The sequence below is a fragment of the Sphingorhabdus sp. Alg239-R122 genome, from assembly GCF_900537065.1.
GTDB lineage: Bacteria > Pseudomonadota > Alphaproteobacteria > Sphingomonadales > Sphingomonadaceae > Alg239-R122.
Window position 1 is genome coordinate 1 of record NZ_UNRC01000010.1, and the last position, 56,550, is coordinate 56,550.

Genomic DNA, 56,550 nt, shown 5'->3' on the forward strand with positions numbered 1-56,550 from the left:
TTGGGAAAGCTTCGACTTTGGCGTCTTCCTTGGTGTCATCCTGGACACGCTGGAGCAGCTCCATGCCAAGCTGCTGGTGTGACATTTCACGGCCGCGAAAGCGTAGCGTGACTTTCACCTTGTCGCCATTTTCGATGAACTGATGCACTTTTTTCATCTTCACCATATAGTCATGGTCGTCGATGTTCGGACGCATTTTTATCTCTTTAACGTCCTGTGTTTTCTGGGATTTGCGCGCAGCATTGGCCTTTTTCTGCGCTTCGTATTTGAATTTGCCTACGTCCAGGAATTTGGCAACCGGCGGCTGTGCATTGGGGGAAACCTCGACCAGATCAAGCCCGGCCTCGGCGGCCTGGCGGATAGCATCTTCGGTGCGGAGCACTCCCAGGTTTTCACCCTGATCGTCAATCACGCGAACGGTTGCGGACTGGATAAACTCATTATAGCGGGGGCCGGATTTCGGTGGTGCCGAAGGACCCCGGCGGTTGGATGGCGGACGTATAGCAAATTCTCCTTTGGTTTGTTTCAGTGCTTAAATAGTGATTTCAGACCTTAAAATAAAGGGCGTTTGCGCGAAAACACGCTGACTGCGCCCTTTATGCAACGTTTGTGGGTGACTGTGTATGCCTTGCCAGCTTCAGTTTTGCAGATCCGGTGCAACGGCTTCAGCTTTCAGCATGGCTGTTGCTTCGTCCAGGTCCAGGAACTGCTGTTGCTTGTTGCCAAGCTGCCGCAGGGCGACCGTGCGTTTTTCCGCCTCCTGCTTGCCGATGACAAGCAGGTTGGGGACCTTGGCAAGGCTGTGTTCACGGACTTTATAATTGATCTTTTCGTTGCGCAGGTCGGTTTCAGCACGGATTCCCGCAGCCTGAAGTTGCGCAGCGACTTCCTTTGCATAGTCGTCGGCGTCGGACACAATGGTTGCAACCACTGCCTGTGTCGGCGCGAGCCAGAGCGGCATTTTGCCGGCATAATGTTCGATCAATATACCGATAAAACGTTCATAACTGCCAAATATTGCGCGGTGCAGCATGACCGGGCGATGGCGCTCGCCATCTTCGGCGACATAGCTGGCATCAAGTCGTTCGGGCAGAACGCGGTCGGACTGGATGGTGCCGACCTGCCAGGTGCGACCAATTGCATCGGTCAGGTGCCATTCCAGCTTGGGCGCATAAAATGCGCCTTCGCCAGGGAGCTCTTCCCAGCCATATTCCTCGGTCGCCATGCCTGCGTCAATCACGGCCTGGCGCAGCTCTTCCTCGGCCTTGTCCCAGTCGGCATCGGAACCGAAGCGTTTTTCCGGGCGCAATGCGAGTTTGATGGCATATTTTTCAAAGCCCATATCTTTATAGACCTGATGTGCAAGTTCGCAGAACGCACGGACTTCCTCGACAATCTGGTCTTCACGGCAAAAAATATGCGCGTCATCCTGCGTAAACTGCCGCACCCGCATCAGGCCGTGGAGCGCGCCATGTGGTTCGTTGCGGTGGCAACAACCATGTTCGAACAGCCGCATCGGCAAGTCGCGGTAGCTCTTGATACCCTGACGGAACACCAGCACGTGCGCCGGGCAGTTCATCGGCTTGATCGCCATCATGTCCGCATCGCCGCGAATGACGGGGCCATCGCTTTCAGCGTCGGGTACTTCGTCGGGTACGGCAAACATATTCTCGCTATATTTGCCCCAGTGGCCTGATTGTTCCCATTGTTTCACATCCATCAGCTGCGGCGTTTTGATTTCCTCATAGCCCGCACCATCAATGGCGCGGCGCATATAGGCTTCCAGCTCGCGCCAGATGACAAAACCCTGCGGGTGCCAGAACACGCTACCCTGTGCTTCAGGCTGCAGGTGGAACAGCTCCATTTCCTGTCCCAGCTTGCGGTGGTCGCGCTTGGCCGCTTCCTCAAGCCGCAGCATGTGTGCATTGAGCTGTTTCTTGTTCAGCCAGCCCGTGCCGTAAATACGCGACAGTTGCGGGTTACGCTGGTCACCGCGCCAATAGGCGCCCGACACGCGGGTAAGCTTGAACGCTTTGGGGTCCAGCTTTCCGGTTGAGGCCAGATGCGGCCCCTTGCACATATCCATCCACGCATCCGGCGCGTCCTTCTCGCCCGACCAATAGACCGTGATTTCCTCATCATCGGGCAGCTCTTTCGCCCATTCGGCCTTGAACGCTTCACCGTCTTTTTCCCAGCGTGCAATCAGGTCATCACGGTCCCACGCTTCGCGGACCAGCGGTTTATTGGCGGCGATGATCTTGCGCATTTCCTCTTCGATAAGGGGCAGGTCTTCGTCAGTAAAAGGCCGGTCCTTGGGGGCAAAGTCATAATAAAAACCGTCGTTTGTGGCAGGACCGAAGGTAATTTGCGTGCCTGGAAAAAGCGACTGAACAGCCTCGGCCAGCACATGGGCAAAATCGTGGCGTGCCAGTTCCAGAGCCTCATCCTCATCGCGTGAAGTGATGAGCGCCAGTTCAGCATCCGCTTCCAGCGGGCGGGTAATGTCAATAACCTCGCCATCAACGCGCGCAGCAAGTGCGGCCTTGGCAAGGCCCGGGCCGATATCGGCGGCAATGTCCGCTGGTGTGGTGCCCGGCGCAACATCACGCGAGGAGCCATCGGGAAGTGTAATTTTAATCAGTTCGGTCATGAAAACCCCTAGGCCATAGCGTTATGCGGCTGTCAAGCGTGAGACGCATGGAAATGCAAGCTAAGTTGGTAGCACCGAGCGGGCGGGCTAGATGGGATTGCCTTCCTGATCGCGCAGGACTTCGCGGCGGCCAACGTGGTTGGCGGCACTCACCAGTCCTTCATCCTCCATCCGTTCAATCAAACGCGCGGCGGTATTATAGCCGACACGCAGCTGGCGCTGCAGCCAGCTTGTCGAGGCTTTCTGGCTCTCGAATACCAGCTGACAGGCCTTGCGATACTGCTGTTCTTCTGGGCTGTCGTCGAGTGATGCCCCGTCGAGCGCAAAGCCGCCATCATCGGGTTCTTCGGTGACCGACTGAATATAATCAGGCGCTCCCTGCGCGCGCCAATGGTCGGCTACGTGGCGCACTTCATCATCGGAAACAAATGGGCCGTGCACACGGGTGAGCTGCTTGCCGCCCGGCATATAGAGCATGTCTCCCTTGCCCAACAGCTGCTCGGCGCCCTGTTCGCCCAATATGGTGCGCGAATCGATTTTCGAAGTAACGTGAAAGCTGATCCGGGTCGGCAGGTTGGCCTTGATCACGCCGGTAATGACATCCACCGACGGGCGCTGCGTCGCCATTATGAGGTGGATACCCGCCGCGCGCGCCTTTTGCGCGAGCCGCTGAATCAGGAACTCAACTTCCTTGCCCGCGGTCATCATCAGGTCGGCCAGCTCGTCGACGATAATCACCACTTGCGGCAATGGTTCAAAATCAAGCTGTTCTTCTTCGAATACCGGCTGGCCGGTTTCGGGGTCATACCCGGTCTGCACTTTGCGGCCGAGAGGTGCACCTTTGGCCTTGGCCGCTTTTACTTTTTCGTTGAAGTTGGCGAGGTTGCGCACCGAAATGGAGGACATCATCCGGTAGCGTTCTTCCATCTGTTCGACCGCCCATTTGAGCGCGCGCACAGCCTTGTTGGGCTCTGTCACGACGGGTGACAGCAGGTGCGGAATATCGTCATAAATGCTGAGTTCGAGCATTTTGGGGTCGATCATGATAAGGCGGCACTGGTCGGGTGTGAGCCGATAGAGCAATGACAGGATCATGCAGTTAAGGCCGACCGACTTACCCGCACCGGTCGTACCTGCGACCAGCAGGTGCGGCATGGGTGCAAGGTCGGCAATCACCGAATCGCCGCTGATGTTCTTTCCCAGGATGATTGGTAGTTTCCCGTCATTCTGTGCGAAATTGTCGCTGGCAATCATTTCATGCAGCATGATGAAGTCACGTTCATTATTGGGCAGCTCAATGCCAATCACGTTGCGGCCGGGTATCACGGCCACGCGCGCGGACAGTGCGGACATGTTACGGGCGATGTCCTCGGCCAGGCCGATGACCCGCTGTGCTTTAACGCCAGGCGCTGGCTCCAGCTCGTACATGGTGACGACCGGACCCGGCCGCACCGCCTTGACTTCGCCTTGCACATTAAAATCGCCCAGCACCGATTCAAGCAGCCGGGCATTGCGTTCAAGCGCCACTTTGTCGAGCACCTGTCCGGTTTGTTCGGGCGGCGGATCAAGCAGATCAATGGAGGGCAGGTCGTAACTGCCGAAAAAATCGCCCTGCCGGCTATTGGGACCAAGTGTCGCTTTTTTGGCTGGCAGCGATGGTTCGCTAATCTCTGGTGGTGGGCGGGTGTCGGGCTGCACTGTCTGACGCGGCGCAGCCTTTTTCACTTTGGGTTCGATAATCTGGGTTTCGCCCTTGCCGGTATCTTCAGCGCCGTCTTTGTCACGCGAAAGCGAAATGGCAGGCATCTGTGGCAACTTGAATTCGGGAATGGTGAAGAGCGAGCGCTCAAAGCGGAGCGCCTTGACGGCGAGGAACAGTCCGCCAATGCCCGATAAGGCCATAAGTGCTATCCGGGTCCAATATTGTCCAGCTTCGGCGGGAATAAGTGACATCAGCGCCGCGCTACCGCGTTCGCCGAGCATGCCGGCAAGGCCGCCCCAGCCTGCGGGCAGGCTGCCCGCCGGGCCATTATTGAAAAGGGCAAAGGCCAGCGCCAGCAATAAGATGGCCCCCATCAGCAATAACAGGTCACGTAGCCATTGGGGCTGTGCAAGGTCACGCCAGAGCCGCCGTGCGGTCACATAGATAAAAGGCAGGAACAGCGCAGCAGCAGGGCCGAAAAAGTATAGCGCACGTTCCGATAGCCAGGCACCCGAACGACCCATCCAGTTATCCACCGGCCCGGCGGCTGCGGTGGTGGGCGAGGGGTCCGTCTGGCTATAGCTCAGCAATGCAAGTGTAAAAAACAGCAGGAACAGCGTTAACAGCACGGCTCCGATGAGAGCCATGGAGCGCTTCATGCTTGCGCGCATGACAGTGCGCCAGTCCGGGGCTTTTTCAGCTGCGGCCTTGCTGGCCATAGATATTATCCTTCACGCGCTTTAAGGTGCGCTATATCCATAGCACGGCATGGAGAGTCCGCGTCAAGCGCGCAGTCCGTCCGGCGTTCAAATTTTTACCATTGTTCATGCATTGCATGTACCCTGGATAAAGCCTAATTTGAAACCATCACGGGTCAGCGGAGCGGAAATTAACATGGCAGACGCAGCGAAGCAGGACGGCAACACATCAATGACACGCGACGTCATCATATTAGGCGGCGGTCTGGCAGGCATGACCATGGCACTGTCGCTGGCTGAACATGGTATTACCAGCCACCTGGTCGAAAAGCATGATGCTGAAAACATGCTGGACAGTGCATTTGACGGGCGCACATCTGCGATTATCAGCTCTAGCTGGAACATGCTGAAAGCACTGGGTCTGGATGTAGCGCTGGAGGGGCTGGGCTGCCCCATAAGGCGGATAGAAGTGCGCGAGGGCAGTGAAGGCAAGCCGCTGGATTTCACCCCGGATGACAATGCACTGGGCATGATTTTTGAAAACCAGGCCCTGCGCAGGGCGCTATGGGACAGGGCAGCTGCACATGCGGCGATCAGCACGCATATGGGGCATGGCGTGGCGCTGCGCGATTACGGGGCGCACGGTGTGTCGGCAACGCTGGAAAACGGTGTGCAGCTGACGGGAGCATTGATGGTTGCTGCTGATGGCCGTGCTTCGCCGACGCGAAAGGATGCGGGCATCAACATGGCCGCATGGCGGTATGACCACCGCGCGATCGTAACGGCCATCACCCATGAGAGGCCGCACGACAATATTGCGCATGAGATATTTTTTCCTTCAGGGCCGCTTGCTCTGCTGCCCATGCATGCTGCGCCAGACGGAAAGCACCGTAGCTCGGTTATCTGGACCGTGGCGGAAAAAGATGGCGATGCCATGCTGAAACTGTCGGAGCGGGGCTTTCTTACTGAAATGCAGAAACATATTCAGGGCCTGCTGGGTGACATGTCGCTTGCCGCGCCGCGCGGTGCCTATCCGCTGGGCCTGCATCACACTACGCAGATAACAGCGGGCCGACTGGCGCTGGTGGGGGATAGTGCGCACGGCATCCACCCAATTGCGGGGCAAGGTTTCAACCTGGGCCTGCGCGATATCGCGGCGCTGACCGAGGTGCTGGTTGATGGTGCGCGGTTGGGGCTGGATTATGGCGATGCGCAATTGCTGGATCGCTATGCGGGCTGGCGTAGCCTTGATACATTGATGGTTGCGGCGGCGAGTGACAATTTGACCCGGTTGTTCGGCGTTCCCGGCAAGCTGCCCTCGCTCGTCCGCAAGGCAGGGCTTGCCGCCGTGCAGAACACGCCGCTGCTCAAGTCCATTTTTATGGATGAAGCCCGGGGACGCAGCGGTGAGCTGCCTAAATTATTACAGGGTGCAAGAGTCTGAACCCTCGCGCCCTGCAATTTCGTCTGGGAATTTCCTGATCCCGCGGAAACTTACGTGCCCTGCACGTCTTCTTCTGTCACCGGCACGATCCGTATTTCCACGCGGCGGTTGGCGGCGCGGCCTTCTTCGGTCGTGTTGGTTGCGATGGGCTGGCTTTCACCAAAACCCTGTGTTGCCAAACGTGCGGATTGCACGCCCTGCCCGGTCAGATAGCTGGCTACACTGCCCGCACGGCGTTCGGACAGACCCTGATTATAGCTGTCGCTGCCGGTTGAATCGGTGTGGCCGTATACGTCGATATATGTTTTTTCATATTCCTTGAGCGTGCCGGCGACTTCGGCAAGTGTCGACTGGAAGTTCGGCTGGATGGCCGAACTGTCCACGCCGAAGGTGACCTGTGATGGCATATTGAGAATCAGGCTGTCACCTTCGCGCACAACATCAACGCCTGTGCCTTCGGTTTTGCGCTCCAGTTCTTTTTGCTGCTTATCCAGATAATAGCCAACGCCTGCACCTGCCACCGCGCCAATGCCCGCGCCGAGGATCTTTTCGGTGCGATCACGCCTGCCGCCGACCAAGTCGCCCAGAAAATAGCCGCCCACTGCGCCCGCAACGCCGCCAATGGCAGTTTTGCTAAGGACTTTATTGCCGGTTTCCGGGTTGGTGACACAGGCGCTCAGACCAAGCGCGGCCACTCCCGAAAGCATAATGCTAGTTTTTTTGAATGAATTCATAATTTTATCCTCCATATTCTGGTCCGCATACCCCATATGTGAGGGGAATATTTGTCAGGCATGCAGACATGCCGTATGCGAGGTGAACCCGCGATGAGCGATAAAGTTCTGTAAAATTCAAATCATGCGTTCTAAATAAGCCTTATTCATGCCTGCACTTGATCCTTTCCCATGGTTTGACGCTTTCGTCATTATTGGCCTTGTTTTCCTGAACGGCATTTTTGCCATGTCGGAACTGGCCATTGTGTCCGCGCGCACTGCGCGGCTTAAGGCTATGGCGAAAGACGGGTCAAAGGGCGCGGCCACGGCGATCCGTCTGGCGGCGGATCCGGGTAAATTCCTCTCGACCGTGCAAATCGGCATTACGTTGATCGGCATTGTTGCCGGTGCCTATTCGGGCGCGAGCCTGGGCGGACCGGTTGGCGAACGACTTGCGCGCCTTGGCATGGACGCAGGGTTTGCCCAGACGTTTGGCTTTGCGCTTGTTATCGGGGTGACAACGTTTGCCTCGCTGGTGATTGGCGAGCTTGTCCCGAAACAGATTGCTCTCAGGGCCGGGGAGCGCATTGCCGCGACTATGGCCATTCCGATGGACCTGATGGCGCGCGTCATGGCGCCGATAGTCTGGCTGCTCGACAGCACGAGCGCGCTATTGCTGCGACTGATTGGCATGAAGCGCAGCACGGGCGATCTGGTGACAGCTGAAGAGCTGCATATGATTTTTGCCGAGGCGACCAGGTCCGGCGTTATCGAGGAAAATGAGCGCGCGATTATCTCCGGCGTGGTGCGCCTTGCCGACCGGCCTGTCCGCGAAGTGATGACGCCGCGAACCGAAGTTGACTGGATAGACGTTTCGGCAAGCGAGGAAGAGATTCGTGAGCGCCTGAATACAACATCGCATAACCGCCTGCCGGTGGCGGACGGGTCAGTGGATAATATATTGGGTGTGGTGCAGGTACGCGAAATCATGATGCGAATCATGGACGGCGAACCAGTTGATCTCAGGCAAATGATGCGCCGTGTGGAAATTGTACCTGATCAGGTTGATGCGATGGATGCGCTGCGCGTGTTGCAGCAGGGCGAGATTTCGATGGCGCTGGTGCATGATGAATACGGCCATTTTGACGGGCTGGTGACGCCTGCAGACCTGTTATCTGCAATAGCCGGGCAATTTGCCGAAGATCAGGATGATGGTGAGTTGCCGCAAATGATAGAGCGCAGCGATGGCAGCTATCTGTTGTCCGGTGCACTGCCTGCTGACACGCTGGCTGAGCAACTTGGTCTCGACCTTCCCGATGACCGCGATTATGCGACGGTTGCGGGCTATGCGCTCAATGTGCTGCGCCGCCTTCCAGTGGAGGGGGAAAGTTTCACCGATCAGGACTTTATATTCGAAATCATTGATATGGATGGGCGCAAGATTGATAAGTTGATCGTTACGAGGAATCACCGACAAGGCTGATTTCCCGGCTGGATTCGTGAAATCTAGACTGATTAGCGGCCTTGCCCTGCACCCGCGCCCGGCGCACCCACAGTGCCAATATTGCCGAACAGATCTTCGAAAAAGCTACGATCCCGGCCACGTGTTGGCGTCTTGTCGCCATCGGGAGAAATATTTACGGCCAGTTCGACACCGGTTTTGTCAACGCGTGCCACATTTCCGGCTTGGTCAAAACGTACCCGCATGACCATCTGTTCCCTTGGTTTGGGAGAGCCAAAGGCAAGCTGCCGCATGCTGCGCGAGACATAATACCAGTCATTTTCGCTAAACTGGCCGGTAAAGGTCGGGCGGCCCAGTGTCTGGACTACAGACTGCTTGTTATCCACGCCGGGCTGAATGGAATTCACCAGCACATTATCGATAATATAACCCTGATGCGTTTGGATTTTTGCACAGCCTGAAAGCGCCGGAACCATGGCGGCGGTGACCAGCAACATCGTCATGCGCGATTTGCCACTTAGTGGCTTCATGCTGCGTAAAAAACCCATTTCATTCTCCGTCAATCATCTGCGCGGCAGCCATAGGGCGGTCATGCGCGCATTCTCTTAGCCTGTCCGCTGCGCTTTTGCAGCCTTTATTTGCGAATGCGGCATATCGCCCTATATGACAAGCATCAACATGCGCGCAAAGCGGTTATTTTGGACAGCGGGCATGAATTTTGACTGAATGGATACAGCCATATGGGAATGTTACGGGATTTGCTGCATGGCGGAAAGCCGCCCGAAACGGTGGAGCGCACTTTATACCGCGCCATCATAGCCAAGGGGCGCGAGCCGCACTGGTATGTGGAAGGCGGCGTGCCCGATACGATTGATGGCCGGTTTGCAGCGATTACAGGTGTTTTATGCATGGTGCTGCTGCGTCTGGAGCAGGAACCGGATAAGACGCAGGAAAGCGTATGTCTGACCGAGATTTTTGTTGATGACATGGATGGTCAGTTGCGCGAAATTGGCGTTGGCGACCTGGTTGTCGGCAAACATATGGGGCGGATGATGGGTGCGCTGGGCGGGCGTCTTGGTGCTTATCGCGACGCACTGGCTGCGGGCGATGAACAGGTTTTTCACGATGCCGTGAAGCGTAATTTTTATGATGAAGCACCCGCAGCTACGGCGCTGGCGCACAGTTCAGATGCGCTGCTGGGTTTTTACCAGCACCTGACGGCGCTGGACATTGCCGATATTATGGCGGCGCGTATCTAATGGGCGAATCCATGGAACATATGACATCTGAATTCAGCCGTATTATCGATATTCGCGATATGTCCGGTAAAACGCATGAACTTGTCGCCACACAGCAGGAATGCGCGGCGCTGGCAAAACGGTTCAGCATTGTGTCGCTGGACAGTTTTATGGCGCACCTGGTGCTGGAAAAAGACGGGGCGACTATATTTGCACGCGGGGAAATTTCTGCGGAGCTGCAGCAATTGTGCAGCGTTACGGCAGAGGAATTTCCTGCCATTATGTCCGACGATATCGAGATCCGCTTTGAACCGGAAACTGAAAAGAGCGAAGAAGTAACGCCCGACGAGGAAATCGAGCTGACCGAACAGGATTTTGATGTCGAATATTATACAGGCGATAAAATCGATATCGGCGAAGCGGCCGCGCAGTCACTGGCGGTTGCTATAGATCCTTATCCGCGCGGCCCCCATGCCGATAGTGCGGACGCACGCGCGAATATCTCCACGCCCGAAGACAATAGCCCGTTCGCCGCCCTGAAAAATCTAAAGAAATAGGTTTTTAAAACGAAACGTCCCTAGAACGGAACGTCATCGTCCAGATCGTCGCTGAAACCGCCGCCAGCAGCAGCGCCGCCGGAGCTGCCGCCCTGATTGCCGCCGCCGGTATTGCCCCAGCCATCATTGCCGCCCTGGGCTCCGCCCTGCTGCCCGCCGCCATAGCCGCCGCCACCTTGGCCACCGCCAGCGCTATCGAGCATGGTCAGCGAGCCGCCCATGCCCTGAATCACGACTTCGGTGGAATAGCGGTCATTGCCGGACTGGTCCTGCCATTTGCGGGTTTGCAGCTTGCCTTCGATATAGACTTTGCTGCCTTTTTTCAGATAGCGTTCCACAACACCGATCAGGCCGTCGGAGAAAATCGCCACACTATGCCATTCGGTTTTTTCGCGGCGCTCGCCGGTGTTTTTATCTTTCCAGTTTTCTGATGTGGCGATGCGTAAGTTGGCGACTCGGCCACCATTTTGGAATGAACGGATTTCCGGATCTGCGCCCAGATTACCGATAAGAATGACTTTATTTACGCTGCCCGCCATGTGTGAGAACCCTCTTCAAGAAATGATGTTGAAAAGGGCCTTACCAACCTAGCGCGGTGGCTGTCCAGAAAGTTATCCCCGCCGCGACATAAGCCAGTGCAAAAAGATAGACAGTCATGAATATCGGCCATTTCCACCCATTGGTCTCGCGGCGTGTGACCGCGATGGTGGAAATGCATTGCGGGGCAAACACGAACCAGGCGAGAAAGGCGAGCGCGGTCGGCAGTGACCAGCGCCCCGACAGGCGCTCGCCGAGCTGCTCTGCTTGTTTGTCTTCATCCTCTTCATCAATGGCATAAGTGGTGGCAAGCGCCGCCACGGCGACTTCACGTGCGGCCATGGCGGGGATCAGCGCAAGGGCAATATCACGGCTGAAGCCTATGGGTTTGACTATCGGCTCAATCACACCGGCCACGCGGCCTGCAGCGGAATATTCCGATTGGCTCATATCGCTGCCTACTGGCACTTTGGGAAAGCTGAGCATCAGCCAAAGCACGATAGTCACCGCAAAAATAATCGTACCGGCGCGGCGCAGGAAAACATAGGCGCGCTGCCACAGGCCGAGCAGAACATCGTGCAAACGTGGGAGTTGATATTTTGGCATTTCCATCAGGAAACCGCTAGCAGCACCTTTGGCCACGGTGGAGCGCAGGACGAGCGCCACGACCATCGCGCCAACAATGCCGGCCACATATAATCCGAACAGGACCAGTCCCTGCAGCCCGATGCCCGGTCCGACAGAGTTATTGGGAATGAAAGCGGCGATAATCACGGCGTAAACGGGCAATCGCGCTGAACAGGTCATCAGCGGCGCGACCAATATGGTGGTGAGGCGGTCTTTCGGGTCGGCAATGCTGCGTGTGGCCATGATACCGGGAATAGCGCAGGCAAATGAAGAAAGCAGCGGAATGAAAGAGCGTCCCGACAGCCCGACATAGGCCATGATACGGTCCATGATAAATGCGGCGCGCGCCATATAGCCGCTTGCTTCCATCAGCAGGATGAAAAAGAAAAGGATCAGAATCTGTGGCAGGAAAACAATGACCGAACCGACACCTGCCAGTATGCCATCGACCAGGAAGGAGCGAAAGAGCCCTTCGCCCAGATTACTGACGACCAGATCGGACAGGAAAGCCACGCCCGCTTCCAGCGCATCGGCAAAGGGTGTGGCCCAGCTGAATACCGCCTGGAATATCACGAACAGCAGCGCGAACAGGATGACCGGACCTAAAAAGGGATTGAGCAATATTGCATCGGCACGTTCGGACCAGCGTCGCCCCGCCGTTTCGGACACAATCACTTTGCCAGCAATCTTGTCCGCGATCTTGCGGCGTGATTTCAGGCTGGCTTCGGGTTTTGCTGCATGGGCGGGCACTTTACCAGCGAGCATATTGTCCGTTGCGTTGCGCAGTTCATCTAGCCCGCGGTGGCGTACTGCGACTGTTTCAATCACCGGCACGCCCAGCTCTTGGGCCAGGATATCACCGTCCAGCGTCAGACCATCACGTTGTGCCAAATCCATCATATTCAGCGCGATAATTACCGGGCGGCCCAGCGCAATCACTTCCTGTGCAAACACCAGATGCTGTTCAAGGTTGGCAGCATCGAGCACAAGCACCAGCGCATCAGGGCGGCGTTCGCCTTCCTGATCGCCCAGCACCACATTGCGGGTCACTTCCTCATCGGGGCTGGTGGGGGTCAGGCTATAGCTGCCAGGCAGGTCGATCAGCTCGACCGGGCGTCCATCATCCAGCGCAAAACGACCCGCCTTGCGCTCCACGGTGACACCGGGATAATTGGCGATTTTCTGCCGCGCACCGGTGAGCGCATTGAACAGCGCACTTTTGCCTGCATTGGGGTTGCCCACCAATGCGACAAGGGGAGTATGTGTGGTCAAACCGACTCTGCTCCTGCGGGTGTGTCCATATGGGTTTCAAGCGGCGTCACCGATATCGCGCGGGCATGCGCCCTGCGCAGCGCCACCATCATGCGGCCCACGCGCACAGCCAGCGGGTCGCTGCCGAAAAATACGCCGCGATGCGCGGTTTCAACAGTTGCACCTTCATCAATGCCGAGTGCGCGCAGCCGTTGCCCCTCACTCTCGGAAAGGGCGGACCAGTCTATCGCATCAATATGTGCGCTCTGGTTTTTGGGCAATTGATCTAACAGCATGGAGACTCGATAGGACAGGGTTTGTTATAAATGCAAGTCATTATCAATATGACCGTGCAATGGCCAGCCCATATATTCGGCTATTCAAGAATATTACCGCGCCGGATAGCGCAGACGGCCCAGAAAACGGGTTAGGCTAGGCCGGTTTTTGCTGTTTTTCAGGAACTGGTATTTCACCTTTTCAAACTGCATCACATTGTCGAGTCGGCGGCTGAGAAATTCTTTCGTCTCAATATGATCGTCGCTCTCGTCGCCCAGAAACACCATGACGGTGCTGCTATAGACACCCGATAATATCGTGCGTTTGGTATAATGGTTGTAATCGGTCGCGGTGTCACCTGCGAGACGCCACATCAGGTCTGCGCTGCGCCAGGATGTTTTGGCGGTGCGCATTGCATTGCGGGGATTGGCCATAATTGCCGTCGCACTGCGCAGCGCTTCTTTTGTGCCGGTGACGGCATCAAGGCGAAATTCAACCAGTACGCGAATACGTTCACGGATTTTCATATCGGCAAGTTTTTCTTGTGGATATGCCTCGATCATGCGTACATCGATATTGCTGATCCACGCATCAACCATGTCGACCGCCCCGCCAGAATAAGCGAGCCGCGCGACATCGGTATCAACGCCATGTGCCCCCGCTGCATTCTCAAGTGCTTCTTCGCCCCATCCGTCAAACACGGCTTCCTCAGCAATATGCGGCGCGAGGAATGCGCGAATCTCGTCTAGCGTTGGCTCGTCTGGCAAAGCGGTGATGCGTGCGGGCTTATACATAAGGCGATGTTCCAATCTAGGTGCGGTGAATCCAAAATAGGCTTTTTGTGGCTATCTGCAACCAAATCTTGGGCGGCAGACAGCAGGATTATCTTGCACATCAATGCAGGCGGCATATGTTCAGTATCAAACAGAAACCTATAGCCCGAGCGAGGAATAGACCATTGCCCACATTATTTGACCCCGTGAAAGTCGGCGCAATCGACGCGCCCAACCGCATTTTCATGTCACCGCTGACACGCTGCCGCTCCACGATGGCGCATGTGCCAACACCGATTATGGGCGAATATTATGCGCAGCGCGCGAGTGCGGGTGTGATTATCAGCGAAGCAACAGGTATCAGCCAGGAAGGCCTGGGCACACCGTTTGCGCCGGGCATATGGAATGAAGAGCAGACCGAGGCATGGAAGCCGGTTGTCGAACAGGTACACGAAGCGGGCGGGCGTATTATCTGCCAGCTCTGGCATATGGGCCGGATCGTGCATCCCGACTTTCTGAATGGCGAAAAACCGGTGTCATCCTCTGCGACAACTGCACCTGGCCATGTCCGCACCTATCAGGGCAAAAAGGCGTATGAAGAAGCGCGACCGCTGCGCGCCGACGAAATGCCGCGTCTGCTCGACGATTATGCGTGGGCCACGGAAAATGCGAAAAAAGCCGGATTTGACGGTGTGCAACTCCATGCCGCCAATGGCTATTTGATTGACCAGTTTATCCGCAGCGGTACGAACCAGCGCGATGATGATTATGGCGGCGGAATCGAAAACCGCATCCGGTTGCTGGGTGAAGTAACCAGGCGGCTGGTGGAGACGTGGGATTCGGACCATGTCGCGGTGCGGCTCTCGCCTAATGGTGATTCGCAGGGCGCGGACGATGCCACGCCGAATGAAACATTTACCGCAGCGGCCAAATTGCTGGACAGCATTGGCATTGCGTTTTTGGAACTGCGCGAACCGCCAGTCCATGGCACTTATGGTAATACCGATGTACCCGCAGTCAGCCCGCATATCCGCCCCGCGATTGAAACGCCGCTCGTGCTCAACAGCGACTATTTCTATGATAATGCAAGCGAGGCCTTGGCCAAGAACCGTGCCGATGCAATCAGTTTTGGGCGGACCTTCATGACCAACCCCGACCTGCCTGCACGGTTCAAAGCGGGTGCGGAGCTGAATCCTATCGATTTTACGCCGACATGGTATAGTCAGGGCGCGGAGGGATATACCGATTATCCCGCGATGGAAGAAGCAAAGCTGGGCGCGGCTTGATACCTCACCCGCTCAGGCTGAGCGGGATAAGGAGTAGTTTCATTGATATTTACCCAAAATAGCTTGGTGATAGGCCTGATGCTGGTGGCAATATTCCTGTCATTGGCCATTGCCGAGCGGGTCTGGGCAAAACGCATACTTACACAAAACCGCTGGGTCCGCTGGCGTACCCATGCGGGCTTTGCGGCGGTGAATATGCCGCTGGAAAAACTGGTGCAGTTTGTTGTGCTGGGTGGCCTTTACGCACTGGTCAGTGGCCATGCTGATGGCCGGTTTGGCCTGTTGCAATGGACAGACTGGCCCGTCTGGCTGGAATGGACGATAGCAATATTTGCACTCGATTTCGCGGTCTGGATACAGCATGTCGCCACGCATAAAATCCCGCTGCTCTGGCGGTTGCACAGGGTGCACCACGCCGACCGTGATTTTGATATCACCACCGCGCTGCGTTTTCATCCGCTGGAGATAGCCTTGTCGATGGTGTACAAAATGGTTGTGGCGGTTTTGCTCGGCGTTCCGCTGGGCGCGCTGATCCTGTTTGAGCTGCTGCTATCGCTCTTTCCGCTGTTTAACCATGCCAATCTGGCACTGCCTGGATGGCTTGATCGCACCCTGCGCTGGATTGTCGTGACGCCCGATATGCACCGCGTGCATCACAGCACTGTTCCACATGAAACAAACAGCAATTATGGGTTTTACTTTTCCTTCTGGGACCGGATATTCGGTGTGTACCGTGCGGAGCCAGAGGCGGGACAGCAGGGCATGACGGTCGGGCTGTCTGAATATCAAACCGGTGAACCGACTGGTTTTACATGGAGCATGTTGCTGCCTTTTCGGCGTTGAAATAACCTGCATAGAATGCCGCACTGCACAATAATGCTTGCTATTTTTGCGCATAGCCCCCATCTGCACCCTTACCAACGCGGGTGGCGAGCGGATACACCGCCGCAGTATCGGCAGCGTGAGCGTCTTGAAGTGAGGAAAACCCCCACCGACAGGTCCGGCCGATCGAACATCATCGCGCAGGCTTTTTTAAAGCCGAAGCTTCCCTATTCACGCGGGTCGTTTCTTGAACAAGCACCGCCGTAACGTGTTTTCGGACATGACGTTGCTGAACAAGGATTTAACCCGCAATACGTCCGCCATTCCGGCGGGACGATTGCCTCATATTATAGAGATTACTACATGAGTTATTTTAACGAGCTTGGCCTTGCCGAGCCTATCCTCCGCGCCCTGAAGTCAAAGGGCTATGACACACCAACGCCGATCCAGCGTGACGCTATTCCGGCACTGCTTGAAGGCCGCGATCTGTGCGGCATCGCGCAGACCGGCACCGGCAAAACCGCTGCATTTTCACTGCCCTCGCTGCATCATCTTGCGAACGGGGAAGGGCGTCCACCACGCTTTCACAGCTGCCGCATGCTGGTATTGTCGCCGACACGTGAATTGGCGGCGCAGATTGCCGACAATATGCGCGGCTATGCCCGCTTCCTGGGTCTTTCGGTGGATGTCGTCTTTGGCGGCGTGCCCATTAATCGCCAGATCAAGAAAATCGGCAATGGCACAGATGTATTGGTGGCCACGCCGGGCCGCCTGCTTGACCTGATTCAACAGGGGATTATCCATCTGCGCGGTGTCGAGATCTTCGTGCTCGACGAAGCTGACCAAATGATGGACTTGGGCTTTATCAATGACCTGAAGCGTATCGACAAAATGCTGCCGAAAAAACGCCAAAGCCTGTTCTTCTCGGCCACGATGCCTAAGGCCATTGCCGATCTGGGCAGCCGTTTCCTCGATAATCCGTTGCGCGTCGAAGTCGCGCCGCAATCGACCACGGCAGAGCGCGTGACGCAGTATATGACCTTCATCAATCAGAAGGAAAAGCAGGCGCTGCTGACGCTCAAGCTGCAAAGCGAAGAGATTGAGCGCGCCCTGGTATTCACGCGCACCAAACATGGCGCTGACCGTGTTGTCCGGCATTTGCAGGGCGCGGACCTGCCTGCCGCCGCCATTCACGGCAATAAGAGTCAGAATCAGCGCACCACGGCGCTGCAGGGTTTCCGTGACGGGCGCATCAAGATACTGGTCGCCACCGATATTGCTGCACGCGGCATTGACGTGTCGGGGGTCAGCCATGTGTTCAACTTTGAAATCCCCAATGTGGCCGAACAATATGTGCACCGCATTGGCCGCACCGCACGCGCTGGTGCAGACGGCATCGCGATCAGTTTCGTAGCGCCGGACGAAAAGCCATATATCCGTGATATCGAACGGCTGACGGGCGAACGGATCGAGAAAGTCGGCCTGCCTGAAAACTTTATGGCATTGGCCGAAGCGTTACCGAAACCTGTACGTACGCCGCCACGCGGCCATGGCCGAGGTGGTCCTGGACGCGGCAATCAAGGCGGACGCGGCAAACCCGGCGGTGGCCGCGGACGCGGTGGAAAGCCACAAGGCAAAGGCCCAAATAATCACGTGCAAAAGGGTGAACGCAGCGAAGGCGGCAATAGCGGCGGTCCGAAAAAACCGCATTGGCGCAACCGCAAAAAAGGTGGTGTGGGCGCACATAAGGGGCGAGTGAAGCCTTCTTCTTAAACCCTCTCCGATTGGGAAAGGGCTTTAGGTTTTAATGCCTAAAATGCCGCATGCCCGTGAAGACCATCGCCAGTCCTGCTTCATCGGCGGCGGCGATGACTTCGTCGTCGCGGATGGAGCCGCCGGGTTGAATGACGGCGGTTGCACCTGCTTCGGCGGCGGAGAGTAACCCGTCGGCGAACGGGAAGAACGCGTCTGATGCCACGGCGGAACCGTTGGTGCGCGGCGCGTCCCAACCATAGATTTCGGCGGCCTCGGCTGCCTTGGCGGCGGCAATGCGCGCGCTGTCACGGCGGTTCATCTGGCCCGCGCCAATGCCTGCGCTCACGCCGTTTTTCACATAAACAATTGCATTTGATTTGACGTGTTTCGCCACCGTCCATGCGGTCAGGCAGTCTTTCAGTTCCTGTTCGCTAGGCGCGCGCTTGGTGACCGTCTTAAGCTCGGTTTCACTGATCTGGCCATTGTCACGGCTCTGAACAAGCCAACCGCCGGCTATGGTCTTCATCATCAACCCGCCGCGTGCCGGATCGGAAAATTCACCGGTAAGCAACAGGCGGAGATTTTTCTTTTTCGCGAAAACCGCTTTGGCCTCGTCGCTCGCGTCAGGCGCAGCGACGACTTCGGTGAAAATCTCGGTAATTGCCGCGGCGGTTGCGGCGTCCAATGGCTGGTTGCACGCGACGATCCCGCCAAAGGCTGATACGCTGTCGCATTTCAATGCCGCCTCATACGCCTCCAGCAAAGTATCGCCGCTGGCCACACCGCATGGATTGGCATGTTTGACAATCACTACTGTAGGCGGACCATCCGCAAATTCGCTGACCAGTTCGAGCGCGGCATCGGCATCGTTATAATTATTATAACTGAGTTCCTTGCCCTGTAGCTGCTCGGCCTGCGCAATGCCGCGCGCATGCGGGCCAACAGGCAGGTAGAGCGCGGCTTTCTGGTGCGGATTTTCGCCGTAGCGCAGCTCTGCGCCGCGCTGGATGGTGACGGGCAGCGTATCCGGGAACATCTGCCCCTGATCGCCAAAGGCAAACCACTGCGCGATCATGCTGTCATAAGCCGCAGTCGCAGCAAAGGCTTTCGCCGCCATGCGCTTGCGGAAGTCAAGCGATGTACTGCCAGCTTTGCTGCCCAATTCGGCGTGGAGCTCTGCATAGTCGGACGGGTCGGTCACGATGGTTACATATTCATGGTTCTTGGCCGAAGAACGTACCATGGAGGGCCCGCCAATATCGATATTTTCAATCACTTCGGATCGGTCCGCGCCCCTGGCCACGGTTTCGGCAAACGGATAGAGATTGACTACCACCAGGTCGATGCCGCCAATATCATGATCTTCCATCGCGGCGGCATGCTGCGCATTGTCGCGCACCGCGAGCAGGCCCCCATGCACTTTGGGGTGCAGCGTTTTAACGCGCCCATCCATCATTTCGGGAAATCCGGTGAGTTCGGAAATATCGCGCACGGCCAGCCCTGCATCGCGCAGCGCCTTTGCCGTGCCGCCGGTTGAAACCAGTTCCACGCCCATACCGGCCAGTATTTTGCCAAGCTCTGCCAGCCCGCTCTTATCCGATACTGATAAAAGCGCGCGCCTGATTTTCATATCTGTCACTGAAAGCTACCCCATTTTTTTGATGACCCAGCCATAGCTGCCGCCACCTTGTGTCACTGTTCCTGGTATGATGATCTGCTGTGTCGGATGCGGCCGCCCGCGCCCGTCAATCCAGATGCTGTCGCCAATCTCCAGCGGCTGGCCCGGCGCGCGCAGCTGCCACAGGCTGCCGTCTTCGATGCGCATCAGCGCGCCTTGCCCATCGCTGGTCAGATGTGCCTCGACTCCCAGCCCCAGATGGAACCGGATAGCAAACCCGGTATCGCCGGTTCCGGATTTGCGCTTGCGTCCGCGCTTCGTGACTGCGGGGATCAGCATGTCTTCACCGCGGACCTCGCTGCCATCGCTGCGCACCAGCATGATGCGGCGGTGGATCAGGCCATAGCGTTCACCATAGCCATCATGGCTCATTTCCAGCCGGGTGGCATTTTCAATTTCGCGCCGGTCAAGCTCGACCTCGTTGACGCCGCGGCCTAACTTGCCGTGGCCCAAAATGGCGGTGCTGTTATGGTCATCCAGGCACAATGTGCTGTGCGCCGCCGTGGCGCGCAGTCCTTTGGAAAGGCCCGCTGGAACCAGCGCTCCCGTCATCGCCGCGCCACCGCAATTGACGATGATACGCTGATGCCCGTGCGACATTTCAAACCCGAGCGTGGAGGCGCAGCCGGTAACGGCATGGCGGGCGAGCGGCGGTGTACCCGCATCAACCAGCACCACGCTCTGTCCCGCTGGAATACGCTGATATCCCCAATGTCGCGCATCGCGCAACGGTCTTGCGCGTACGCCGCTGGCTTCGACAATCTGTGCCACCTGATCTGCGGCCCTGCCGGGCGCGCCCTGCCAGCTGCCGAGGCTGCCGTCTTGGTGAGTGATGCCCTGCAATGCAGGCACGGCTTTGCCCAGCGCCTCGTGCAGCGGCGCATAGACAGGCTCTTTCATCGCAGCGTAAAACGATTGCAGCATGGTGAGTAATGAAATCGCCTCCATCTGCACCAGCGGTGCGCGTGACATGACGCCGCCATCGGCTTCAAACATTTTGGACAACGCACGCTTCAGACCCGCCTCGCCAAATATCTGGCGAGGCTTGCCATCGGGAATGATAAGCGATGCGGCGACAACCCCGCACCATGCGGTCAGGCGCGGCAGGCCTTCCTCCGCCTTGTCGGCGCAATGGTCAAGGTGACGGGCGGTACGCGCCATATTGCGCAAAACGCGTGAACGGTAAATCAGGTCACGGCTGGACAGGATGAGCGGCGCGTGCGCGGCCCAGAACAATATGCGCGCACCTGCATATTCGGGGAGCCATGCCGGGTCGCTTACTTTTTCTGCATGCGCGTCGAGCCACCGCACCATCAGTTTTTCGGCAATCGGTGCAACATCTTCACGCGGGCCTGCGGCGGCCAGGTCGCGCAGCCAGCGAAAACTGTGAATATATTCTACAAAGAGTGGCGGCAGTTTAAGGTCTGTAAAATCAATGCCCGACAAAGGCTGTTTCATACCGTTATGCAGGAAATGCCCGGCGCGGATCGCCATGCCGCGTGTCTTGTTGCCCGTCAGCGGGTCATCCGGCTTGGCGAGCAGGCGCAGCGGTGAACGCCCTTTCAGCCGCAGGCGGTGCAGTGGGGTGCGCCATGTCAGTCGGTGGAAATAGTGCAGTGCCTTGTCCGCAAAAGTTTCGCCCAGGTCACTATTGTCACGGATCATCAGCTCGCGGCCATTGCCGGTTTCGCCTTGCTGCTGCCCGCTGGCAATCGCCATGTTGGCATCGCAGGCGTTTTTCAGCATGAACGGCGCGCTATCCGCTTCACCTGACATATCATCGGGCGCATCCATATGCTCCGGTTTGACAAGGTCGGATGACAGGTCGGTCATAAGCCCTTCAGCACCTTTATATTTTCGGCATATTTGCCGGGCCCACCGCGGAAAGTAGCTGTGCCGGCAACCAGCACATCGGCGCCTGCGCCAATTGCCAGCGGCGCCGTTTTGACGTCAACGCCGCCATCGACTTCAAGGTGGATATCACGGCCTGTGGCATCGATTTTGCGGCGGATCGCCTCAATCTTGCGCAGTTGGCTATCGATAAAGCTCTGCCCGCCAAAACCGGGATTGACGCTCATCACCAGCACCAGGTCGACATCATCGATAATATAATCAAGCACGCTTTCATGGGTGGCGGGGTTGAGCACCACGCCCGCTTTTTTGCCCAGCGAGCGGATATGCTGCAACGTGCGGTGGATATGCGGGCCCGCTTCGGGATGCACGGTGATGATGTCCGCACCGGCCTGTGCAAAGGCATCCAGATATGTATCCACCGGCGATATCATCAGGTGCACGTCAAACGGTTTTTTGGTGTGCGGCCGTAGCGCTTTTACAACCGCAGGCCCGATGGTGATATTCGGTACGAAATGTCCGTCCATCACATCGACATGAATCCAGTCGCATCCCGCGGCATCAATAGCGCGGATTTCCTCGCCCAATTTTGCAAAATCGGCGGATAAAATGGATGGAGCGATAAGCGGTGCGGTGGCCATGTATGAATCCCTACCGAATCGCGCGAATCCCGACAAGCGCGTTCGCCGCGTTTTTCCACATGTTTCGCCGCATATTGCGGCTTCTCGCGTTAAACAAGGGCTATATGTTGAATCTTTCTTTAGTTTCTTTGACCGCCTCACGGCGATAAACCTGCACTGGTCCCAGCACATCTTCATTATCGCATAAATAGGTAAAACCCAGTTTTTCGGCGACGCGGATTGATGCTTTATTGGCGTGATCGATAATGCAGCGGATTTCTTTAACGTCCAGATGCGCATCAGCCCAACTCAAAATGACCTGCATCGCTTCGGTGGCATAGCCTTTATTCCATGCTGATGGTGCAAAAGCCCATCCCGCTTCGGGATAACCCTCCAGTTCAGCCACACCGCGTTCAAAATTGGCGAGACCGCCTGTGCCCAGATAAACCCCTGTTTCTTTATCCAGAAATGACCAATATCCATAACCTAACAAATGCCAAAGGCCTGGCGCGCCTATAAACCTGCGCCAGCTTTCGTCACGCGGACGCGGCTTGCCGCCGCCGATAAAAGCAGTGAGCTCTGGGTTCCCCCACATTGCAGCATGTTCTTCCCAGTGATCAAGTGATACCGGCTCTATGCTTAGTCGCTCGGTGGTAAGTAAGGGTGCTTGCATAAGCCTATCTTTCGCTGCGCTTTAGCCGGACCATGAAGAATCCATCGAGCCCGCCCTTGTCCGCGAGCATGCCGGGCAGGGTGCGGACCCATCCGCCGGTATCCGCAGTGACGCCATCGGGCAGTTCATCCTGGGCGACAGGAACAACGGACATATCCTCATGCATGGTGAGGAACTCTTCGAGCTGCACCTCGCCTTCATCGCGTTCGAGCGAACAGGTGGCATAGACCATCACGCCGCCGGGTTTCAGCCAGCGCGCGGCGCGGGCCATCAGCTCATGCTGAATATCGGACAGGTCGATAATATCGGCCCCGCTGACCCGGTGCAACACATCGGGATGGCGCCGGAAAATGCCGGTGGCACTGCACGGCGCGTCGAGCAATATCGCATCGACCGGTTCTTTCGGTTCCCATTGCAGCACATCTGCTGTGAGCGTTTTGGCGGGCAGGCCTGTGCGTTTCAGATTCTGTTCCAGTCGCCCCAGCCGCTTTTGTGATTTATCGATTGCGGTGACGTTCCAGCCTTGCGCGGCCAGTTGCATAGTCTTGCCGCCCGGCGCCGCGCACAGGTCGAGCACATCGTGGCCCTCCCCCTTGCCGAGCAGGCGTGCTGGCAGTGATGCGGCAAGATCCTGCACCCACCATTTGCCCGCGTCAAAACCTGGCAGGCTTTCAATAGCGCTGCCACGGGGCAGGCGGAGGTGGCCGGGCATCAGGGCGATAGCGTCCATATCTTTGGCCATGTCTTTGGCCATGTCTTTGGCAAGTGTTTCGGCATCTGCGTGATCGCGCAGCACCAGGTCGAGCGGGGGTGGTTCGGCCATGGCTTTGGCGGCGGCCAGGGCCATGTCATTACCCCATTGCGCTTCCCAGCGGTCGCTGACATCATGCGGCAATGTGGGTGTGTCCGGCAGGCTGGCCTCACCGCGCATCAACGTGCCGAAGACGCCGTGTACCAGCCGTTTCGGGCCGCCTTGCACCAGCGGCAAAGCGGTGGCTATGGCTGCATGCGGCGGGGTTTTCAGTACAAGCACCTGCGCGAGAGCGATGCGCAGCACCATTTTTGCTTTGACGTCATGGTCGAGCGGCTTGCGTGTGGCGCTGTCGATCAATGCGTCGAGATCGACATTCCAGCGTAGCACTTCGGACGCAATGGCAATGGCCAGCGCGCGGTCTGCGCGGTCCCTGATACCCTGACACGCGGCATGGCTGGCGCGGTCGAGCGGTTCGCCGCGGCGATAGACAGCGTCGAGCATTTTGAGTGCGGCGCGGCGTGCAGGCAGGCCAGGAACCTGTGAGTTTTGTGTGCGGTTATTCATAGCTGCCGCTGTAGCTCAAGCCATGCACCCTGGATAGGGCGAATTGGCGGACCGGGGTTCAGGGTGTGGCTGCTTCGGCTTCCAGGGCGTCCAGCCGCAACAGATATTCGCGCGCCGTGTTGGCGGCCTGGCTGTCTTTCTTGATCGCCACGGCCTGTTGCCAGTTTTTGCGGGCGGCGGCATAATCGCCGCTGCTCACCGCAATATTGCCCGCTTCCAGCGCGATATCAGCATCCTGCGGCGCCAGCGTCGCGGCGACGGTAATATCGGCGAGTGCACGTTCCAGATTGCCCTGCCGACGCGCGAGTGTGGCCGACAGCAGCCAGCCGAGCGGGTCTTCAGGAACCAGTTCGTGCACCCTGGCAAATTCGGCGGCGGCATTATCTGCAAGACCCTGCGCAACGAGTGCGCGCGCCTTGTCGAGATGGATTTCACCCCGCTTCGCATCGCTCAGATCACTCCGTGCGAGCGCCGTGTCAAAAAAACTGATCGCGCGCAGGGCATTGCCACCCGCCAGTGCAGCATTCCCGGCCTGCGCCCATAAATTACCGGCGCGAGGGTCGTTTATGCCCGCCGCTTCGCGAGCTGCTTTTTCGAATTCCGCCGTAGCGAGATTCCAGTTCTGCTGCCTGCTATAGGCAAAGGCGATGCAGTGACGCGCATGGAAAGAGCCGCCTTCGCCCATCCATATATTGGCCTCTATGATAGCCGAGGAGGGGTCTTCGACGGCCTTGTCCATGCATAGATTGAATCTGTCTTCCAGCACCTGTTCAATACTGCCCGGCGCGGGCGGTGCTATGGGCTGTTCAGCGCGCGGCGGCGTCTGCTGACCGATGGGCTCCGGTGTATATACGCCGGGCGTAACGCTTTGCAGGGTAAATAGAAGAGCGGAAACAAGCATGGGCGGCCTTTGGTCAATTATGGAAATTACTGCCGGCAACTGGACCGGCGCTGCATACCCCTAATAACCCGTGCCTGCATATATAATGAACGCCAATATCGGTCTGTTGACACTGTTTTTTCAGCGGCTATTTCCACTATCGCCAGATCCGAAATCAAAACCAAAGCCCGATTCCACATCCGCGTCATTGGCGCACATTTCGCGCAGCGCGTCCCATTCGTCCTGTGTCAGCGCGGGGGTGTATTCCCTGTCTTTCACATGGCTTTTTTCGAACGCGGTCTTGCGGCTTTTGGACAGTGGGTGGCTGGATAAATAGCCCAGCAGTGTCTCTGCCTCGTTAAAACTCTCTGTATCAGAAGCGGCGCTACCGGTTTGACTGGACTTCTCCGTTTCGGGCTGGTCTGAATCGCCGGTTTGCGGGCTCTCCACGCTATCCATGCTTTCCATATTTGCGAGCCGTTCAAAAAACCCCGCTGTGGCGAGCGGGCTGATATCGGCGCGCTGCAATGCCTGGATTGCATGCCGGTCGGCCTCGCTTTCGGCGGAGCGGCTATACCCCATGGACAGCAGGCCATTGAGCGTGCCGCCAATATTGCCGTCAAATCCGCCCATCAGGACGCTGAGCCCCATTTGCCGGATCAGCGATTGCATGACATGGCGCTTGCGCACATGGCCCATTTCATGAGCCAGCACCCCGGCGACTTCATCTGCGGATTCGGCATTGTCCAGCAAGCCGTTGAACAGGATGATCTTGCCGCCAGGCAGCGCAACGGCATTGACCATGTCGATATTGGCGACTTCAATATCAAGATCGCTAACATCCTTATCCAGCCCGCTGGACAGTTTGGCCAAGGCCGCCTGGCCTGCTTCGGTGTTACAGAAACGTCCACCAAAATCACCGACCAGTGCATCGCCCAATTTCTTTTCGGCGCTTGTGGGGACAAGCGGCGCTAGCCATTGCGGCGCTGCAAGGATGATGGCCATGGCCCCCGCGCTGAGCAAACCAAACACCAGCGCCGCCCGGCCCAACCCGAGCCGGTCAACCCAGCTGCCATACCTGTTTTGCGAGGGCAAGACCGATTCCAGCGCTACCGGGATATCGCCTTCCAGGCCCATTCGCCAACCGTCAATTTCGTCATGCTTATAGACATGGGCATCACCCTGCTGGCCGGAATAGACAAGCCGGGAAAATGCAAACGGACCATGAAGATGGCCCGATTCCACCAGATGGAATTGCCCGCCTGCAGTGTCGATTACGACATGGCGGCGCACCGCGGAACGGCCATCATAAAACCATGTCGTGTACGGCTGCGCCACTATATTGCCCCGATATCAAAGGCATCAAGCAGGCCTTCACCATGTTTGGATGTTGAAGTGTCCGACTGGGTCAGTTCTTCCAGGTCAATCTCACCATAACATTGCATATAGGTGATGAAGAAGCGCCAGTGGCGATAGCGGATAAACGGTCCCACCAGCATGAAGGGGATCACAGCGAAGACAAGTATCGGCACGAGCAGCGCCAGATATAATTGACCCGGATCCTCGCCCGGCTGTGGCATTTCAAAACCGCCCAGCAGCGATGAAGTGCCGATAATGGTGATCGCTGGCAATGCAACCGCGAGCGCGGCAATCAGCCATATGCCGGCATCACCCAATAGCAGGATGAACCAGTCCTTTGTCTTGGCCGAAAAACCGAAATCCAGCTTGTGCAGCGAGAGTCCATCAATCGCCACACGGTAGAATTTGGCGTAAAAGGTCATCGCGATCAGGCCCAGGCCGAGATAGAAAAACAGCACCAGTAAAATGATCGATATTCCCGCCATGGCAGGTGAATCCACAGCGGCTGTCATAATGCCGATGATAACCGCGCCTGCAAAAAAGATAAATGGCGCCAGATAGAAAAGGAGGTAGCGTTTGAAAGTGTCGGCATAGTCGCCAATGGCACTGAACTGGTGCTGGCCAAAACTCATCCTGCCCCAGCGTTCATTCCACAGCGACATCATCGACCAGGGGATGAGCAGCCCGAGAATCATGTAACCGATAGCGGTTTTCCACATATAGGACCAGCCATAGCTGAAACCCTGGTCATCGCTGCCGCCGCGGATGCCGTGCCAGTAGGTGCGCGCCAGCCGGTAACGCAGCGCCCGATAGCGTGCCAGACCGCCCAGATAGAATATCAGCCCCAGCATGACGAAGGTCAGCGCTGCGGCTGCCCCTTCCTGGCCCTGTAGCAGTAAGGCCTGCTGCACAAACTGTATGATGAACAGCGGGATGATAAACAGCAGGATCACGAGCACGAAACCGATCAGCAGTTCCAGCCCGGTGCCGGTCCATTCGAGCCGGTCATCGATAAACCGCGTTTCGCTCCACAGATATTTACGCTCACGCGTGGTGGCCCAGAAACGGTAAATGCCCAGCGTTACGATGGTCAGCAATATGTTGGTCAGCGCTATCTTGCCAAAAGCGCCCCAGTTGCCGCTAAATTCAAAAGCGCTGTCTTCCGGACTTGGCGGCGTTGTCTTGTCAAAATGTTCCCGCATTGCATTCCCCTCTGCACGATCTGTCCCCGCTGTTCGCAGCAAAACGGGCAGAGTGTCAAGAGGTTGGCACTGTCGCTTGCGCCTTGGTTTGATGTCCTCTCGGACATGAAGCGGCACCGGCCCTCTCCCCCTCCCAACCTCCCGATAGTGTATTTCGTTAGTATATCGGGAGGTTGGGAGGGGGAGAGGGCCGGTGCCGTAACGCGAACGAGAGTGAGCCTATAAAGACTCCGTTATTCAGCTATTCTGCTCACATTATACAGGCGGGCAACCGTGCGGATCAGCATATCAATATCCTGATCCCGCGATAGCCTGTGGTCGCCATCTTTAATGAGCAGCGTCTGCACATCCGGTGCGCGCAGCGCGTGCGCTGTTTTCAGAGAAATCTCCCACGGCACATCGGCGTCATTCTGCCCATGCAGCAACCGCACCGGGCAATCGAGTGCGATTTCGCCGTCCAGCAACAGGTTTGCCTCACCCGATTCCCAAAAAATCCTGGTCGTCACATAGGGTTCGTCGCTATATTCGCTGGGTTCTTCGAGTGTGCCTTCGGTCTGAATTATCGCCTTGTGCGCATCATCAAAGCCCCAGCGGGTAAAATCGGGCGCGGCAGCAATACCGACAATCCCGGCAATTTTTTCGGGCCGAGCCAGCGCCACCAGCAGCATCAGCCACCCGCCCATGGAGGAACCGACCAGAATGACGGGGCCTTCGACCAGCGTGTCGATCATCAGCAATGCATCATCGCGCCAATCGGCCAGGCTTTGCATGCGAAAATCACCTTCGCTTATCCCGCATCCGCCATAATCGAAACGCAGCATGGCATGGCCGCTCTGCGCAGCCCATGCGTCCAGCGCGGTCGCCTTGCCGCCCTCCATGTCCGACATATAGCCGGGCAGGAAAACCAGCGTTGGGGCGGTTTTGTTTTCAGGCGCGGCCTTGCGGTGGATATAGGCCAGGCGGGTGCCGTCCGGGCGTGGGAGATGTGAAGTTTCGGTCATGATCGGACTATAGGCGGCGGCCAGAGCTATGAAAAGACAGGTTTTGCGTTCCGCAGAATATATCAAAACCGCGCACTTATTCTTTCCGAAACCGCTCAGCGTGAGCAGAAATTGTGCTTCCCTGGTACAAGGATAACGAACACCATCGTCATTTTTCCGTCAGGAAATCTTCCACGGCTTTTGCAAACGTCTCTGGCCGGTCGAGCATGATAAAATGGCGGCTATCATCAATGCGTTTGAGCGTCACGCTATCTGCGCCGGCAAACGCGGCCTTGTACACCGCATCCACCCGCGCGGCGGGCATGACGCTTTCATCCAGCGGATAAAGCATGGTCACGGGCACGGTGATGCCGGGCATGTCGCCCCGCATGTCAGTTGTCATCAGGTCATACATGAAATGGGCAACCGCTTTGGGGTCCGCATCCGCCGCCCATGCGGCGACCAAAGCGCGGCCTTCTTCGGTGATGGACATGGTTTGCAGCGTGCGCGCATCAGCGGTGTATTCTTCCCGCGCCGCAATCATGTCGCGCAGCATGGCCGCCTGCGGCTGCATTGTTTCCGTGGTGGCGCCTGCGCCGAATATCATGCCGAAAAAGGGCAGGCTGTCGACCACCATGGCCCGCTTCACAAGGCCGGGATATTTGGCTGCCAGCTGCATCGCGGTGAAGCCGCCGAGCGAATGGCCGATGACAAAGGGTTTTTCACCCTTGCCGCCGGGTATGATTTCATCGTCAATATAGTCGGCCAGTTCGCGGATAAATGCTTTCAGAACCGGACCCTCGACATTGAGGCCGGGGGTATCGCCGAACCCGCGTATTTGCACGATATGCACTTTATATTTTCCGGACAGTTGCTGGCGTGTTGCATCCCAGACTTCACGTGGAGACGCGAGGCCGGGGATAAGGATGACGTCGGTGCCTTCACCCTCAACCAGAACGGTAAAACGCTTGCCGTCAAGCACGGTTGCCGCGGGCTCCACTGCGCTAGGCTCGCCGACATCTGCGGCCATATCTGTGGATTGTGCATGCACGCAGGCGGGGGTGAGCAACAGGCTGGCAAACAAAGTGAACAAGGATGGGATCCTCATGGGCGATCTCCGGTATTTTTTGCGGGCTATGCGCCGCTTTCCTCATTTATAAAAACCTGTTCAATGGTCATGCCGAACAGGTCTGCAATCTTGAAGGCGAGCGGCAGGGAGGGGTCATATTTCCCTGTTTCAATCGCATTGACGCTCTGCCGCGATATCTCCAGCGCTTCGGCCAGGTCACCCTGTGTCCAGTCCCGTTCGGCGCGGAGGATTTTTAGCCGGTTTTTCATTAGCCTGGCCCCGCTGCACCCAGTGTCAGCTTGTTGACAAGCGCGCCAACGCCCAGGCCGCCAAACCATATGATCGCCCACCAATAGCTGTCGACGTGCGGGGCGAGGCCAAAGTTTTCGAGAAAGCCCCAGATGCTGGCCGCCGCCATGGCAATGCCCGTGGCGATGAGCGTCTGACGCACGAGCAGCATACGCAGGAACTCGTCTGTTTCCTCGATCAGCAGCATACCGATGGCCCAGAACATGCCGGCGACCGGCAGGCCTGCAAGCAAGGCAAGAATATATGCAGGCGCACCTGATACCATTTCATTGTCAATCAGATAGTCCGCGGAAAACAGGAAGATCAGGTACAGCACCATCAGGATGGCAATGCGTTTCAGATAGCGCTTGATCTGCGGGCTCATTTTCTCAGCCATGACAAGGTTCCTTTTATTAAAGTCAATGAACCTTTACTTTTCCAACCATATAAAGTCAAGTAGCATTGACAAAATATTTGGGAAGCTTGTCATTTCATGAAAGTCGAACCTGCTCCCCTATTTTTGAGGCGAGAATAATGCCGCTAAATGGCCGGAACCTTCATCAGGAAGTTTGTACACAAGGCCTTATAGCAGTGCGTTAACCGCCTGCATGAACGGCTGTATTGAAACGGGCTTTGAAACATAGCTTTCCGCCCCTGCTTCCCGGATGCGGTCTTCATCACCTTTGCCGGCATAAGCCGTGACGGCCATCACCGGGATCGCCTTCAGGGCCGTATCGGCTTTAAGCGCCTCGATCAGCTCCAGCCCGCCAATATGCGGCAGCTGAATATCCATGATGATAAGGTCGGGCGAGAAATCACGTGCGGTGTCAATTACCTTGCGGCCATCGGCCAGCGCATCCACCTCAAACTTGTGCGCGCGCAAAAGATCGCTGAACAATTTGCGGTTCAGATCGTTATCCTCGACAACCAGCACTTTTTTTGTCACGGGACGCATGTCCTTTTTTGAAAACTTCACGAATGATATTGCGGGTGATAGTGCGAAACACCAGATTAGGCCAGAGCGATTCATTCCAGGATGTGGCGGCGAGCATTTATAAGGCCTGTTCTATAGGATAATATGACCATATGAGTTTAAGTGAAGGCAGTTATGATCCCGAAACACTGGCGTTGATGGCGCTGGGGTGGGTGCTTGCCGATGGCCGCCGCGCCGAACGGCTGCTATCGCTCACCGGACTGACGCCCGATCAGCTTCGCAGCGGCGCAAAAAATGCGCATGTCCTGGCCGAAGTGTTGCGATTCCTGGAAAGTCATGAGCCGGACCTGATCGCCGCCGCAGAGCATTTGAACATAAGCCCGGAAGCGCTGGTTTCCGCCCGCAGGAGCCTGAATACATGAGCAAACCGTTATTCGTGACCGATTGTGATGAAGTGCTGTTGCACATGGTCACGCATTTTGCCGACTGGCTGCACGAAGCAGAGGATATCCATTTCGACCTGGAAAATGGAGGCTTTGAAGGCGCACTGACCCGCACGGAAAATGGTGAAAAAGTAAAACCGGAAGAAATCTGGCCATTGCTGGGGGGTTTTTTCGATACCGAGATGCCGCGTCAGACCGTTATTCCTGGTGCCCGTGAGGCGCTGGATGAAATTGCGAAAATTGCCAATGTCGTGATTCTCACCAACCTGACCGATGCCCGTAACCAGGACCGGCGTGAACAACTCAAGGCGCTTGGCATGGATTACCCGGTGGTGACCAACCAGGGGGAAAAGGGGCCCCCGCTCAAAAAGATACTTGATGAATATCGTCCGTCCGTGGCTGTGTTTGTCGATGATCTGCCGATGCATCACAAATCTGCTGCTAACTATGCGGGGGAATGCTGGCGGCTGCACATGATTGGCGAGGAAAAACTCGCGCCGCAGGTCGCCTGCGCGCACAAGGCACGGCACGCGCACAACCGGATCGACACATGGGCTGATGCGCTGCCATGGATATTGGAAAAACTGGAATCAGGCATGCCCGCCCCGCAGATAGAAGAAATGGAGAATAGCTGAATGAGTATTACAGTCGAACAACGTCTTGCCGATGCCGGCATTACTTTGCCAGAAGCAGCTGCACCGGTGGCATCCTATCAGCCGACAGTCGAGGCGGGCGGTATGCTCTATATTTCCGGCCAGCTTCCATTTGTGGACGGCGAACTCGTGACGGGCAAGCTTGGCGAGAATGTGTCGGAAGAAGCGGGGCATAAGGCAGCCGAAGCCTGTGCACTGATGTTGGCCGCACAGATGAAGCGCGCGCTGGGTTCGCTGGACCGGGTGGAGCGGGTTGTAAAGCTTGGCGCATTTGTGGCCAGCACCGCCGATTTTACCGGCCAACCCAAAGTTGCCAATGGCGCGTCCGACATGATGGAAACGATTTTTGGTGAGGTGGGCCGCCATGCGCGCTCTGCCGTGGGTGTGCCTGTCCTGCCTCTTGATGCCGCAGTTGAGGTAGACGCTGTGGTGCAGGTCAAATCCTGAGGCACCGTGCCTGATGGATGGCAAGCCGGGACAGCGGAGCGATATAGCAGCGCGGCTGGAGCGTTCGGTCACGGCAATAGGCGCGGATGAATGGAATGCACTTGTTCCCGCTGGCAACCCGTTTGTAAGCCATGAATTTCTGACCCTGCTCGAAGAGTCGGGCAGTGTCGGTGAAAACACGGGCTGGTCGCCAGCCCCCATAACAATACGTGACGGCAGTGATAAACTGGTCGCGGCGTTGCCCGCTTATCTTAAAAGCCATAGCCAGGGCGAATATGTGTTCGACCATAGCTGGGCGCATGCCTATGAAAATGCGGGTGGCCGCTATTATCCGAAACTGCAGATTGCGGCGCCCTTCACCCCGGCCAATGGCTCGCGGTTATTGACAGTGGAGCCAAAATGGGCGCCGCCGCTGCTGATTGCGGCGCAAAACCTGGTGGAGCAAAACGGGCTATCCTCTGCCCATGCAACATTCATTGCACCGGGGCAGCGCGGTATATTTGAAGATGCAGGCTGGCTGATGCGCAGCGACACGCAGTTCCATTGGCACGATGACTGTTATGGTGATTTTGATGGCTTTCTGATGTCGCTTTCATCGCGCAAACGTAAAGCAATCCGCAAAGAACGGCGCGCTGCGCAGCAAGGCGTGGATATTCTCCACCTGACTGGTGACGAGATTACCGAGATGCATTGGGATGCATTCTGGGAATTTTACCAGGACACAGGCGCGCGCAAATATGGCATGCCCTATCTAACCCGCGCGGCTTTTTCGTTGATGGGCGAAACTATGGCAGATCAGATTTTGATGGTGCTTGCCCTGCAGAATGGCACACCCATTGCCGGAGCGCTGAATTTCATCGGTGCAGATATTTTATATGGCCGTTACTGGGGGTGCACTGTGCACACACCCTTCCTGCATTTTGAGCTGTGCTATTATCAGGCGATTGATGCGGCATTGGCGCGGGGCCTCAAAACGGTGGAGGCTGGCGCGCAGGGCGGACATAAGCTGGCGCGCGGATATGTTCCGGAAACGACCTGGTCGGCGCATTATATAGCCGATCCCGGCTTTCGCTCGGCAGTTGCCGACTTCCTGGACCGTGAACGCGAAGCGGTGATGCAGGACCAGGAATTTCTGGCCGAGATGCTGCCGTTCAAAAAACAGCTTGCCGCAAAGTCGGATTAAGCGGCCAGTCTTGAAATCTGCTGGATCCAGTTGCGCGCCTGACGTTGTGCCTCGGCAATCTCACGGGCGGTCATTTCATCCGAAATTTCGGCGCGGCATGTCTGGCTTTCTTCATGACCACCGACGGCCGCCAAATTAAACCATTTATGTGCTTCGATCAGATCGACTTCAACGTCATGTGATCCGGTCGAATAGGCAACGCCCAGTTCATAATAGGCTTGCGGATCCCCCGATGCCGCGTCTGCCATTTTGCTTTCGATCAGAAACTGCGCACTCTTCATGCTATTGGCCATTATATTTGCCCCTCGTAAAAACCGCCGCCCCCTATTTGCGACAGGCCCAGATTGGGTAAAGCTGGTCAATAAATGGTTAATGGCGGGCAAGAAAAATATACGGTGTGTGTGAAAACACCGCAGAAATAAGATATTTCAATGGCCTAACGTAGTTAATATCCACAGGTCGGGGTGTTTGTGTTTCAGGTGGTGGTTGGCGTGACGGCCATATTATCAATCAACCGGGTTGATCCGATACGCGCGGCCGACAATAATCGGGCAGGCCGGTCAAGTGTCGCAAGTTCCTGTAAATTGCCAGCATCGCAGAGCGACACATAATCAACGCTCTTGAACCCCGCGGCCAGTATTTGCTGCTCAATCCCGTCTAGTGTAGCGGTAACATCCGCACCTTGTTCAAGCCGGGCTATGCCTTCACGCAGGGCTTTGGGGAAATGCGCGGCGGCGGCACGATTTTCGGCGCTGAGATAGGCATTGCGCGATGAAAGCGCGAGCCCGTCATGATCGCGTACAGTCGGGACGCCGACAATTTCCAGTGTAAAATCAAGGTCACGGACAAAGCGGCGGATTACGGCGAGCTGCTGGTAATCCTTTTCACCAAACAGAGCCATATCGGGCTCAACCTGATGAAACAGTTTCGACACCACCGTGGCGACGCCGTCAAAATGGCCCGGCCGGGTGCCGCCGCACAGCCCCATACTGACGCCGCTGACCGATATGGTGGTGCTGTAACCATGCGGATACATTTCTTCCGCATCCGGCGCCCATAATATTTTGACGCCCGCCTCACGCAGCAATCTGGCATCGGCCTCTTCCTGCCGCGGATAGGCATCAAGATCCTCGCCCTCCCCAAACTGTGTGGGATTGACGAAAATCGATGCGACCACATGGTCTGCGCGCTTCGCAGCTTCATGCACCAGCTGCATATGTCCTGCATGGAGTGCGCCCATGGTGGGGACAAGCGCCACAGTGCCGCCATCCGATTTTACATCTGCAATCGCCGTTTTCAACGCATTTAGCTGCCGTATAATTTGCACCGCAAGGCCCCCTTCGATATGGGAATATCTGAATATGAAAGCCTTATGGTCCGGCGGCGTGCCGACTGCAAGACCATAGCCAGTACCATGATTAAGGGGTAAGCCATTTCCATGCAGACCGAAGCGGAAAAGACGACACCGCATATCATCGTGTTCGCCAATGAGAAGGGCGGCACTGGCAAGTCGACCACTGCCGTGCATATTGCCGTGGCCTTGTCCTATCTGGGTCACAAGGTGGTTGCGATCGACCTTGACCCGCGGCAGCGCACATTTTACCGATATCTGGAAAACCGCGATGAAACCATGCGGCGCCGCAATGTCAGATTGCCTACGGCCAGCTATTCGGTTTTTGAAAATGGGAATATTTCCGACCTTGATGCCGTGATGGCCGAAAAGGGTGAAGGCGCGGATTTCATATTGTTTGATACACCGGGCCGCGATGATGAATTTGCGCGCCATGTTGCCGTGAAAGCGCATACGCTGGTGACGCCAATTAATGACAGCTTTGTTGATTTCGACCTGATCGGGCAGGTTGAACCTGAAACATTCAAGGTAAAGCGGCTTAGCTTCTATGCCGAACTGATCTGGGAAGCCCGCCGGACCCGCGCCAAGACGGGGCGTGAAATGGACTGGGTGGTGTTGCGCAACCGCACACAAAAACAGGACGCACGCAATCAGAAACGGCTGGATGGTGCGCTTACCGAACTGTCAAAGCGGGTAGGTTTCCGCGTGGTCCCGGGGCTGAGTGAACGCGTGATCTTTCGCGAACTTTTCCCGTCAGGGCTAACGCTGCTGGACAAGGGACATCTGGGCAATCTGGGTACTAGCCATGTGCTGGCGCGGCAGGAATTACGCGCAATGCTTTCTTCTTTTTATCTTCCCGGCGTTAAAAAACCGGCGACACTGCGCGGCGCAAAAGGCGCAAAAGAGCTGACGCTGTGAAATTCATCCTGCTTCTTATCGTAGCGATTTTCGGCTATCTTTATGCCACTGGCCGGCTGAAAAATATGATGAACCGGAATGACACGCCATCCATGTCGGAACGACAGGCGCGGACCTTGCTGGGCGTAGATAGAGCGAGTAACAATGACGCCATAATAGCGGCGCATAGGCAAATGATGGCAAAGCATCATCCTGATCGGGGCGGCAATGCGGAGATCGCACGGCAGTTGAATGAAGCACGGGATATATTATTGGCAAGGCAGCCGGAACAGGACTTGAAATGACGCATGACTTTCACCCCACCTCTCTGCGTGAATATGACATTCGCGGCATTATTGGCGAAACGCTGGATGTCGAGGATGCACGCGCAATAGGCCGCGGGTTCGGCACGTTGATATCGCGCGCCAGAGATGGAAAAGGCGGCAAGGTCGCGGTCGGCTATGATGGCCGGATCAGCTCGCCCATATTGCAGGATGCGCTGGTTGAGGGGTTGAATGCCAGTGGTGTCGACGCGGTATCGGTCGGCATGGGACCAACGCCGATGCTATATTACGCCGAGGCAGCCATGGATGATGTGGATGGCGGCATCATGATAACCGGCAGCCATAACCCCGCTAATTATAATGGCTTCAAAATGGTCTTTCAGGGACGCCCGTTTTTTGGCGCGGACATACTGGACCTTGGCAAGATGGCGCGCGAAGGCGATTGGGACGACGGTGTCGGCGGGTTTGAAACGGTCGATATTACTGACCAATATGTAAATAGGCTGTTGCAGGATTTTGACGGCGCGGCAATGCGGGTTGGCTGGGATTGTGGCAATGGTGCAGCGGGCCCTGTGGTTGAGCGGCTTGTGGCGCAGCTTCCTGGTGAGCATTTTACGTTGTTCACTGATATTGATGGCAATTTCCCCAATCATCACCCCGATCCAACCGAAGAAAAGAATCTGGCTGATCTGAAGAAACTTGTCGCGGACAAGTCGCTCGATTTCGGTGTGGCTTTTGACGGTGATGGCGACCGTATCGGTGCGGTGGATGGCGAAGGCCGTGTCATATGGGGTGACCAGCTATTGTCGATATTTGCCGAACCGGTGCTGAAGGAACTGCCTGGTTCCACGATTATCGCTGATGTAAAGGCATCGCAGGCGCTCTATGACCGTATTGCCGAATTGGGCGGTGAGCCGCTGATGTGGAAAACGGGACACAGCCTTATAAAGTCCAAGATGAAGGAAACAGGGTCGCCGCTTGCGGGGGAGATGAGCGGTCATGTGTTCTTCAAACATCAATATTACGGATTTGACGATGCGCTATATGCTGCCGTGCGCCTGATCCGTGCGGCCTCTATGCTGGGCAAGTCAGTGACGCAAATGCGCAGCGATATGCCGGATATGATCAACACACCGGAAATGCGGTTTCAGGTGGACGAAAGCCGCAAGTTCGCGGTGATAGACGAAGTGCTGGAACGGCTCGCCGCAGATGGTGCGAATGTCAACAATACGGACGGCGCACGCGTAAACACCGATGATGGCTGGTGGCTGCTGCGTGCGTCGAATACACAGGACGTACTGGTCGCGCGCGCTGAAGCGAAATCCGAATCTGGGCTGGAGCGCCTGATGGTACAGATTGATGATCAACTCGCGAAATCGGGCCTGACGCGCGGCGAGAATGTGGGGCATTAGTGTCTGAAACATCCAATATCCCTGAGGGTGTTCGAAAGGTTTTTGACAGTTATCCCGATAGTGTAAGTCACAGGCTGTACAAACTGCGCCGCTGGATTCTTGAGGTGGCCGATGCCGATGAGCGTATCGGCATTATTGAGGAAAGCCTGAAATGGGGACAGCCAAGTTATGCGCCTGCTGTCACAAAATCCGGCACAGCAGTGCGGATTGATACGCATTGCGCGGTAGAGGAAAGCTGCGCCTTATACGTGCATTGCGGCACGTCGCTTGTTGCAAGGTGGCGTGATATTTATGGGGGTCTTGCTTTTGACGGCAACCGTGCCGTTATTTTTGACCCGGCACAGCCGCTTCCAAAAGCGATAGTCCACCATTGCATCGCCATGGCGTTCACCTACCGCCTTCCTGCATAGTTAATCCGCTTATGTTCACCGTTTATGGAATAAGTCTTGCTGTATAGATGGCACACTGCGCATCATGCGTGCCGATAAGATAATGAGGGGAGGACAATATGTTTTGTAAAATAACGACGCGCGTCGCCATGGCTACATTGCCTGCTTTGCTGGTTGCCACGCAACCTGTGTTCGCTGGTGAAACACATCCTGAGCCTGTCCGCCTTGGTGAAGTGCCGAACCTGCCCGCGAGCGAATCGATCATGTACGATACGGCGCGCGACATGTTCTATGTGTCAGTCATGGGCGGCGATGATCCGGGCGATGGTTATATCGCCTCTATTACTACAGACGGAAAGACGGCTGACCGCAGCTTTATCACCGGGCTGGACGAGCCAAAGGGCAGCGCCGTGGCAGGCAATAGGCTTTATGTATCCGATGGCAAGGAGCTGGCGGAGGTCAACCTGGACGATAAATCCATTGTGCGCCACGCTGCGCCGGGTGCGGTGTTCCTGAACGATGTTGCGGCCGATGCCGAGGGCAATATCTATATTTCAGACACCGGCCAGTCGGCGATCTACAAGTTCGATACCGATAAAAATCTCACATTGTGGATGAAGACAAACCTTCTTAACCGGCCCAACGGCCTGCTGATTGAAGGTGAGACCATGTATGTCGCATCATGGGGTGAGCGGCAGGGTGAAGGTGATGACGCCACATCCAATGGACGCTTGCTCGAAGTGGATATGAAAAGCCATGCAATTGAGGCGATTACACCTGTACCGGTCGGCAATATTGATGGCGTGCAACGCTATGGCAAGGATGGCTTCCTGATCTCTGAATGGAATGGCGGGAAAATATATCATGTGTCAGGAAGCGGGAAGGCGCATGATATACTCACGCCCGGGCAAAGCGTGGGGGACATACTTTACCACCCGGGCCGTAAGCAGCTATTCCTGCCGATGAACCGGCAAGGCAAGCTGCTGGTCTATAGTCTGGGCAAGCCCAAATAGGGTCATTGTGATGCAGGAGCTAGCGTGCCTATATGTAGGCAATGGTTGTTCCTGCCCTTCCCGACACCATAAATAACTGGTTCGCTGCGCGCGGATGGGAGCCACGCCAGCATCAGATGGACATGTTGGCAGCAGCGCAGGCTGGCAGACATGCTTTGCTGGTTGCGCCGACAGGGGCGGGCAAGACGCTGGCGGGGTTTATGCCGACGCTGGCGGATATGGTTGATGCTCCGGGTATTGACACTCTGCACACGCTATACATCTCCCCGCTTAAGGCACTGGCACATGATGTGCAGCGCAATTTGCTAACTCCCATCACGGAAATGGGGTTGAATATCCAGGTTGAGACACGCAGCGGCGACACGCCCTCTGATCGCAAGAAACGCCAGCGTTCCCGACCGCCACACATATTGTTGACAACACCTGAATCGCTCAGCCTGCTGTTATCTTACCCGGACAGTTCCGAGATGTTCAGAAACCTCAAAACAGTGGTAATTGATGAAGTGCACGCTTTTGCCACTGGCAAACGGGGTGATTTGCTTGCGCTTTCGCTGGCGCGGTTACAGGCCTTGGCACCGGATATGCGCCGTGTCGCTCTATCAGCCACTGTTGCCGATGCGGATGCCTATCGTGCCTGGCTTGCGCCTTATGGTGAGATTGATGCCGTCACATTGGTTGAAGGCGCGCCGGGCGCAGAGCCGGATATTGACATATTATTGCCCGAGGGGCGTGTTCCCTGGGCCGGGCATAGCGGCCATTATGCGGTGCCGCAGGTGCTGGAGGAAATCGCACGAAACCGAATCACGCTAGTGTTTTGTAACACGCGTTTTCTTGCTGAATTTGTGTTTCAGAAACTGTGGGAGATAAATGAAGAACAGCTACCCATAGGCATTCACCATGGCAGCCTGTCAGTTGAAGCGCGGCGCAAGGTGGAAAATGCCATGGCTACGGGCAAACTGCGCGCGCTTGTGGCGACAGCCAGCCTTGATTTGGGCGTTGACTGGGGCGATGTCGATTGCGTGATACAGATGGGCGCGCCCAAGGGTTCATCGCGCCTGCTGCAACGCATTGGCCGTGCCAACCACCGGCTTGATGCCCCGTCAAAGGCGATATTGGTGCCCGGCAACCGGTTTGAGTATCTGGAGGCACAAGCGGCATTTGATGCCGTGCAGGAAGGCGTGCGCGATGGCGAGACATTTCGTGCTGGCGGGCTGGATGTGCTGGCGCAGCATGTTATGGCCTGCGCCTGTGCTGCGCCGTTTCATGAAGATGCGATGCTGTCAGAAATACAGTCGGCCCTGCCCTATAGCGGTATAGATAAAGCTGCGCTGGGCCGCGTACTCGCCTTTACACAAAACGGCGGTTATGCGCTGCGTGCCTATGATAAATTCAAACGTTTGGTGCGTGCGGAGGACGGGATATGGCGGCTCTCGCACCCCAAATTTGCTGCGCAGCACCGGTTTAATGCGGGCATAATTGTTGATGCACCGATGCTGAATGTGCGTTTCAAAAACGGGCGTAGTGTGGGCAAGGTGGAGGAAAATTTTGCCGTACAACTATCACCGGGTGATACATTTTATTTTTCCGGCATGGGGTTGGAGGTTGAGCGCATCAAGGCCCTTGACCTGATTGTCCGAGCTTCAAAAAAAGGCGCACAGATACCCAGTTATATGGGTGCGCGCCTGCCGCTCACGACACATTTGTCTTCACGTGTACGCGAATTTCTGACTGACCGTGCGAGCTGGGCACGTTTCCCCGATGATGTGCGTGAATGGTTGGAGATGCAGGATTTCCGCTCAGTCATGCCACAGCCGGATCAGCTTCTTGTCGAAACATTCCCGCATGACCGGCGCCATTATATGGTGTGTTATAGCTTTGAAGGATGGAATGCGCATCAATCGCTTGGCATGTTGCTTACGCGGCGTATGGAAAATGCGGGGCTGCAACCGCTAGGCTTTGTCGCCAATGACTATGCGCTGGCCTGCTACAGCCTGAAACCGGTCAGTGATCCCGGACCGCTATTTTCTTCCGATATATTGGGGGAGGAACTGGCCGAATGGATCCAGAACAGCTATCTCCTCAAACGTGCATTCCGTGAAGTTGCGGTCATCAGCGGCCTGGTCGAGCGGCATCATCCGGGCAAGCGCAAGACTGGGCGGCAGGTCACGTTCTCGACCGACCTGATTTATGATGTCCTGCAAAAATATGAACCTGACCATATCCTGCTTGAGGCTGCCTGGGCCGATGCGCGGGAGAAGTTGACCGATGTCGGGCGTCTGGGTGACCTGCTGGATAGAGCGCAGGGTACAATGCTGCATGTCGACATGGACAGGGTCAGCCCGCTTGCAGTGCCGGTGCTTGTGATGATTGGCCGTGAAGCTGTCCCGCAAGGTGCGGCAGATGATGCATTGCTCGAAGAAGCGGAGACTTTGGTCGAAGCGGCGATGCGTGGGGGTTGAAGAATGTGCAGGATAATTGCGATTCCTCGCAGTTGGTGGTAGTTTTTTAATGTTGTGAGGGGTGAACTGGAGAATTAAAATGTCCTGGCCGATTATTTTCGCACCATTAATGCTGGCGTTCAATATGAGCAGCGCGGCCCCCATACCTCAGGAAGTGGAAGCTGAGACCAAAAGCGAAAGCCAGGCTGCACCTGATATAATTGATATTGGAATCGATCGTCAAAAGCGGATGACCGTGCCGGTCAGTATTGATGGTAATGGCCCTTATAAATTCATGATAGATACCGGTTCAGAGCGTACGGTTGTAACGCGCGAGCTTGCGGATGATCTGCAGCTTGAATTCGCTGCGCGCGCAAGGCTTCTGAGTGTGGCGGGTGAAAAAGTCGTGGACACGGTATATGTGCCCGAGCTGGAACTGGGCCGCCAGAATTATGGCGAGGTTGTGGCCCCACTTCTTGAATCAAGAAATGTCGGCGCAGAAGGTATTTTGGGCCTGGATGGCCTCCAGGACCAGCGTATTTTGTTCAACTTTGCGGAGAGCAGGATCGAAGTAGAAGATAGGCGCAAGAAACGGCTCAACAGCGGCTATGAAATTGTGGTCTATGCAAAACGGCGCAATGGGCAGCTGATATTTACCGATGCCACCATATCGGGGGTAAGGGTAAGCGTGGTTATCGATACGGGTTCACAGGCCAATATCGGGAATCGTGCTTTGCAGGAAAAACTGCGTGGACGAAAGGCCAAGGGACTTGATCTTGAATCAAGTATTACCGCGGTTACGGGACAGGTCATTACTGCCGATGCCGGTATTGGCAGGGACTTCAGGATAGGCAAAGCCCAGTTTGATGCCATTTCTATCGCATTTGCCGACGCGCCGCCCTTCAAGGCACTGGGACTGGATGACAAACCGGCTTTATTCCTGGGCATGGCAAGTCTGAGGGGGTTTGACCGCATGGCAATCGATTTCAAGAAACGGCGTGTCTATTTCGACGTTGTCGATGCGCGGCGCTGACTGGCCGAACAAGTTCAAGCAGTGATTGCGGGAAATGTGACGGGTGCTGCGCCTGCATGCCATTGGCCATATTTATGCATAATGGTTTTGAAAGTATCTGAAGCCAAATGCCCTGCCAGCCATTTTTGCAGTGCTTCCAAGGGTAAGGCGTCAAACCAGCTCCGGTCGTGATTGGCGAGTTGGCGGATAAAGGGGAAGCTGGCATAGTCAGAAATTGTGGGTTGTGACCCCAGCAGCTGTCCATGTTCAGACAGGCGCATATTTAATCTTTGCAATATTCCCAATGCCTCTGCGCGGTGGAATTCAGGGTCGGCATTTTCATAACGTGTATGATACTTATAGCGGTCAAGATGGTGTTTGAATGGACCGTCAATCTGTTCGATTATTGTGCATGCAGCCTGCCTGTGGCGTAGCCAGCCCTGTGGGTCATGACGCTCCAGCGCCCAGCGCATGATGTCGATGCTTTCCCCAAGCACAGTCCCGTCCTGTAATTGTAGTACGGGCACTGTGCCCTTGGGTGAAATGTCCAGCATGGCCTGTGGCTTGTCACGCAACAGCACTTCGCGCAGTTCCACCCGGGTGCCGCTGGCCAACAGGCCCATACGGGCACGCATTGCATAGGGGCAGCGGCGAAAGCTGTATAATATCGGCAGCGTATCCGGCGCGGTTTCGCTCATCCGGCATCCTGCTTGCGGCCGATATGCGCCGCGCCGCGCCGAGCGGCCAGTTCCATCTGCCGCTGGCGTTCTTCATACCGTTTTTTCTGTTCGTCATCGCGGGCATCATGACAATGCGGGCAGCTCACGCCTTCCATATATTCGGGTGCTTCCAGCTCGTCGGGAGAAAGTGGCCTGCGGCAGGCATGGCACTGCACATAATCGCTCGGTTCGAGACCGTGGCCCACGGCGACCCGCTGGTCGAAGACAAAACAATCGCCATCGAACAGGCTTTCCTGTTCTGGCACGTTTTCGAGATATTTGAGGATGCCGCCCTGCAGGTGGAACACATCATCGAAACCCTGTGCTTTTACATAGGCCGTCGCCTTTTCACAGCGGATACCGCCGGTACAGAACATCGCGATCTTAGGTGTTTTCCCGCTGGTGCGCAGTTTTTCCGCCTCGGCGTCAAACCAGGCTGGAAACTCACGGAATGTCTTTGTGCTTGGGTCGATTGCGCCCCGAAAAGTGCCGACCCCGACTTCATAGTCATTGCGAGTGTCGATAATCACCGTATCGGGATCACTGATCAGGTCGTTCCATTTTTCGGGCGGGACATATTCGCCTGTGCCATCCACAGCGTCTATGCCATCCACGCCCATCGTGACAATTTCACGCTTAAGGCGGACTTTCATGCGGTAGAACGGCATATCTTCCGCGCCTGAATACTTGACCTCGATATTGGTGCAGCCTGGAAGCCGGCGAATATAGGCAATGGTGGTACCAATATCGCCCGGGCTACCGGCAATGGTCCCATTTATACCTTCCTGTGACAGCAGCAATGTGCCTTTGAGCCCATGCGCCTCGCATGTTTCAAGCAAAGGGCCGCGCACCGCGACTGGATCATCAAAATGCGTGAAGTGGTACAGTGCCGCCACGCGGACAGGCATATCGGAATCGGGAAAATCAGTCATGATGCGCGCTATAATTGTTTGCGCACATCATGACTAGAGGGTTAGTTACGCGCCGATAGTGTTAGTTCAAGTCGCCTTACCTCACGCAAGACCCGGTTTGCCTGCATTGTGGGCATGAGGGATAATTTAAACATTGAGCTAAGTATGAGCAGTACGGCAGATGGCAGTCCCCAGCGTAATTGATTTACGGTGTCGCTGGCCCCGAAAAACTGTATTGCCATCCACGCGCCAGCTAGAAACATGATCGATTGTACGATCATAATAGCCCATGCAACCCAACCAGTATTGCCGCGAAAAAGGCCAAAGGCTTGCGTGAAATAGCCGGGCTCGTCACGAATCTCATCGAGTAGTGCCTGATCCTCGGCAGACAGTGTTTCTGCCAGCATATCGTCCAGCTTGTTCATCTTATTCTCCTTTCAATATATCTTTCAGTTTCTGCCGCGCATGCATAAGGCGCGTCTTGACAGTTCCAACCGGTGCGTCTGTTGCAACCGCGATTTCGGCGATACGCATCCCTTGACCATAAAATAGTGCGATGGCTGCGCGTTGTTCGGGCGGTAATTGCGCCACGGCCTGTGTGAGCATCAGGCGTGTTTGTGTTTCATCTTTCGCTACGCCATCATCTGATGTGGCTTGCTCCAGCACCTCCATGGGCAATGCAGTTTCGCGTGCGGCCTGTTTTTGTCCGCGCATCACCTTTCGCGTGACAATCCGGTATGCCCAGGCAGCAAAGGCACGATCATTGCTTAGCTTCCCCAAGCTGCTATAAATCTCTGCCCATGCATCCTGTACATGGTCTTGCGCTGTATTTGCATCACCGCATAGTCGCCATGCATGTGCGACGAACCGCTTATGCCACAACCTGTAAAGCCAGTTCCATGCGTGTCTTTCGCCCAACCGTGCACTAGCGACCAGATAATCGCTAAGCACATATCTTGTATCGCGCTTTGCGGCCAAGTCCAAAATCCTCCAGCTTTCATGTATAAAGGGACACAGAACGCTGAAAAGGTTCAATGCGCAGTAAATATTTGCGCGTAGCAGCTGCCTTCCTCTTGCATGGCATGCTCTGTTACAGCATGTAGAATATATGGTTCCCCTTTCGTTCGCAGGGCATGATTTTTTGGCGCATAGTGATGCGGCGTTATACTGGCCTGCGCATCGTGCACTGCTTGTGGCAGACCTGCATCTGGAAAAGGCGAGCTGGTATGCCGGCTATGGACAGATGCTGCCGCCTTATGACAGCCGCGCAACAATGGAACGACTGGAATCCATCATCGATGAAACGGGTGCAGAAACGATCTATTGTCTGGGTGATAATTTCCACGACAGCGCTGGTGAAGACAGGCTGGAACCTGTGGCGGCGAAGCTGTTACAAAAGTTGACGGCTCGGACCGGCTGGTATTGGGTCAACGGTAATCACGACACGGCACTGGCGGGGCGCTGGGGCGGCAATGTCGTGCGGGAGATGCAGGTGGATGGAATCATGCTGCGTCATGAAGCGGAACCGGGTTTTGCTGGCGCGGAAATGTCGGGCCATTATCACCCCAAATTTCGTTTGCGCGGTCGGGGCCGGTTGGTCGCACGGCGCTGTTATGTGGCGAGTGAGAGCAAGCTGATATTCCCTGCCTTTGGCGCGCTGACAGGCGGGATGGATGCGGATGATGATGCCATCCGAAAAGTGATGGGTGCTGCTGCCTGCGCGCTTGTGCCGCTGCGTAAAAAACTGCTCAGATTCCCGCTTCATGGCGTGTCGGAAATGGCCGGTTAACCAGCATCACTCAAACCGCTTTCCACACGCACACAAAACGGCTAGGCAGGCGCGCCATGGCAGGATTTGAAATTTTTTCCGCGCATCTGGACGCGCTGGATGGTGAAAGCCGGCGGCGGAAACTGTCGCCTATCGCGGGGCATGATTTTGCCTCCAATGATTATCTGGGGTTGTCGCGCAGCGCCGATATGCGAGCGATCCTGACAGATGCGGTAGCGCGCGACGTACCGCATGGCTCGGGTGGGTCGAGGCTGTTGCGCGGCAATCATGCTGAGCATGAGGCGCTCGAAGAGTTTGCGGCGGAGTATTATGGGAACGAAGCCGCACTTTATTTCGCCAGCGGATATGCGGCCAATAGCGCGCTGTTTTCGACCCTGCCGCAAAAAAGCGATATTGTCCTCTATGACGAGCGGATCCATGCCAGTGTGCATGAGGGCATGCGATTATCGCGCGCACAGGGGCAAAGTGTACAGCACAATGATGTGCAGGCTTTTAGCGACGCGATCGCTGTGTATCGCGGCGCGGGTGGACTGGGCCGTATCTGGCTGGCGGTAGAAAGCCTCTACAGCATGGACGGTGACCGCGCGCCTTTGCCTGAACTTGCAGCGCTGGCCCGTATACATGACGCAATGCTGGTGATCGACGAAGCGCATGCGACAGGTGTTTTTGGCGAAGGCGGGCGAGGACTGTCTCATGCTTTGCTGGATCGCGAAAACCTTGTTGTGCTGCGTACTTGCGGAAAGGCGCTGGGTGCGGAGGGCGGGTTGCTCTGCCTGCCTGCGATACTGCGCGATTTCATGGTCAATCGTGCGCGCGGCTTCATTTTTTCCACTGCGCCGTCCCCGCTCATGGCGGCTTTGGCGCATGGTGCCATCCGGTATGTAGAAGCCAACCCGCAGTTAACTCAGCGGCTACATGCGCTTGTTGCCCATGCTGAGTTGCGGCTTGGTCGTTATTGCCCGGACACAAGGCGGGGTAGCCAGATATTTCCTGTTATCATTGGCGATAATGACCGCACCATGAATATTGCCAATGCGCTTCAGGCCGATGGTTTCGATGTGCGCGGCATTCGGCCGCCAACGGTGGCTCCTGGAACTGCGCGGCTGCGTATTTCTATTAGCTTGAATGTGGATATGGACAAAGTGGATGCACTGGCGGACAGGCTGGATATATTGTTGGGTAATGATGCCACACAAGGGAGTCATGTATGACGGACCGGATGATCGTCACCGGCACCGATACGGATATCGGTAAGACAGTGTTTGCTGCCGCGCTTTTGTCGGCGCTTGATCGCGGTACGGGCAAAGCCGCCTATTGGAAACCGGTCCAAGCGGGAACCGAACCGGAAACTGATAGCATGGTTGTCCGGCGCCTTTCGGGGGTACAGGATAGCGCGATACTGCCTGAGGCATATGTGCTTAAAACCCCAGCTTCCCCGCACCATGCCGCCAATATTGAGGGCATGGAAATTAATGCCGAAGCATTGTCGCTACCACAGCATGACGGGCCGTTGGTGGTGGAGGGAGCCGGCGGCGCATTGGTGCCATTATCAGACAATCTGCTTTATACCGATATGTTTGCGTACTGGGATATTCCGGCGATTATTGTTGCGCGCACGGCGCTGGGCACGATCAACCACAGCCTGCTCACGATCGACGCCTTGAATGCGCGCAATGTTCCCATATTGGGCATCGCTTTTGTTGGAGAGCATGCCGGGGAAAGCGAACGCGTGATATGTGCGATGGGCGGGGTAAGGCATCTGGGGCGACTGCCCATGCTGGACACGCTGGACAAGGCGGCGTTGGATATCGCTTTTGACACACATTTTGATGTGCAGGATTTTACTGCATGAGCGCGGCGATCTGGCATCCCTTTACGCAACATGGACTGAAAGAGCCGATTCCCCAAATTGTGCACGGCGACGGCGCGCGGCTCTATACTGATGACGGGCGTGAGATTATCGATGCGATATCCAGTTGGTGGGTCAATACCCATGGCCATTGCCACCCACGCATCATGGCAGCGATACAGGCGCAGGCGGACAGGCTTGACCAGGTTATCTTTGCCGGATGGACACATGAACCAGCCGAGCGGTTGGCAGATGCGCTTTCTCACGTGTTGCCGACACCGCTCAGCCATATCTTCTTTTCCGATAGCGGTTCAACGGCGGTCGAGGTTGCACTCAAAATGGCGCTTGGATATTGGCACAACTGCGGGGAAAAACGGGATCGGATCATCGTGATGGAGAACAGCTATCACGGCGATACGGTAGGCACTATGTCAGTGGGCGCGCGCGGTGTGTTTAACCGGCCCTATGCACCACTGTTGTTCGATGTATCTTCCATTCCGTTCCCGGCTGCAGGGCAGGAGCAGGCTATGCTGGATAAACTGGAAAGCCTGTGCGCCCTAAAGCCTGCCGCATTCATTGTTGAACCGCTGGTGCTGGGTGCGGGCGGTATGCTGATGTACGGGCCCGATATGTTGGCACGGATGCACGCGATCTGTGCAGCGCATGATGTGCTGTTCATCGCCGATGAAGTCATGACCGGCTGGGGCCGTACCGGCACGGTGTTTGCATGCGAGCAGGCAGGGATCGTGCCGGATATATCATGCCTGTCCAAGGGGTTGACAGGCGGCGCCATACCGCTGGCCGTTACAGCGGCACAGAAACGGATTTACGATGCGCATTATAGCCGCGACAAGGCAGATATGTTCTTCCATTCGAGCAGTTATACCGCCAACCCGCTGGCCTGCGGTGCGGCGCTTGCCAATCTGGCCATCTGGCGCGATGAGCCTGTACAGGTGCGGATTGACACGATTATCGCCGCCCATCGCGAGTTTGCAAAGCAAATGACACCGCATATCGGGCGGGATAATATCCGGCAAACAGGAACCATATTGGCGCTCGATTTTGTGCGTGGGCAAGGTGAAAGCGCATCCTATATGTCAGCGCTGGGGCCGGAGCTTCTGGCCTTTTTCGCCGCGCGCGATGTGCTGCTCCGCCCGCTGGGGAATACGGTCTATATCATGCCGCCTTATTGTATTACCGAGGTGGAACTGGCGCGCATTTATGATGCCGTTAAAGCCGCGGCCGAGAGGTTTCTGCAATAGACAGTGCGCAAAAATTCAACTGCACCTTGTGTTCATGGCGCCGAGATCGCTATATTCGCAATCTTCGCACCGGCATGACGGGCAACCCATAAGAGGACAGTCGCCAAGTGGTTGATTCATTAATGGTAAAAATTGCGCTGATTGGCGCACTCGGCATTGGTGCGCAATGGGTCGCATGGCGCACAGGGCGGCCTGCCATCGCGCTGATGCTGATTGTCGGCATTATTGCGGGACCGGTGCTTGGAATTATTGACCCTGAGCGCGATTTCGGGACATTGCTGGAACCGATAATAAAGCTCGCCGTGGCGGTGATACTGTTCGAAGGCGGGCTAAGTCTCAACTTCAAGGACCTGCGGCATGCAGGCTGGGCTGTGATGCGGCTTGTGGTTATTGGCGTACCGGTGGGTTGGGTGCTGGGCACAGCGGCGGCACATTATGGCGCAGGGCTATCATGGGAAGTGTCCGCGCTGTTTGGCGGCATCATGGTGGTCACCGGGCCTACAGTCATTGGTCCGATGCTACGCAACCTGCGCGTAAGCCCCCGGGTGCGCGACATTTTGAAATGGGAAGGGATTGTAAACGATCCTATCGGTGCCCTACTCGCGGTCGCGATCTATGCCTATATCACCTATGAGGGCGCAGCTGCGGATGTGTACACTATTGGCCTGGACGTACTGGCGGCCAGTTTTGTTGCGGGCGTGCTCGGTGCTGCGCTGGGCTATGCGCTGACCTGGCTTTTCCCTCGCGGCTATGTGCCTGAATACCTCAAGGCACCTTTCCTGCTGATCACTGTGATTGCGGGCTTTGTTCTTGCCGATATCATCAAGCATGAAACTGGCCTGATTACTGTCACCATAATGGGTGTCGTAATGGCTAACCGGCCCATTTATTCGAGCCAGACCCTACACCGCTTTAAGGAAGACCTGTCGGTGCTTCTTATCTCCGGTGTGTTCGTGCTGCTTTCGGCGACGCTTGACTGGGAAACGGTACAGGCCTTCCAGGTACGGTTCGTGGTCTTCCTTATATTGCTGCTTTTCCTCGTGCGCCCGCTCACCATATTGATAAGTCTGTTCTTGAGTTCCGTGCCCTGGCGCGAACGTTTCTTTATCGCCTGGATTGCTCCGCGCGGTATCGTGGCGGTAGCGATTACCGGGCTTTTTGCACTGCGCATGGTCGATTACGGCATACCTGATGCAGAGGCTCTTGTGCCGCTCAGTTTTGCAGTGGTGATTGTCACCATATTTGCGCACGGGTTTTCCGCCAGCTGGTTTGCACGGTTCCTTGATATTGAAGAAGGCAAGAGCGATGCCATCATGATTGTTGGCTCGAACAGCTGGACAGTAGAGCTGGCGGCGTTCCTCAAATCACTCAAATATGAAGTGACGATTGCGGATACAGGCAAGTTCGCCCTGCGCCGTGCGAAACGCCGCGAAATAGATGTCTATGATGGAGATTTCCTGGACGAAGCGCATAATGACAATGTTGATTTGGGTAATTTTCAGCACCTGATCGCCGCGACGGACAATGACAGCTATAACCAGCTGCTCAGTTCCGATCTTGGCCCTGAAATGGGTTATGAGCAGATCAGCCTGCTTGCCACCGACAAGAAAGATGCAAAGCGTGGGCCAGGGCGCGGTCGCGTGCTGACCGAAAGCGGTGCAACATTTACCGAGCTTGTCGACCGCGCTCGCGAGGGATGGAAGTTCAGCAAAACACGTCTAACAGAAAAATTTACTTACGAAAATTACCGCGAGAATCTGGGGCTTGGCGAAGAGCCGATTGCAGTGATGAAGCCTGACCGGCGCCTGCTCTTCTTTTCCACTGAAGCACGGCCCTTTATCGAGGAAGGTGATGCAATTATTGGTTTTGTTGCGCCGGAATCCCCTGAAAAGCGCAAGGCAGCGTATCAGGAAGCAAAAGCGATGCCATTAATGGGTAATCCCGATCCAGAAGGATCGGAAGCCTAATCAATATGCGCAGGTGAATCAGTTGCGCGCGCCAAAAAGCGCGCTGCCGACACGTATATGCGTTGCCCCAATTTTTACGGCTGCTTCAAAATCAGCTGACATGCCCATGCTGAGCAGGGGTAATCCATGCACCTTCGCTTTTTGGGCGAGCAGTGCAAAATAAGGGGATGGCTCCAGATCCAGGGGCGGCACACACATCAAGCCCTGCACAGGGACGCCGTGTTTTTCGCAAAGCGTAAGCAAACCCGGTAAATCCGCAATGCCACAACCGCCTTTTTGCTCTTCCTCACCAATATTAATTTGAATGAAACAGGGCACAGACCGGTTGGCTTTCTGCATGGCTTTGCCAAGTGCTTTCACCAGTGATGGGCGGTCAACCGAGTGTATCACGTCGAACAGTGCGATAGCCTCATCGGCTTTGTTCGATTGCAGCTGACCAACCATGTGCAATTCAATGTCGGAATATTCGGCGCGCAGTTCAGGCCATTTTTCGGCAGCCTCTTGCACACGGTTTTCCCCGAAAAGCCGGTGTCCTTCCCCAAGCAACGGGAGGATTTCTTCCGCCATCCTGGTTTTCGAAATGGCGATAAGAGAAATATTTTCATTCTCCCGTCCGGCCAATGCGGCGGCTTTGTCCATTGCCCGTTCTACAGTTTCCAGAGAGGTAGGCGCATTTTCATCTTGTATATCGTCCATGGGGAGCGGCTATAAGGGGTGCCATGCCGTCCTGCCAGAAAAAGCTGCAACAGATCCGCGAAAATTTGCCGCGGTTATGGTTGTTGACCGATGCGCGCAATGATGCAGTGCTGGAAAAGGCTATGGGGAACCTGCCCAAGGGCTCGGGGATAATATTCCGGCATTATCATATGCAGGATGCGGCAAGATATGCGCGTTTTCAAAAGTTGCAGGTCGAGGCAGAAGGCCATGGCCATATCATGATTTTGTCAGGGGATGTTCTCAATGCGCGGCAATGGAATGCAGGCGGCATTTATGGTCCGCCTGACCGCCTGATAGAGGGGGATGACTTGCTAAAGCTCGCAACGGTGCATGATAAGGATGAAATGGCGCGCGCAGATAATGCGGGCGTGGATGCGGTATTTATATCGCCGGTATTTCCTACCCGCAGCCATGTAGACACGGTGCATCTGGGCGTATCAGGATTGGCCCGGTTGGCAAAATCGGCACCATGTCCGGCAATAGCATTGGGCGGAATGACAGCACAGAATTATGCGAAGCTCCCGCTTGGACTGGTCCATGGATGGGCCGCAATTGATGGACTGTCCCGTGGGATTACGGCTGAAATAAAAAAGGGACCTTGAAGGCCCCTTGAATGAAATGCGTGTAAAGATGACCTAGAAGCGGAACTGTGTTCCAACATACACGGCCTGACTATCCTTTTGCTCATCGGTCAGCGGTGCAAGGCGATCCCGCTCATTGCGAATCCGCACACCAGCAGTTACGTCCAGATTGCGGGTCAGTTTGTATTTACCGCCAACATCGACTGTATAGCCTGCCTCACCATCAAAGGTGCGCGGTGTGCTGCCTGGACGCGAAGTGGCATCCAGCTCAACGTTAGGCCGGAAACGGCTTGGCTTGCCATTGGTTTTCGATTTTACAGGAGAACGTATTGCGCCCAGGTCCGGCATATCAATATTGCGTACTTCATTGGGAAGAGCGAATTTCTGCCAACCCTTGGCAACGCCTAGACTGTAGGCAGTTTTTGTAATGCGAACGGGTGTTGCCGTACTGCCTTTGCCGGCCAGCTTGTCAATCGCCAGTTTGGGCCGGATATTAACGGCCTTTGCCGTTTCCGTATTGACGCGAACGGCAACTGTTACTGCGCGCGGCGCTGCGTTATTTGCATCGGTTGCGGGTGTGAAACGGAAATTCTGGCGTTTGTTCAGGGCACTGAAACTAAGATCAGCTGCCAGTTTTGGATCAACCGAAGCCGGAGTGAAAGATCCGATGTTGCCCGCTGCGTTCAGAGAAACGGGCTGCGAGTCGATACCACCCGATACTGCCATGCCAATTGACGGAATCAACGCAGATGCGCCGATTACAAGCGCTCCCCCCGTCAAAAACATCCGTTTCAAGGTTGACATAATAAATCCATTTTCCCTGTATTACCGATCTGTCATAGCAGATTTTTCAGGTGAATCATGCTTTATGCCAGCAAGAATCGCTTTTCTTTCCGCATTGTTGCATGATTCACACATTCATTCGTGCCATCCGTACGGAATATTATAGCGGCAAACATGAATTGGCGATTTATGGTCAGCGCCGGTTCAGCATGCACCCCTTAGCCGTTGGCCGCATAGAGCGATTTATATGACGCGCAAACACGAGCAAAGGCTTGCCCCTGCCCGCAAAGCATTTATAGATGGCCCGAACAACGATTTATAAGGAAGTCTTTCATGCCACAGCCCATCAGGCTCCGTTCCGTAATTCTTGCTATTTCCGCTGCAACGCTTGTTACCGCCTGTGGTGGTAAAGAGCGGGCGGCACCGGATGTCGCGGCATCCAGAGTCACGACAATTGGCGTGAACAGCTATTTATGGCGTGCTTCGCTGGACGCGCTTTCCTTTATGCCGCTGCTTCAGGCGGATAGTGCGGGCGGCGTTATCGTGACCGACTGGTATGCGAATCCAAGCAACCCGGGTGAGCGTATGAAAGTTACTGTATCGATTCTTGACCAGGACTTGCGGGCAGATGCACTTCGTGTTGCGGCTTCACGCCAGGTTGCGCAGGGCGGAACATGGGTGGATGCACCAGTCAAGGCGGCGACTGTCCAGAAACTGGAAGAGATTATCCTGACCAAGGCCCGTGACCTGCGCCTCAGCGCCGTTGACGGCTAAGTCCAAATATCGGGGCAAAATAGATGACAGATACGCGGTTTAATCCGCTTGCGGCTGACACGCGCTGGCAGAAAGTCTGGGAAGAGCAGCAGACTTTTAAGGCGGATGACAATAGCGAGCGTCCGCGCAGCTATGTGCTGGAAATGTTTCCCTATCCGTCGGGACGCATTCATATCGGCCATGTGCGCAACTATACTATGGGTGATGTGCTGGCGCGTTTCCGGCGTATGACCGGACATGAAGTGCTGCACCCTATGGGCTGGGACGCATTTGGCATGCCAGCGGAAAACGCGGCGATGGAAAAAGGTGTGCACCCGGGCGGTTGGACGCATAAAAATATCGATTCAATGAAGGCGCAGCTGAAAAGGCTGGGCTTTGCGCTTGACTGGACCCGCGAATTTGCGACCTGTGACGCCGAATATTACGGCCATGAACAGGCACTGTTTCTTGACATGTTTGAAGGCGGCCTGGTCTATCGCAAGGAAAGTGCGGTGAACTGGGATCCGGTTGATATGACTGTGCTCGCCAATGAGCAGGTGATTGATGGCAAGGGCTGGCGTAGCGGCGCGGAAGTCGAAAAGCGAAAATTGTCGCAATGGTTTCTGAAAATCACCGACTTTGCTGACGATCTGATTGAAGGCCTGGGCGAGTTGGATGGCTGGCCCGAAAAAGTGCGCATGATGCAGGAAAACTGGATAGGTAAATCACAGGGCCTGACATTCCGGTTCAAACTGGACCGTGCGGCGGGTGATTTCGGTGATATTGAGGTTTTCTCTACGCGTCCTGACACGATTTTTGGGGCAAGTTTTTGCGCGATTGCGGCGGATCATCCGCTGGCGCTGGCATTGGCAGAAGGAAATGATGCGCTGGCGGCCTTTGCTGATGAATGCCGCAAAACTGGCACAGCAGCAGCCGAGATTGAAACACAGGAAAAACGCGGTTTTGATACCGGCCTGACTGTTACCCATCCGCTCGATCCCGAGTGGCATTTACCCGTTTTTGTCGCCAATTTCGTGCTTATGGATTACGGTACGGGCGCGGTTTTTGGTGTGCCGGCGCACGACCAGCGCGATCTGGATTTCGCCCGCAAATATATGCTGCCTGTAACACGCGTTGTTGCTGAGGAAGGCGAGGAAGATACGCCGATCCATGACGAAGCCTATACTGGCCTCGGCAATATCATCAACTCAAAGTTCCTGAATGGCATGGAAGTCGAAGCGGCCAAGAAAGCCGTAATTGACCGTGCGGAGAATAAGGGCTGGGGTACGGGTTCAACCGTATACAGACTGCGCGACTGGGGTGTGTCGCGGCAGCGTTATTGGGGTACGCCAATTCCGATTATCCATTGCGGTGATTGTGGGGCGGTGCCGGTTCCGAAAGACGAACTGCCCGTTAAACTTCCCGATGATGTGAGTTTTGACAAACCGGGTAATCCGCTTGAGCGGCATCCAACATGGAAGCATGTGGATTGTCCGGCATGCGGGAAAGCGGCGGCCCGTGAGACGGACACACTGGACACGTTTATCAATTCCAGCTGGTATTTCTTGCGCTTTGCAAGCCAGCCCGATGATAGGCCATTTGACAAGGATGTGCTCGCCAAATGGATGCCGGTTGCGCAGTATATTGGCGGGATCGAGCATGCGATCCTGCACCTGCTCTATGCCCGCTTCTGGACCCGTGCGCTGAAAGCGCTTTGCAAGATCGATATAGCCGAACCCTTTGCCAGCCTGTTTACGCAGGGCATGGTGACGCATGAGACTTACTCACGCGTGCAGGGTGAGGGCAAGAGTGACACATATTACACCCCCGCAGAAGTGGACCGCGACGGCAATGGCGCGAAACTGATCGCTGATGGTCAGCCGGTGGAAATCGGCCGCGTCATCAAAATGTCCAAGTCAAAGAAAAACGTTGTCGATCCTGATGAGATTGTCGACCAATATGGCGCCGACGCCGTGCGCTGGTTCATGCTGTCGGATAGTCCGCCTGAACGCGACCTGCCATGGTCGGAAGCTGGGATTGAGGGCAGCTGGCGCTTTGTGCAGCGGCTGTGGCGACTGTTTGCGCAGATTGATGACAGTGCCAGCGGCGAGGACAAGGTGGTGGACCGCAAGCTGCACCAGACACTGCACGGCGTCGCAGAAGATATTGAGGACCTGTCGTTCAACAAGGCAATTGCCAAGATATTCGAGTTGGTCAACCTGATCGAAAAAGCAAAAGCCTCTGCCAGTCGCAATGCGGCCATCCGTGCGTTGGTGCAGATTGTCGCGCCGATGACGCCGCACCTGGCCGAGGAAGCCTGGGCCATGTTGGGAGGTGAAGGCTTGGTCGCCAATGCGCCCTGGCCCGAGGTGGATGAAAGCTTGCTGGTGGAAGATGAAGTGACCATCGCGGTGCAGGTGCGCGGCAAGCTGCGTGATACGCTGACCGTGGCCAAGGGCTTGCCGAAAGACGATATGGAAAAACTTGCGCTTGCATCTGAAAAGGTTCAGCGTGCAATGGACGGTGCCGAGGTGCGCAAAGTGATTGTAGTGCCCGACCGGCTCGTCAATGTGGTGATTTAATGCGCATATTGCTCTGTCTGTTGTTGCCTTTCATGCTCGCCGGGTGCGGGCTGAAACCGCTTTATGCGGGCGGCACGAGCGGGGCGGTTTCACAAAGCCTGGGACATGTGGAGGTCGCACCTATTGGAGGACAGGCCGGATGGCTGGTGCGCAACGCGCTCACGGACCGGCTGGCGCCGCTTTCGAACGGCGGGCCGCAATATCTCTTGAAAATCCGGCTGGATGACAGGCTGGAGGGGTTTGGCCTGCTCGCCAATGACACCGTCAGCCGCGAACGCCGCACATTGCGCGCGCGCTATCAGCTGGTCGACGCGGCAACGGGCGAAACGGTGCTTGATGCAACCGCCGGGTCAGATGCCGGCATTGATGTGGTGAGCAGTGAATATGCGACCATCGCTGCGGAAAACACCGCGCTCGAAAACCTATCGCGCGAAGTGGCGGAGCAGATTGTCGAGCGACTGTCGCTTTTTGC

The 56,550-nt window shown here is 56.0% G+C and carries 57 protein-coding genes (1 of these 57 only partly in view); 27 read left to right on the plus strand and 30 right to left on the minus strand.

Features of this window, described 5'->3' with window-relative positions; genetic code table 11:
- The 3 genes from infC to G6Q15_RS09995 form a co-directional block, all read right to left on the minus strand.
- Window positions 1–502: translation initiation factor IF-3 (gene infC / locus G6Q15_RS09985; protein WP_164118441.1), on the minus strand; the 502-nt coding region annotated here is incomplete at its 3' end.
- 135 nt (window positions 503–637) lie between these two features.
- On the minus strand, window positions 638–2,650 hold the full coding sequence (thrS, locus tag G6Q15_RS09990; RefSeq protein ID WP_164118335.1) for a threonine--tRNA ligase: 2,013 nt from the start codon (window positions 2,648–2,650) through the stop codon (window positions 638–640).
- A gap of 87 nt (window positions 2,651–2,737) precedes the next feature.
- Window positions 2,738–5,071, minus strand: a complete 2,334-nt coding sequence (locus G6Q15_RS09995) for a DNA translocase FtsK 4TM domain-containing protein (protein ID WP_164118337.1) — start codon at window positions 5,069–5,071, stop codon at window positions 2,738–2,740.
- 211 nt (window positions 5,072–5,282) lie between these two features.
- Between G6Q15_RS09995 and G6Q15_RS10000 the strand changes: the two genes are divergently transcribed.
- Window positions 5,283–6,494, plus strand: a complete 1,212-nt coding sequence (locus tag G6Q15_RS10000) for an FAD-dependent monooxygenase (protein WP_164118442.1) — start codon at window positions 5,283–5,285, stop codon at window positions 6,492–6,494.
- 50 nt (window positions 6,495–6,544) lie between these two features.
- Here the strand turns inward: G6Q15_RS10000 and G6Q15_RS10005 are convergent, their stop codons facing one another.
- Window positions 6,545–7,228 (minus strand): OmpA family protein, encoded by a 684-nt coding sequence (locus G6Q15_RS10005; RefSeq protein ID WP_164118339.1) that lies wholly within the window; start codon window positions 7,226–7,228, stop codon window positions 6,545–6,547.
- 148 nt (window positions 7,229–7,376) lie between these two features.
- Between G6Q15_RS10005 and G6Q15_RS10010 the strand changes: the two genes are divergently transcribed.
- Entirely contained in the window at window positions 7,377–8,690 is a 1,314-nt protein-coding gene (locus G6Q15_RS10010; protein ID WP_164118341.1) for a hemolysin family protein, read from the plus strand.
- Window positions 8,691–8,722: 32 nt separating this feature from the next.
- On the opposite strand, the gene bamE is transcribed toward G6Q15_RS10010, so the two are convergent.
- Window positions 8,723–9,217 (minus strand): outer membrane protein assembly factor BamE, encoded by a 495-nt coding sequence (gene bamE / locus G6Q15_RS10015; protein WP_345940296.1) that lies wholly within the window; start codon window positions 9,215–9,217, stop codon window positions 8,723–8,725.
- Window positions 9,218–9,415: 198 nt separating this feature from the next.
- Here bamE and G6Q15_RS10020 point away from each other — a divergent pair, with 198 nt between their 5' ends.
- Together G6Q15_RS10020 and G6Q15_RS10025 are read left to right on the plus strand one after the other, a co-directional pair.
- Entirely contained in the window at window positions 9,416–9,928 is a 513-nt protein-coding gene (locus G6Q15_RS10020) for a ubiquinol-cytochrome C chaperone family protein (protein ID WP_164118447.1), read from the plus strand.
- 20 nt (window positions 9,929–9,948) lie between these two features.
- On the plus strand, window positions 9,949–10,464 hold the full coding sequence (locus G6Q15_RS10025) for a YceD family protein (RefSeq protein ID WP_164118449.1): 516 nt from the start codon (window positions 9,949–9,951) through the stop codon (window positions 10,462–10,464).
- Between the two features lie 20 nt (window positions 10,465–10,484).
- Here the strand turns inward: G6Q15_RS10025 and ssb are convergent, their stop codons facing one another.
- The 4 genes from ssb to G6Q15_RS10045 all read right to left on the minus strand — a co-directional run bounded on the left by ssb (window position 10,485) and on the right by G6Q15_RS10045 (window position 13,949).
- Window positions 10,485–11,003, minus strand: a complete 519-nt coding sequence (gene ssb, locus G6Q15_RS10030) for a single-stranded DNA-binding protein (RefSeq protein WP_164118343.1) — start codon at window positions 11,001–11,003, stop codon at window positions 10,485–10,487.
- 40 nt (window positions 11,004–11,043) lie between these two features.
- Window positions 11,044–12,900 (minus strand): ferrous iron transporter B, encoded by a 1,857-nt coding sequence (locus G6Q15_RS10035; protein ID WP_164118345.1) that lies wholly within the window; start codon window positions 12,898–12,900, stop codon window positions 11,044–11,046.
- A complete protein-coding gene (locus G6Q15_RS10040) occupies window positions 12,897–13,175 on the minus strand; it encodes a FeoA family protein (RefSeq protein WP_164118347.1) in 279 nt (92 codons plus the stop codon). The genes G6Q15_RS10035 and G6Q15_RS10040 overlap by 4 nt, the downstream gene beginning before the upstream one ends.
- A 93-nt stretch (window positions 13,176–13,268) precedes the next feature.
- Window positions 13,269–13,949 (minus strand): COQ9 family protein, encoded by a 681-nt coding sequence (locus G6Q15_RS10045; RefSeq protein ID WP_164118349.1) that lies wholly within the window; start codon window positions 13,947–13,949, stop codon window positions 13,269–13,271.
- Between the two features lie 164 nt (window positions 13,950–14,113).
- Between G6Q15_RS10045 and G6Q15_RS10050 the strand changes: the two genes are divergently transcribed.
- From G6Q15_RS10050 to G6Q15_RS10060, 3 genes are all read left to right on the plus strand, one after another.
- Window positions 14,114–15,214 (plus strand): alkene reductase, encoded by a 1,101-nt coding sequence (locus G6Q15_RS10050; RefSeq protein ID WP_164118351.1) that lies wholly within the window; start codon window positions 14,114–14,116, stop codon window positions 15,212–15,214.
- 42 nt (window positions 15,215–15,256) lie between these two features.
- Window positions 15,257–16,057, plus strand: a complete 801-nt coding sequence (locus G6Q15_RS10055; protein WP_240330842.1) for a sterol desaturase family protein — start codon at window positions 15,257–15,259, stop codon at window positions 16,055–16,057.
- 342 nt (window positions 16,058–16,399) lie between these two features.
- On the plus strand, window positions 16,400–17,809 hold the full coding sequence (locus G6Q15_RS10060; protein WP_164118352.1) for a DEAD/DEAH box helicase: 1,410 nt from the start codon (window positions 16,400–16,402) through the stop codon (window positions 17,807–17,809).
- A gap of 31 nt (window positions 17,810–17,840) precedes the next feature.
- On the opposite strand, the gene purH is transcribed toward G6Q15_RS10060, so the two are convergent.
- From purH to G6Q15_RS10125, 13 genes are all read right to left on the minus strand, one after another.
- Window positions 17,841–19,430 (minus strand): bifunctional phosphoribosylaminoimidazolecarboxamide formyltransferase/IMP cyclohydrolase, encoded by a 1,590-nt coding sequence (gene purH, locus G6Q15_RS10065; protein WP_164118354.1) that lies wholly within the window; start codon window positions 19,428–19,430, stop codon window positions 17,841–17,843.
- A gap of 6 nt (window positions 19,431–19,436) precedes the next feature.
- Window positions 19,437–21,302, minus strand: a complete 1,866-nt coding sequence (locus G6Q15_RS10070; protein WP_240330843.1) for a heparinase II/III family protein — start codon at window positions 21,300–21,302, stop codon at window positions 19,437–19,439.
- Window positions 21,299–21,961 carry a ribulose-phosphate 3-epimerase gene (rpe, locus tag G6Q15_RS10075; RefSeq protein ID WP_164118356.1) on the minus strand — a complete coding sequence of 221 codons (663 nt, stop codon included), beginning with the start codon at window positions 21,959–21,961 and terminating at the stop codon, window positions 21,299–21,301. Before rpe ends, G6Q15_RS10070 begins: the two co-directional genes overlap by 4 nt.
- Window positions 21,962–22,061: 100 nt before the next feature.
- Entirely contained in the window at window positions 22,062–22,613 is a 552-nt protein-coding gene (locus G6Q15_RS10080) for a GNAT family N-acetyltransferase (protein ID WP_164118358.1), read from the minus strand.
- A 4-nt stretch (window positions 22,614–22,617) separates the two neighbouring features.
- On the minus strand, window positions 22,618–23,931 hold the full coding sequence (locus tag G6Q15_RS10085; RefSeq protein WP_164118359.1) for an RsmB/NOP family class I SAM-dependent RNA methyltransferase: 1,314 nt from the start codon (window positions 23,929–23,931) through the stop codon (window positions 22,618–22,620).
- Between the two features lie 58 nt (window positions 23,932–23,989).
- Window positions 23,990–24,832 (minus strand): tetratricopeptide repeat protein, encoded by an 843-nt coding sequence (locus tag G6Q15_RS10090; RefSeq protein ID WP_164118361.1) that lies wholly within the window; start codon window positions 24,830–24,832, stop codon window positions 23,990–23,992.
- Between the two features lie 120 nt (window positions 24,833–24,952).
- Entirely contained in the window at window positions 24,953–26,149 is a 1,197-nt protein-coding gene (locus G6Q15_RS10095) for a M48 family metallopeptidase (RefSeq protein WP_164118363.1), read from the minus strand.
- Window positions 26,149–27,372, minus strand: coding sequence for a YjgN family protein (locus G6Q15_RS10100; protein ID WP_164118365.1), 1,224 nt, complete (start codon window positions 27,370–27,372; stop codon window positions 26,149–26,151). The genes G6Q15_RS10095 and G6Q15_RS10100 overlap by 1 nt, the downstream gene beginning before the upstream one ends.
- Before the next feature lie 233 nt (window positions 27,373–27,605).
- Window positions 27,606–28,373, minus strand: coding sequence for an alpha/beta hydrolase (locus G6Q15_RS10105; protein WP_164118367.1), 768 nt, complete (start codon window positions 28,371–28,373; stop codon window positions 27,606–27,608).
- 148 nt (window positions 28,374–28,521) lie between these two features.
- The gene (locus G6Q15_RS10110; protein ID WP_164118369.1) at window positions 28,522–29,460 is read right to left on the minus strand and encodes an alpha/beta hydrolase; all 939 of its coding nucleotides are present in this window, start codon (window positions 29,458–29,460) and stop codon (window positions 28,522–28,524) included.
- A gap of 26 nt (window positions 29,461–29,486) precedes the next feature.
- Complete coding sequence (locus G6Q15_RS10115; protein WP_164118371.1) at window positions 29,487–29,690, minus strand: helix-turn-helix transcriptional regulator; 204 nt, start codon at window positions 29,688–29,690, stop codon at window positions 29,487–29,489.
- On the minus strand, window positions 29,690–30,106 hold the full coding sequence (locus G6Q15_RS10120; protein ID WP_240330844.1) for a hypothetical protein: 417 nt from the start codon (window positions 30,104–30,106) through the stop codon (window positions 29,690–29,692). The genes G6Q15_RS10115 and G6Q15_RS10120 overlap by 1 nt, the downstream gene beginning before the upstream one ends.
- Window positions 30,107–30,292: 186 nt before the next feature.
- Window positions 30,293–30,655 carry a response regulator gene (locus G6Q15_RS10125; RefSeq protein WP_164118373.1) on the minus strand — a complete coding sequence of 121 codons (363 nt, stop codon included), beginning with the start codon at window positions 30,653–30,655 and terminating at the stop codon, window positions 30,293–30,295.
- Between the two features lie 140 nt (window positions 30,656–30,795).
- Between G6Q15_RS10125 and G6Q15_RS10130 the strand changes: the two genes are divergently transcribed.
- Genes G6Q15_RS10130 through G6Q15_RS10145 form a run of 4 tightly spaced genes read left to right on the plus strand, consistent with a single transcriptional unit; the run spans window position 30,796 to window position 33,369 of the window.
- Window positions 30,796–31,065 carry a DUF3572 domain-containing protein gene (locus G6Q15_RS10130; protein ID WP_164118375.1) on the plus strand — a complete coding sequence of 90 codons (270 nt, stop codon included), beginning with the start codon at window positions 30,796–30,798 and terminating at the stop codon, window positions 31,063–31,065.
- The gene (locus tag G6Q15_RS10135) at window positions 31,062–31,721 is read left to right on the plus strand and encodes an HAD family hydrolase (RefSeq protein WP_164118377.1); all 660 of its coding nucleotides are present in this window, start codon (window positions 31,062–31,064) and stop codon (window positions 31,719–31,721) included. The genes G6Q15_RS10130 and G6Q15_RS10135 overlap by 4 nt, the downstream gene beginning before the upstream one ends.
- Entirely contained in the window at window positions 31,722–32,186 is a 465-nt protein-coding gene (locus tag G6Q15_RS10140; protein ID WP_164118379.1) for a RidA family protein, read from the plus strand.
- 13 nt (window positions 32,187–32,199) lie between these two features.
- Window positions 32,200–33,369 (plus strand): GNAT family N-acetyltransferase, encoded by a 1,170-nt coding sequence (locus tag G6Q15_RS10145; RefSeq protein WP_164118381.1) that lies wholly within the window; start codon window positions 32,200–32,202, stop codon window positions 33,367–33,369.
- Here G6Q15_RS10145 and G6Q15_RS10150 read toward each other — a convergent pair.
- Window positions 33,366–33,662, minus strand: coding sequence for an SEL1-like repeat protein (locus G6Q15_RS10150; RefSeq protein WP_164118382.1), 297 nt, complete (start codon window positions 33,660–33,662; stop codon window positions 33,366–33,368). The genes G6Q15_RS10145 and G6Q15_RS10150 overlap by 4 nt on opposite strands.
- A 182-nt stretch (window positions 33,663–33,844) precedes the next feature.
- Entirely contained in the window at window positions 33,845–34,696 is an 852-nt protein-coding gene (gene panC / locus G6Q15_RS10155; RefSeq protein WP_164118385.1) for a pantoate--beta-alanine ligase, read from the minus strand.
- A gap of 111 nt (window positions 34,697–34,807) precedes the next feature.
- Between panC and G6Q15_RS10160 the strand changes: the two genes are divergently transcribed.
- The 7 genes from G6Q15_RS10160 to G6Q15_RS10190 all read left to right on the plus strand — a co-directional run bounded on the left by G6Q15_RS10160 (window position 34,808) and on the right by G6Q15_RS10190 (window position 42,186).
- Window positions 34,808–35,638, plus strand: a complete 831-nt coding sequence (locus tag G6Q15_RS10160; protein WP_164118386.1) for a division plane positioning ATPase MipZ — start codon at window positions 34,808–34,810, stop codon at window positions 35,636–35,638.
- Window positions 35,635–35,922 (plus strand): J domain-containing protein, encoded by a 288-nt coding sequence (locus G6Q15_RS10165; RefSeq protein WP_164118388.1) that lies wholly within the window; start codon window positions 35,635–35,637, stop codon window positions 35,920–35,922. Before G6Q15_RS10160 ends, G6Q15_RS10165 begins: the two co-directional genes overlap by 4 nt.
- Window positions 35,919–37,313, plus strand: coding sequence for a phosphomannomutase/phosphoglucomutase (locus G6Q15_RS10170; protein ID WP_164118390.1), 1,395 nt, complete (start codon window positions 35,919–35,921; stop codon window positions 37,311–37,313). The genes G6Q15_RS10165 and G6Q15_RS10170 overlap by 4 nt, the downstream gene beginning before the upstream one ends.
- Entirely contained in the window at window positions 37,313–37,723 is a 411-nt protein-coding gene (locus G6Q15_RS10175; RefSeq protein WP_164118393.1) for a DUF1801 domain-containing protein, read from the plus strand. Before G6Q15_RS10170 ends, G6Q15_RS10175 begins: the two co-directional genes overlap by 1 nt.
- A 98-nt stretch (window positions 37,724–37,821) precedes the next feature.
- Window positions 37,822–38,715, plus strand: coding sequence for an SMP-30/gluconolactonase/LRE family protein (locus tag G6Q15_RS10180; RefSeq protein ID WP_164118396.1), 894 nt, complete (start codon window positions 37,822–37,824; stop codon window positions 38,713–38,715).
- A gap of 41 nt (window positions 38,716–38,756) precedes the next feature.
- Window positions 38,757–41,174 (plus strand): ligase-associated DNA damage response DEXH box helicase, encoded by a 2,418-nt coding sequence (locus G6Q15_RS10185; protein ID WP_164118398.1) that lies wholly within the window; start codon window positions 38,757–38,759, stop codon window positions 41,172–41,174.
- Between the two features lie 79 nt (window positions 41,175–41,253).
- Entirely contained in the window at window positions 41,254–42,186 is a 933-nt protein-coding gene (locus G6Q15_RS10190) for a retroviral-like aspartic protease family protein (protein ID WP_164118400.1), read from the plus strand.
- A 14-nt stretch (window positions 42,187–42,200) separates the two neighbouring features.
- On the opposite strand, the gene G6Q15_RS10195 is transcribed toward G6Q15_RS10190, so the two are convergent.
- Genes G6Q15_RS10195 through G6Q15_RS10210 form a run of 4 tightly spaced genes read right to left on the minus strand, consistent with a single transcriptional unit; the run spans window position 42,201 to window position 44,773 of the window.
- Window positions 42,201–42,863: a glutathione S-transferase gene (locus G6Q15_RS10195; RefSeq protein ID WP_164118402.1), complete on the minus strand. Its 663-nt coding sequence runs from the start codon at window positions 42,861–42,863 to the stop codon at window positions 42,201–42,203.
- Window positions 42,860–43,816 (minus strand): rhodanese-related sulfurtransferase, encoded by a 957-nt coding sequence (locus G6Q15_RS10200; RefSeq protein ID WP_164118404.1) that lies wholly within the window; start codon window positions 43,814–43,816, stop codon window positions 42,860–42,862. Before G6Q15_RS10200 ends, G6Q15_RS10195 begins: the two co-directional genes overlap by 4 nt.
- 41 nt (window positions 43,817–43,857) lie before the next feature.
- The gene (locus tag G6Q15_RS10205) at window positions 43,858–44,220 is read right to left on the minus strand and encodes a DUF6768 family protein (protein WP_164118406.1); all 363 of its coding nucleotides are present in this window, start codon (window positions 44,218–44,220) and stop codon (window positions 43,858–43,860) included.
- Between the two features lies 1 nt (window position 44,221).
- Window positions 44,222–44,773: an RNA polymerase sigma factor gene (locus G6Q15_RS10210; RefSeq protein WP_205518152.1), complete on the minus strand. Its 552-nt coding sequence runs from the start codon at window positions 44,771–44,773 to the stop codon at window positions 44,222–44,224.
- Window positions 44,774–44,903: 130 nt separating this feature from the next.
- On the opposite strand from G6Q15_RS10210, the gene pdeM reads away from it, so the two are divergent.
- From pdeM to G6Q15_RS10235, 5 genes are all read left to right on the plus strand, one after another.
- Window positions 44,904–45,584 (plus strand): ligase-associated DNA damage response endonuclease PdeM, encoded by a 681-nt coding sequence (pdeM, locus tag G6Q15_RS10215; RefSeq protein WP_164118408.1) that lies wholly within the window; start codon window positions 44,904–44,906, stop codon window positions 45,582–45,584.
- Between the two features lie 56 nt (window positions 45,585–45,640).
- A complete protein-coding gene (locus tag G6Q15_RS10220) occupies window positions 45,641–46,795 on the plus strand; it encodes an 8-amino-7-oxononanoate synthase (RefSeq protein ID WP_164118410.1) in 1,155 nt (384 codons plus the stop codon).
- Window positions 46,792–47,436 carry a dethiobiotin synthase gene (gene bioD, locus G6Q15_RS10225; protein ID WP_164118412.1) on the plus strand — a complete coding sequence of 215 codons (645 nt, stop codon included), beginning with the start codon at window positions 46,792–46,794 and terminating at the stop codon, window positions 47,434–47,436. Before G6Q15_RS10220 ends, bioD begins: the two co-directional genes overlap by 4 nt.
- Window positions 47,433–48,695: an adenosylmethionine--8-amino-7-oxononanoate transaminase gene (locus tag G6Q15_RS10230; protein WP_164118414.1), complete on the plus strand. Its 1,263-nt coding sequence runs from the start codon at window positions 47,433–47,435 to the stop codon at window positions 48,693–48,695. The genes bioD and G6Q15_RS10230 overlap by 4 nt, the downstream gene beginning before the upstream one ends.
- 107 nt (window positions 48,696–48,802) lie before the next feature.
- A complete protein-coding gene (locus G6Q15_RS10235) occupies window positions 48,803–50,662 on the plus strand; it encodes a sodium:proton antiporter (protein ID WP_240330845.1) in 1,860 nt (619 codons plus the stop codon).
- A gap of 18 nt (window positions 50,663–50,680) precedes the next feature.
- On the opposite strand, the gene G6Q15_RS10240 is transcribed toward G6Q15_RS10235, so the two are convergent.
- Window positions 50,681–51,358, minus strand: a complete 678-nt coding sequence (locus tag G6Q15_RS10240) for a YggS family pyridoxal phosphate-dependent enzyme (protein WP_164118416.1) — start codon at window positions 51,356–51,358, stop codon at window positions 50,681–50,683.
- Window positions 51,359–51,381: 23 nt separating this feature from the next.
- On the opposite strand from G6Q15_RS10240, the gene G6Q15_RS10245 reads away from it, so the two are divergent.
- A complete protein-coding gene (locus G6Q15_RS10245) occupies window positions 51,382–51,981 on the plus strand; it encodes a thiamine phosphate synthase (protein WP_164118418.1) in 600 nt (199 codons plus the stop codon).
- Between the two features lie 33 nt (window positions 51,982–52,014).
- Here G6Q15_RS10245 and G6Q15_RS10250 read toward each other — a convergent pair whose 3' ends face one another.
- Entirely contained in the window at window positions 52,015–52,764 is a 750-nt protein-coding gene (locus G6Q15_RS10250; RefSeq protein ID WP_164118420.1) for a hypothetical protein, read from the minus strand.
- A gap of 312 nt (window positions 52,765–53,076) precedes the next feature.
- On the opposite strand from G6Q15_RS10250, the gene G6Q15_RS10255 reads away from it, so the two are divergent.
- The 3 genes in view from G6Q15_RS10255 to lptE are tightly spaced (at most 23 nt apart) and all read left to right on the plus strand, a layout consistent with a single transcriptional unit that may run on beyond the window.
- Window positions 53,077–53,517, plus strand: a complete 441-nt coding sequence (locus tag G6Q15_RS10255) for a DUF3576 domain-containing protein (protein WP_164118422.1) — start codon at window positions 53,077–53,079, stop codon at window positions 53,515–53,517.
- A gap of 23 nt (window positions 53,518–53,540) precedes the next feature.
- A complete protein-coding gene (gene leuS, locus G6Q15_RS10260) occupies window positions 53,541–56,078 on the plus strand; it encodes a leucine--tRNA ligase (RefSeq protein ID WP_164118423.1) in 2,538 nt (845 codons plus the stop codon).
- Window positions 56,078–56,550, plus strand: partial view of an LPS assembly lipoprotein LptE gene (gene lptE / locus G6Q15_RS10265; protein WP_164118425.1) — the 5' portion only. The gene runs 28 nt beyond the window's last position; only the first 473 of its 501 coding nucleotides appear in the window; it begins with the start codon at window positions 56,078–56,080; its stop codon lies off the right edge, out of view. Before leuS ends, lptE begins: the two co-directional genes overlap by 1 nt.

Excerpts from the sequence above, each read along its gene's own strand:
- G6Q15_RS10190 (WP_164118400.1), top strand. The coding sequence starts at position 41,254 with ATGTCCTGGCCGATTATTTTCGCACCATTAATGCTGGCGTTCAATATG.
- thrS (WP_164118335.1), bottom strand. The coding sequence starts at position 2,650 with ATGACCGAACTGATTAAAATTACACTTCCCGATGGCTCCTCGCGTGAT.
- G6Q15_RS10255 (WP_164118422.1), top strand. The coding sequence starts at position 53,077 with ATGCCACAGCCCATCAGGCTCCGTTCCGTAATTCTTGCTATTTCCGCT.
- G6Q15_RS10025 (WP_164118449.1), top strand. The coding sequence starts at position 9,949 with ATGACATCTGAATTCAGCCGTATTATCGATATTCGCGATATGTCCGGT.
- G6Q15_RS10145 (WP_164118381.1), top strand. The coding sequence starts at position 32,200 with ATGGATGGCAAGCCGGGACAGCGGAGCGATATAGCAGCGCGGCTGGAG.
- G6Q15_RS10245 (WP_164118418.1), top strand. The coding sequence starts at position 51,382 with ATGCCGTCCTGCCAGAAAAAGCTGCAACAGATCCGCGAAAATTTGCCG.
- G6Q15_RS10080 (WP_164118358.1), bottom strand. The coding sequence starts at position 22,613 with ATGCAAGCACCCTTACTTACCACCGAGCGACTAAGCATAGAGCCGGTA.
- rpe (WP_164118356.1), bottom strand. The coding sequence starts at position 21,961 with ATGGCCACCGCACCGCTTATCGCTCCATCCATTTTATCCGCCGATTTT.
- bamE (WP_345940296.1), bottom strand. The coding sequence starts at position 9,217 with ATGGGTTTTTTACGCAGCATGAAGCCACTAAGTGGCAAATCGCGCATG.
- G6Q15_RS10150 (WP_164118382.1), bottom strand. The coding sequence starts at position 33,662 with ATGGCCAATAGCATGAAGAGTGCGCAGTTTCTGATCGAAAGCAAAATG.
- pdeM (WP_164118408.1), top strand. The coding sequence starts at position 44,904 with ATGGTTCCCCTTTCGTTCGCAGGGCATGATTTTTTGGCGCATAGTGAT.
- G6Q15_RS10250 (WP_164118420.1), bottom strand. The coding sequence starts at position 52,764 with ATGTCAACCTTGAAACGGATGTTTTTGACGGGGGGAGCGCTTGTAATC.
- G6Q15_RS10090 (WP_164118361.1), bottom strand. The coding sequence starts at position 24,832 with ATGCTTGTTTCCGCTCTTCTATTTACCCTGCAAAGCGTTACGCCCGGC.
- G6Q15_RS10130 (WP_164118375.1), top strand. The coding sequence starts at position 30,796 with ATGAGTTTAAGTGAAGGCAGTTATGATCCCGAAACACTGGCGTTGATG.
- G6Q15_RS10220 (WP_164118410.1), top strand. The coding sequence starts at position 45,641 with ATGGCAGGATTTGAAATTTTTTCCGCGCATCTGGACGCGCTGGATGGT.
- G6Q15_RS10100 (WP_164118365.1), bottom strand. The coding sequence starts at position 27,372 with ATGCGGGAACATTTTGACAAGACAACGCCGCCAAGTCCGGAAGACAGC.
- G6Q15_RS10115 (WP_164118371.1), bottom strand. The coding sequence starts at position 29,690 with ATGAAAAACCGGCTAAAAATCCTCCGCGCCGAACGGGACTGGACACAG.
- G6Q15_RS10180 (WP_164118396.1), top strand. The coding sequence starts at position 37,822 with ATGTTTTGTAAAATAACGACGCGCGTCGCCATGGCTACATTGCCTGCT.
- G6Q15_RS10160 (WP_164118386.1), top strand. The coding sequence starts at position 34,808 with ATGCAGACCGAAGCGGAAAAGACGACACCGCATATCATCGTGTTCGCC.
- G6Q15_RS10060 (WP_164118352.1), top strand. The coding sequence starts at position 16,400 with ATGAGTTATTTTAACGAGCTTGGCCTTGCCGAGCCTATCCTCCGCGCC.
- G6Q15_RS10020 (WP_164118447.1), top strand. The coding sequence starts at position 9,416 with ATGTTACGGGATTTGCTGCATGGCGGAAAGCCGCCCGAAACGGTGGAG.
- G6Q15_RS10105 (WP_164118367.1), bottom strand. The coding sequence starts at position 28,373 with ATGACCGAAACTTCACATCTCCCACGCCCGGACGGCACCCGCCTGGCC.
- G6Q15_RS10070 (WP_240330843.1), bottom strand. The coding sequence starts at position 21,302 with ATGACCGACCTGTCATCCGACCTTGTCAAACCGGAGCATATGGATGCG.
- G6Q15_RS10120 (WP_240330844.1), bottom strand. The coding sequence starts at position 30,106 with ATGGCTGAGAAAATGAGCCCGCAGATCAAGCGCTATCTGAAACGCATT.
- G6Q15_RS10000 (WP_164118442.1), top strand. The coding sequence starts at position 5,283 with ATGACACGCGACGTCATCATATTAGGCGGCGGTCTGGCAGGCATGACC.
- G6Q15_RS10205 (WP_164118406.1), bottom strand. The coding sequence starts at position 44,220 with ATGAACAAGCTGGACGATATGCTGGCAGAAACACTGTCTGCCGAGGAT.
- leuS (WP_164118423.1), top strand. The coding sequence starts at position 53,541 with ATGACAGATACGCGGTTTAATCCGCTTGCGGCTGACACGCGCTGGCAG.
- G6Q15_RS10240 (WP_164118416.1), bottom strand. The coding sequence starts at position 51,358 with ATGGACGATATACAAGATGAAAATGCGCCTACCTCTCTGGAAACTGTA.
- ssb (WP_164118343.1), bottom strand. The coding sequence starts at position 11,003 with ATGGCGGGCAGCGTAAATAAAGTCATTCTTATCGGTAATCTGGGCGCA.
- G6Q15_RS10185 (WP_164118398.1), top strand. The coding sequence starts at position 38,757 with ATGGTTGTTCCTGCCCTTCCCGACACCATAAATAACTGGTTCGCTGCG.
- G6Q15_RS10135 (WP_164118377.1), top strand. The coding sequence starts at position 31,062 with ATGAGCAAACCGTTATTCGTGACCGATTGTGATGAAGTGCTGTTGCAC.
- G6Q15_RS09995 (WP_164118337.1), bottom strand. The coding sequence starts at position 5,071 with ATGGCCAGCAAGGCCGCAGCTGAAAAAGCCCCGGACTGGCGCACTGTC.
- G6Q15_RS10040 (WP_164118347.1), bottom strand. The coding sequence starts at position 13,175 with ATGCTGTTAGATCAATTGCCCAAAAACCAGAGCGCACATATTGATGCG.
- G6Q15_RS10085 (WP_164118359.1), bottom strand. The coding sequence starts at position 23,931 with ATGAATAACCGCACACAAAACTCACAGGTTCCTGGCCTGCCTGCACGC.
- G6Q15_RS10005 (WP_164118339.1), bottom strand. The coding sequence starts at position 7,228 with ATGAATTCATTCAAAAAAACTAGCATTATGCTTTCGGGAGTGGCCGCG.
- G6Q15_RS10230 (WP_164118414.1), top strand. The coding sequence starts at position 47,433 with ATGAGCGCGGCGATCTGGCATCCCTTTACGCAACATGGACTGAAAGAG.
- G6Q15_RS10045 (WP_164118349.1), bottom strand. The coding sequence starts at position 13,949 with ATGTATAAGCCCGCACGCATCACCGCTTTGCCAGACGAGCCAACGCTA.
- G6Q15_RS10170 (WP_164118390.1), top strand. The coding sequence starts at position 35,919 with ATGACGCATGACTTTCACCCCACCTCTCTGCGTGAATATGACATTCGC.
- G6Q15_RS10200 (WP_164118404.1), bottom strand. The coding sequence starts at position 43,816 with ATGACTGATTTTCCCGATTCCGATATGCCTGTCCGCGTGGCGGCACTG.
- G6Q15_RS10010 (WP_164118341.1), top strand. The coding sequence starts at position 7,377 with ATGCCTGCACTTGATCCTTTCCCATGGTTTGACGCTTTCGTCATTATT.
- G6Q15_RS10140 (WP_164118379.1), top strand. The coding sequence starts at position 31,722 with ATGAGTATTACAGTCGAACAACGTCTTGCCGATGCCGGCATTACTTTG.
- bioD (WP_164118412.1), top strand. The coding sequence starts at position 46,792 with ATGACGGACCGGATGATCGTCACCGGCACCGATACGGATATCGGTAAG.
- G6Q15_RS10195 (WP_164118402.1), bottom strand. The coding sequence starts at position 42,863 with ATGAGCGAAACCGCGCCGGATACGCTGCCGATATTATACAGCTTTCGC.
- G6Q15_RS10110 (WP_164118369.1), bottom strand. The coding sequence starts at position 29,460 with ATGAGGATCCCATCCTTGTTCACTTTGTTTGCCAGCCTGTTGCTCACC.